46 protein-coding genes are annotated in these 52668 nt (G+C 64.4%); 21 read left to right on the forward strand and 25 right to left on the reverse strand.

What is annotated here, in order from left to right:
- The coding region (locus AC0L27_RS35525) for a transporter substrate-binding protein (protein WP_473322439.1) at positions 1 to 712 on the reverse strand (712 nt) is incomplete at its 3' end.
- Between the two features lie 173 nt (positions 713 to 885).
- Between AC0L27_RS35525 and AC0L27_RS35530 the strand changes: the two genes are divergently transcribed.
- Entirely contained in the window at positions 886 to 4257 is a 3372-nt protein-coding gene (locus AC0L27_RS35530) for a hybrid sensor histidine kinase/response regulator (RefSeq protein WP_275168552.1), read from the forward strand.
- Positions 4241 to 5170, forward strand: a complete 930-nt coding sequence (locus tag AC0L27_RS35535) for a response regulator (RefSeq protein ID WP_275168553.1) — start codon at positions 4241 to 4243, stop codon at positions 5168 to 5170. Before AC0L27_RS35530 ends, AC0L27_RS35535 begins: the two co-directional genes overlap by 17 nt.
- Positions 5171 to 5355: 185 nt before the next feature.
- On the opposite strand, the gene AC0L27_RS35540 is transcribed toward AC0L27_RS35535, so the two are convergent.
- Together AC0L27_RS35540 and AC0L27_RS35545 are read right to left on the reverse strand one after the other, a co-directional pair.
- Complete coding sequence (locus AC0L27_RS35540; RefSeq protein ID WP_275168554.1) at positions 5356 to 6858, reverse strand: flavin-containing monooxygenase; 1503 nt, start codon at positions 6856 to 6858, stop codon at positions 5356 to 5358.
- Between the two features lie 125 nt (positions 6859 to 6983).
- Positions 6984 to 7742: a S1 family peptidase gene (locus AC0L27_RS35545; RefSeq protein WP_275168555.1), complete on the reverse strand. Its 759-nt coding sequence runs from the start codon at positions 7740 to 7742 to the stop codon at positions 6984 to 6986.
- A gap of 111 nt (positions 7743 to 7853) precedes the next feature.
- On the opposite strand from AC0L27_RS35545, the gene AC0L27_RS35550 reads away from it, so the two are divergent.
- Positions 7854 to 8489 (forward strand): HAD-IA family hydrolase, encoded by a 636-nt coding sequence (locus tag AC0L27_RS35550; protein ID WP_275168556.1) that lies wholly within the window; start codon positions 7854 to 7856, stop codon positions 8487 to 8489.
- Positions 8490 to 8609: 120 nt separating this feature from the next.
- Here the strand turns inward: AC0L27_RS35550 and mtnA are convergent, their stop codons facing one another.
- From mtnA to AC0L27_RS35565, 3 genes are all read right to left on the reverse strand, one after another.
- On the reverse strand, positions 8610 to 9719 hold the full coding sequence (gene mtnA / locus AC0L27_RS35555; RefSeq protein ID WP_275168558.1) for an S-methyl-5-thioribose-1-phosphate isomerase: 1110 nt from the start codon (positions 9717 to 9719) through the stop codon (positions 8610 to 8612).
- Positions 9720 to 9737: 18 nt separating this feature from the next.
- A complete protein-coding gene (locus AC0L27_RS35560; RefSeq protein WP_275168560.1) occupies positions 9738 to 10613 on the reverse strand; it encodes an S-methyl-5'-thioadenosine phosphorylase in 876 nt (291 codons plus the stop codon).
- 122 nt (positions 10614 to 10735) lie between these two features.
- A complete protein-coding gene (locus AC0L27_RS35565; RefSeq protein WP_275168561.1) occupies positions 10736 to 11008 on the reverse strand; it encodes a phosphopantetheine-binding protein in 273 nt (90 codons plus the stop codon).
- A gap of 357 nt (positions 11009 to 11365) precedes the next feature.
- On the opposite strand from AC0L27_RS35565, the gene AC0L27_RS35570 reads away from it, so the two are divergent.
- The 8 genes from AC0L27_RS35570 (at position 11366) to AC0L27_RS35605 (ending at position 20855) form a co-directional block, all read left to right on the forward strand.
- The gene (locus tag AC0L27_RS35570; RefSeq protein WP_275168563.1) at positions 11366 to 12583 is read left to right on the forward strand and encodes an acyl-CoA dehydrogenase family protein; all 1218 of its coding nucleotides are present in this window, start codon (positions 11366 to 11368) and stop codon (positions 12581 to 12583) included.
- 56 nt (positions 12584 to 12639) lie between these two features.
- Positions 12640 to 13620 carry an amino acid--[acyl-carrier-protein] ligase gene (locus AC0L27_RS35575; RefSeq protein ID WP_275168565.1) on the forward strand — a complete coding sequence of 327 codons (981 nt, stop codon included), beginning with the start codon at positions 12640 to 12642 and terminating at the stop codon, positions 13618 to 13620.
- A 37-nt stretch (positions 13621 to 13657) separates the two neighbouring features.
- Positions 13658 to 14533: an acyl-CoA acyltransferase gene (locus AC0L27_RS35580; protein ID WP_275168567.1), complete on the forward strand. Its 876-nt coding sequence runs from the start codon at positions 13658 to 13660 to the stop codon at positions 14531 to 14533.
- A gap of 207 nt (positions 14534 to 14740) precedes the next feature.
- Positions 14741 to 15715, forward strand: coding sequence for a PAS domain-containing protein (locus tag AC0L27_RS35585; RefSeq protein ID WP_473322441.1), 975 nt, complete (start codon positions 14741 to 14743; stop codon positions 15713 to 15715).
- Positions 15625 to 17607: a putative bifunctional diguanylate cyclase/phosphodiesterase gene (locus tag AC0L27_RS35590; protein WP_473322467.1), complete on the forward strand. Its 1983-nt coding sequence runs from the start codon at positions 15625 to 15627 to the stop codon at positions 17605 to 17607. The genes AC0L27_RS35585 and AC0L27_RS35590 overlap by 91 nt, the downstream gene beginning before the upstream one ends.
- A gap of 192 nt (positions 17608 to 17799) precedes the next feature.
- Positions 17800 to 18774 (forward strand): tripartite tricarboxylate transporter substrate binding protein, encoded by a 975-nt coding sequence (locus AC0L27_RS35595; RefSeq protein ID WP_275168570.1) that lies wholly within the window; start codon positions 17800 to 17802, stop codon positions 18772 to 18774.
- Between the two features lie 82 nt (positions 18775 to 18856).
- Entirely contained in the window at positions 18857 to 19342 is a 486-nt protein-coding gene (locus AC0L27_RS35600; protein WP_275168571.1) for a tripartite tricarboxylate transporter TctB family protein, read from the forward strand.
- 4 nt (positions 19343 to 19346) lie between these two features.
- Complete coding sequence (locus AC0L27_RS35605; protein WP_473322444.1) at positions 19347 to 20855, forward strand: tripartite tricarboxylate transporter permease; 1509 nt, start codon at positions 19347 to 19349, stop codon at positions 20853 to 20855.
- A gap of 17 nt (positions 20856 to 20872) precedes the next feature.
- On the opposite strand, the gene AC0L27_RS35610 is transcribed toward AC0L27_RS35605, so the two are convergent.
- Positions 20873 to 22570 (reverse strand): EAL domain-containing protein, encoded by a 1698-nt coding sequence (locus tag AC0L27_RS35610; RefSeq protein WP_354205942.1) that lies wholly within the window; start codon positions 22568 to 22570, stop codon positions 20873 to 20875.
- Between the two features lie 221 nt (positions 22571 to 22791).
- Between AC0L27_RS35610 and AC0L27_RS35615 the strand changes: the two genes are divergently transcribed.
- Complete coding sequence (locus tag AC0L27_RS35615) at positions 22792 to 23052, forward strand: hypothetical protein (protein ID WP_354205940.1); 261 nt, start codon at positions 22792 to 22794, stop codon at positions 23050 to 23052.
- Positions 23053 to 23058: 6 nt separating this feature from the next.
- Here the strand turns inward: AC0L27_RS35615 and AC0L27_RS35620 are convergent, their stop codons facing one another.
- From AC0L27_RS35620 to mtgA, 3 genes are all read right to left on the reverse strand, one after another.
- The gene (locus AC0L27_RS35620) at positions 23059 to 23691 is read right to left on the reverse strand and encodes a hypothetical protein (RefSeq protein WP_354205938.1); all 633 of its coding nucleotides are present in this window, start codon (positions 23689 to 23691) and stop codon (positions 23059 to 23061) included.
- 143 nt (positions 23692 to 23834) lie between these two features.
- Positions 23835 to 24017, reverse strand: a complete 183-nt coding sequence (gene rpmF, locus AC0L27_RS35625) for a 50S ribosomal protein L32 (RefSeq protein WP_007598106.1) — start codon at positions 24015 to 24017, stop codon at positions 23835 to 23837.
- Between the two features lie 169 nt (positions 24018 to 24186).
- Positions 24187 to 24861 carry a monofunctional biosynthetic peptidoglycan transglycosylase gene (gene mtgA, locus AC0L27_RS35630; RefSeq protein ID WP_354205936.1) on the reverse strand — a complete coding sequence of 225 codons (675 nt, stop codon included), beginning with the start codon at positions 24859 to 24861 and terminating at the stop codon, positions 24187 to 24189.
- A 159-nt stretch (positions 24862 to 25020) separates the two neighbouring features.
- On the opposite strand from mtgA, the gene AC0L27_RS35635 reads away from it, so the two are divergent.
- The gene (locus AC0L27_RS35635) at positions 25021 to 25944 is read left to right on the forward strand and encodes a polyprenyl synthetase family protein (protein ID WP_354205934.1); all 924 of its coding nucleotides are present in this window, start codon (positions 25021 to 25023) and stop codon (positions 25942 to 25944) included.
- A 7-nt stretch (positions 25945 to 25951) separates the two neighbouring features.
- Positions 25952 to 26641, forward strand: coding sequence for a DUF1345 domain-containing protein (locus AC0L27_RS35640; protein WP_354205932.1), 690 nt, complete (start codon positions 25952 to 25954; stop codon positions 26639 to 26641).
- Positions 26642 to 26657: 16 nt separating this feature from the next.
- Here AC0L27_RS35640 and AC0L27_RS35645 read toward each other — a convergent pair whose 3' ends face one another.
- Both AC0L27_RS35645 and AC0L27_RS35650 read right to left on the reverse strand, forming a co-directional pair.
- Positions 26658 to 28496: a caspase family protein gene (locus AC0L27_RS35645; protein ID WP_354205930.1), complete on the reverse strand. Its 1839-nt coding sequence runs from the start codon at positions 28494 to 28496 to the stop codon at positions 26658 to 26660.
- A 183-nt stretch (positions 28497 to 28679) separates the two neighbouring features.
- Positions 28680 to 29108, reverse strand: a complete 429-nt coding sequence (locus AC0L27_RS35650; protein ID WP_354063738.1) for a GFA family protein — start codon at positions 29106 to 29108, stop codon at positions 28680 to 28682.
- 94 nt (positions 29109 to 29202) lie between these two features.
- Here AC0L27_RS35650 and AC0L27_RS35655 point away from each other — a divergent pair, with 94 nt between their 5' ends.
- From AC0L27_RS35655 to AC0L27_RS35665, 3 genes are all read left to right on the forward strand, one after another.
- Positions 29203 to 29577 (forward strand): nuclear transport factor 2 family protein, encoded by a 375-nt coding sequence (locus AC0L27_RS35655; RefSeq protein ID WP_007598116.1) that lies wholly within the window; start codon positions 29203 to 29205, stop codon positions 29575 to 29577.
- Between the two features lie 190 nt (positions 29578 to 29767).
- Complete coding sequence (gene bla / locus AC0L27_RS35660) at positions 29768 to 30652, forward strand: class A beta-lactamase (protein ID WP_473322448.1); 885 nt, start codon at positions 29768 to 29770, stop codon at positions 30650 to 30652.
- 34 nt (positions 30653 to 30686) lie between these two features.
- On the forward strand, positions 30687 to 32294 hold the full coding sequence (locus AC0L27_RS35665; protein WP_275168592.1) for a Na+/H+ antiporter: 1608 nt from the start codon (positions 30687 to 30689) through the stop codon (positions 32292 to 32294).
- 26 nt (positions 32295 to 32320) lie between these two features.
- On the opposite strand, the gene AC0L27_RS35670 is transcribed toward AC0L27_RS35665, so the two are convergent.
- From AC0L27_RS35670 to AC0L27_RS35695, 6 genes are all read right to left on the reverse strand, one after another.
- Entirely contained in the window at positions 32321 to 33142 is an 822-nt protein-coding gene (locus tag AC0L27_RS35670; protein ID WP_354205925.1) for an N-acetylmuramoyl-L-alanine amidase, read from the reverse strand.
- Positions 33143 to 33145: 3 nt separating this feature from the next.
- Positions 33146 to 34483, reverse strand: coding sequence for a Rieske 2Fe-2S domain-containing protein (locus AC0L27_RS35675; RefSeq protein WP_354205923.1), 1338 nt, complete (start codon positions 34481 to 34483; stop codon positions 33146 to 33148).
- An 86-nt stretch (positions 34484 to 34569) separates the two neighbouring features.
- Positions 34570 to 35466 carry a TauD/TfdA dioxygenase family protein gene (locus tag AC0L27_RS35680; protein ID WP_354063727.1) on the reverse strand — a complete coding sequence of 299 codons (897 nt, stop codon included), beginning with the start codon at positions 35464 to 35466 and terminating at the stop codon, positions 34570 to 34572.
- A 241-nt stretch (positions 35467 to 35707) separates the two neighbouring features.
- Positions 35708 to 36991, reverse strand: a complete 1284-nt coding sequence (gene ispG, locus AC0L27_RS35685; RefSeq protein ID WP_354205920.1) for a flavodoxin-dependent (E)-4-hydroxy-3-methylbut-2-enyl-diphosphate synthase — start codon at positions 36989 to 36991, stop codon at positions 35708 to 35710.
- 12 nt (positions 36992 to 37003) lie between these two features.
- Entirely contained in the window at positions 37004 to 37957 is a 954-nt protein-coding gene (locus tag AC0L27_RS35690; protein ID WP_473322452.1) for a DMT family transporter, read from the reverse strand.
- 36 nt (positions 37958 to 37993) lie between these two features.
- Positions 37994 to 38488: a Fur family transcriptional regulator gene (locus AC0L27_RS35695; RefSeq protein WP_007598132.1), complete on the reverse strand. Its 495-nt coding sequence runs from the start codon at positions 38486 to 38488 to the stop codon at positions 37994 to 37996.
- A gap of 157 nt (positions 38489 to 38645) precedes the next feature.
- On the opposite strand from AC0L27_RS35695, the gene AC0L27_RS35700 reads away from it, so the two are divergent.
- The 3 genes from AC0L27_RS35700 to AC0L27_RS35710 are packed head-to-tail and all read left to right on the forward strand — an operon-like array spanning position 38646 to position 41869.
- Entirely contained in the window at positions 38646 to 39128 is a 483-nt protein-coding gene (locus AC0L27_RS35700) for a MarR family winged helix-turn-helix transcriptional regulator (RefSeq protein ID WP_354205917.1), read from the forward strand.
- Entirely contained in the window at positions 39121 to 40296 is a 1176-nt protein-coding gene (locus AC0L27_RS35705; protein WP_354205915.1) for an HlyD family secretion protein, read from the forward strand. The genes AC0L27_RS35700 and AC0L27_RS35705 overlap by 8 nt, the downstream gene beginning before the upstream one ends.
- 16 nt (positions 40297 to 40312) lie before the next feature.
- Positions 40313 to 41869, forward strand: coding sequence for an MDR family MFS transporter (locus tag AC0L27_RS35710; RefSeq protein ID WP_354063718.1), 1557 nt, complete (start codon positions 40313 to 40315; stop codon positions 41867 to 41869).
- 66 nt (positions 41870 to 41935) lie between these two features.
- Here the strand turns inward: AC0L27_RS35710 and AC0L27_RS35715 are convergent, their stop codons facing one another.
- The 6 genes from AC0L27_RS35715 to pcaF all read right to left on the reverse strand — a co-directional run bounded on the left by AC0L27_RS35715 (position 41936) and on the right by pcaF (position 48585).
- Positions 41936 to 43000, reverse strand: a complete 1065-nt coding sequence (locus AC0L27_RS35715; protein ID WP_473322457.1) for a phosphotransferase — start codon at positions 42998 to 43000, stop codon at positions 41936 to 41938.
- Positions 43001 to 43076: 76 nt separating this feature from the next.
- The gene (locus AC0L27_RS35720; RefSeq protein WP_354205911.1) at positions 43077 to 44768 is read right to left on the reverse strand and encodes a methyl-accepting chemotaxis protein; all 1692 of its coding nucleotides are present in this window, start codon (positions 44766 to 44768) and stop codon (positions 43077 to 43079) included.
- A gap of 207 nt (positions 44769 to 44975) precedes the next feature.
- On the reverse strand, positions 44976 to 45566 hold the full coding sequence (gene pcaG, locus AC0L27_RS35725) for a protocatechuate 3,4-dioxygenase subunit alpha (protein WP_354064572.1): 591 nt from the start codon (positions 45564 to 45566) through the stop codon (positions 44976 to 44978).
- Positions 45567 to 46268, reverse strand: a complete 702-nt coding sequence (pcaH, locus tag AC0L27_RS35730) for a protocatechuate 3,4-dioxygenase subunit beta (protein ID WP_275168614.1) — start codon at positions 46266 to 46268, stop codon at positions 45567 to 45569.
- A gap of 91 nt (positions 46269 to 46359) precedes the next feature.
- Entirely contained in the window at positions 46360 to 47253 is an 894-nt protein-coding gene (locus AC0L27_RS35735) for a dioxygenase family protein (RefSeq protein ID WP_354205908.1), read from the reverse strand.
- 123 nt (positions 47254 to 47376) lie between these two features.
- On the reverse strand, positions 47377 to 48585 hold the full coding sequence (pcaF, locus tag AC0L27_RS35740) for a 3-oxoadipyl-CoA thiolase (RefSeq protein WP_354205906.1): 1209 nt from the start codon (positions 48583 to 48585) through the stop codon (positions 47377 to 47379).
- A 216-nt stretch (positions 48586 to 48801) separates the two neighbouring features.
- Here pcaF and mutS point away from each other — a divergent pair, with 216 nt between their 5' ends.
- Complete coding sequence (gene mutS / locus AC0L27_RS35745) at positions 48802 to 51540, forward strand: DNA mismatch repair protein MutS (protein ID WP_354205904.1); 2739 nt, start codon at positions 48802 to 48804, stop codon at positions 51538 to 51540.
- Positions 51541 to 51573: 33 nt separating this feature from the next.
- Here mutS and AC0L27_RS35750 read toward each other — a convergent pair.
- Positions 51574 to 52668: methyl-accepting chemotaxis protein (locus AC0L27_RS35750; protein ID WP_473322464.1), on the reverse strand; the 1095-nt coding region annotated here is incomplete at its 5' end.

Here is a 52668-nt window from a genome sequence, read left to right on the forward strand (position 1 = left end):
TGACCGAATTGAACTGCGTATTGCCGAGCGGATAATATTCTTCGCCGACGACCTTGCCCTTCAGCACGTTCTCGACGTGCTTGCGCGCGATCTTGTTCGAGGTGCGCGGCCAGATGTAGTCGGACCCGATGAAGAAGAACGACTTCGCGCCCTTCTCCTTGGCGATCCAATTCAGGCCGGCGAGGATCTGCTGAGTGGCTTCCTGGCCGGTGTAGATCACGTTCTTCGACTGCTCGAGACCCTCATAGAAGGTCGGGTAATAGAGCATGCCGTTGTACTGCTCCATGACGGGCAGCACGGCCTTGCGGGACGCCGAGGTCCAGCAGCCCATGATCGCCGCGACCTTGTCGTTGACCAGCAGCTTCTTGGCCTTCTCGGCAAAGGTCGGCCAATCGCTGGCGCCGTCCTCCTGGATGAACTTGATCTTGCGCCCGAGCACGCCGCCCATGGCATTGATCTGCTCGATGGCGAGCTTTTCGGCTTCAATCGAGCCGGTCTCGGAGATGGCCATGGTGCCGGTCGCCGAATGCAGGATGCCGACCGTCACCTCGGTGTCGGTGACCGCGAGGCCCGTGGTATTGACCGCCGAGGTCGCCGGGGCCTGCGCAAAGGATGCTCGCGGCAGCATGGTGATGGCCGGGACGGCCGCCATTCCCATCAATAATTTGCGCCGGAGCGGCGATAACAGGCCCTTGTTCGCTTCGTCTGACATGAGCACCCCACTGTTGTTCGAGGACACGCGATTGGTGCCGTGAGGATGGCTCGAATTTGTGCACTGCAAGCATACGCAAGATCGCGTATACTGCACCGCAAAATGACGACGTAGGCTTTTGGTACGGGTTTTGCGAGGGGTCCGGTAAGTTCGGGAGTGGGAGTGGGGCTTAAGTGGCAGGGCGGCAGCGAATAGATCGCGTCAGGCGCCAGTACAACCAATGGGTCGCCAACCAGACGCTGGAAGACTACGCGCTGCGCTTCACCGCCAAGAGCGCGCGCCGTTGGTCCGCCGCTCGCGTAGCCAACACTGCACTCGGCGCCATCTCCTTTCTGGCGCTGGAGGCGATCGGCGGCACAATCACCCTGAACTACGGCGTCACAAACGCCACCGCAGCGATCCTCGTCGTCTCCACCATCATCTTCTGCTGCGGCGTTCCGATTGCCTATTATGCCGCCAAATGCGGCATCGACATTGACCTGCTCACCCGCGGCGCCGGCTTCGGCTATATCGGCTCGACCGTCACCTCGCTGATCTACGCCTCCTTCACCTTCATCTTCTTCGCGATCGAGGCGGTGATCCTGGCCACGGCGCTTGAGATGTGCTTCGGCATTCCCCGCCCGATCGGCTACCTCATCAGCGCGGTCGCGATCATCCCGCTTGTCACCTACGGCATCACGCTGATCAGCCGCTTCCAGCTTTGGACGCAGCCGATCTGGATCATCCTGCACATCCTGCCCTTTGCCGCGATCGCCTGGGCCAATCCTTACTCGTTCACGGAATGGCGCAAATTCGCCGGCGAGCACGGCGACCCCAGCGGACATTTCGATCTGCTGCTGTTCGGTGTCGCATCCTCCGTGGTGTTTTCGCTGGTGGCCCAGATCGGCGAACAGGTCGACTTCCTCAGGTTCCTGCCGCGCGACCGCCGCACCTCGCGAACGTCGTGGTGGACCGCCCTGCTGATCGCGGGCCCCGGCTGGATCATCTTCGGCGCGCTGAAACTGCTATTGGGCTCGTTTCTCGCCTTCTTCGCGCTGAGCCACGGTCTCTCCAGCGAGCTGGCCGCCGAGCCTGCGCACATGTATCTCGAAGCGTTTCGCTACGTGCTGTCGCAACCGGACATGGCCTTGGCACTCACCGGCGCGTTCGTGATCCTGTCGCAGCTCAAGATCAACGTCACCAACGCCTATGCAGGCTCAATCGCCTGGTCGAACTTCTTCTCGCGTCTGACGCATAGCCACCCCGGCCGGGTCGTCTGGCTGGTGTTCAACGTGATGGTGGCGCTGCTGCTGATGGAAATCGGCGTCTACAAGGCGCTGGAGCAGACGCTGGCGCTCTATTCCAATGTCGCGATCGCCTGGGTCGGCGCGCTGGTGTCCGATCTCGTGGTCAACAAGCCGCTCGGCCTGCGCCCGCCGCAGATGGAGTTCAAGCGCGCCCATCTCTACGACATCAATCCGGTCGGCGTCGGCGCGATGACGATCGCGACCATCGTCTCGATCGCGGCATTCTACGGCCTGTTCGGCTCGACCATGAAAGCGCTCGCGGCCTTTGTCGCGCTGACGGTCGCCTTCGTCACCGCACCCGTCATCGCCTGGCTCACCGACGGAAAATACTACATCGCGCGCAAGCCGAAGAGGAGCTGGGCCAATATCGAATCGATCCAGTGCTGCATCTGCGAGCACCATTTCGAGCCGGAGGACATGACTTCCTGTCCTGCCTATGCCGGCCCGATCTGCTCGCTATGCTGCTCGCTCGACGCGCGCTGCCATGACCTATGCAAACCGCATGCGCGCGCGCAGGTGCAATTCGCCGACGCGCTCGCCAGGATCTTGCCGCAGCCGATCTATCAGCGGATCAATTCGCAGTTCGGTCACTACATCGGTGTGTTCATGGTCTCGGCTGGCCTCGTCGCGCTGGTGTTGGGGCTGATCTACCTCCAGACCTCGGTCAGCGTGCCTGGCGAGAACATGCTCGTCTCCAACGTGCTCTGGAAGGTGTTCTTCTCACTCAGCATCATCATCGGCGTGGTGGCCTGGCTGTTCGTGCTGGCGCAGCAGAGCCGACGGGCCGCTGAGGCCGAGACCCGGCGCCAGACCACGCTGCTGATCCAGGAGATCGACGCGCACAAGCGCACCGACGCCGAGCTCCAGCGCGCCAAGGAAATCGCCGAATCCGCCAACCTCGCCAAGAGCCGCTACGTGGTGGGCCTGAGCCACGAGCTGCGCTCGCCGCTCAATGCGATCAGCGGCTATGCCCAACTCCTGGAGCAGGACACGACGCTCAGCACCAAGCCGCGCGACCAGGTCCGCGTCGTCCGCCGCAGTGCCGATCACCTCTCCGGCCTGATCGACGGCATTCTGGACATCTCCAAGATCGAGGCGGGGCGGCTGTACCTGTCGCGCGACGAGGTGCGCCTGAGCGAATTCCTCGACCAGCTCGTCGGCATGTTCCGCCTTCAAGCCGCGGCCAAGAGCATCGACTTCGTGTTCAGGCGGCCGGCGCATTTGCCGGTCGTGGTCTATGCCGACGAGAAGCGGCTGCGCCAGGTGCTGATCAATCTGCTGTCCAACGCGATCAAGTTCACCCAGGCCGGCAGTGTGCAGTTCGTGGTGCACTATCGCAGCCCGGTCGCCGAGTTCGAGGTGATCGACACCGGCCCCGGCATCCAGGGCGACGATCTCGAACGCATCTTCGCACCTTTCGAACGCGGCGCGCTCGGTGTCTCGCAGCCGCAGACCGGGACCGGGCTGGGCCTGACCATCAGCCGGCTGCTCGCCGGCGTCATGGGCGGCGACATCAAGGTCTCGAGCACGGTCGGCAGCGGCAGCACGTTCAAGGTCAAGATGCTGCTCTCGGAAGTCACCAATCCGCAGCGCATTGCGCCGGTGGAGGCCCCGATCTCCGGCTATCACGGCACGCGCAAGACCATCCTCATTACCGACGACGATCCCGTGCATCGCGACCTCCTGCGCGAGGTGTTGACACCACTCGGCTTCATCCTGCTCAGCGCGCCGGACGGACCTGGCTGCCTGGCGCTGGCCCAGCACTGCCGGCCCGATCTGTTTTTGCTCGATATCTCCATGCCTGGTATGGATGGCTGGACGGTCGCAGAGACGTTGCGCGCGAACGGCCACCATCAGGCGCGCATCCTGATGGTGTCCGCCAGCGCGCTCGAGGCCCACGGCGCACCGCTGGCGCAGCCTTTCCACGACGGCTATCTGATGAAGCCGATCGACATTCCCAGGCTTTTGGAAGGCATCCGCCAGCTTCTCAAGATCGAATGGCAATACGGCTCGGACGAGATCGCCGTGCCGCTATGGCGGCCGGAGAGCGGCTCGCGGCCGCCTGTACGACACATCGAGGCGCTGATCGGGCTCGGTCAGATCGGCTACGTCAAGGCTATCCAGTTGAAGCTGGACGAGATCGGCAGTGAGCACCCCGAACATGCCGACTTCGTCGCGGAAATGCGGTCGCTGATCGACCGCTTCGATCTCGACCAGTACATGGCCACATTGAAGACGTTGCATGCGTATGAGCACTGAGTCGAAAAAGCGCGACGTCGCGCTCGTTGTCGACGACTCCCCGGAGACGCTGCGGCTGCTCACCGACGCGCTCGACAGCGCCGGGATGACGGTAATGGTGGCGCTCGACGGCGCGGCCGCAATGCGCATCGTCGACCAGATCACGCCTGACATCGTGCTGCTCGACGCGGTGATGCCTGGCATGGACGGGTTCGAGACCTGCCGCCGCCTCAAGCGCGATGCGGGCCTTGCCAATGTCCCGGTGATATTCATGACGGGGCTCGCCGAGACCGAGCACATCGTGCGCGGGCTGGAGGCCGGCGGCGTCGACTACGTGACCAAGCCGATCGTGATCGAGGAGATGCTGGCGCGCATCCGCGTTCATCTCGGCAATGCGCGGCTGACGCAAAGCGCACGCGCCGCGCTTGACGTCTCCGGCCGATTCCTGTTCGCGGTCAACCGCCAGGGCAAATTGTTGTGGGCGACCCCGCAGGCGCAGAAGCTGCTGACGGACCACCACGGCGCGCAGGCCGACGACGACTTCGTCCTGCCAGTATCATTGCTGCAATGGCTGGAGCAGGCCAAGGGCAAGGGCAGCTCGAAATCTCAGGCGGCTTCCCTGCCCGACAATCCTCAGCTCCGGCTGTACTACATGGGCGAGACCGCGCCGAACGAGTTTCTGCTTCGGCTGTCCAGGGAGTCCGGCACCGCGCCGCCACCCGAATTCACCAGCGAGCTCGGCCTCACCACCCGCGAAGGCGAGGTGCTGGCCTGGCTCAGCAAGGGCAAGACCAACCGCGACATCGCGCAGATTTTGGGCTTGAGCCCGCGCACGGTCGACAAGCATCTCGAGCAGATCTACTCCAAGCTCGGGGTCGAGAACCGGACTGCGGCGGCGGCGATTGCAACGAATGCGACAAGAAGGAATTCCTGACGCCTCCACCGCCGTCGTCCTGGACAAGCGCAGCGAAGCGGAGCGCCGATCCAGGACCCATTACCACAGTACGTGGTTTGGCGACGATTCTTTATGACAAGCTCGCGCCGCAACTTCTCCCTGGGGTAATGGGTCCTGGCTTTCGCCAGGACGACGGAGAAGCTTGTAGCGACACCTGCCTCTCCTCACCCGTACACAAACTCCCCGCCATCCAGATCCGTCTTCGGGATCTCGTCCTTTTCGGTCCAGTAATCCTGGCTGTGCTGCCATTCCGGCTTGTCCCCGCGCTTGGGCAGCAGGTCCATGTTGCGCATCATGTAGCCGGGGTTGAAGTTTTCCGGATCGATCCAGGGCAGGATCGGCATGTTGTGGTCTTCGGCGCGTAACTTGACCTCGACCTTCTTCTTGCCTTTGGCCTTCATGTGACCGAGCAGGCGGCAGACGAAGTCGGCGACGAGGTCGACGCGCAGCGTCCAGCTGGCGCGGAAATAGCCGAACACCCAGACCATGTTCGGCACGCCCGTGAACATCATGCCGCGATAGGTGACGGTGTCGCCGAAGTCGAGCGGCTTGCCGTCGACCTCGAAGGCGATGTCGCCGAGCGCCGCGAGATTGAATCCGGTTGCGGTGACGATGATGTCGGCTTCGAGCAGCTTGCCGGATTTGAGCTGGATGCCGTTCTCGACGAAACACTCGATCTCGTCGGTGACGACGGACGCCTTGCCACTTGCGATGCCCTTGAACAGATCGGCATCGGGCACGAAGGCGATGCGCTGCCGCCACGGCCGATAGCTCGGAGTAAAATGGGTGTCGACATCGTACTCCGGACCGAGCACCGCGCTGATCTGGCCGATCAGCTCCTTCTTCACCTGCTCGGGCTTGGAGATGCAGAGTTTCGTGAAGGCGTCCTGCTCGAACAGGATCTTGCGGCGGACTATCTCGTGGATCCAGGCCTCGTCGACCTGCAGCCGGCGCAGCTCCTCCGCGATCTCGATGGCGTTGCGCCCGAGACGGAAATAGGTCGGCGAACGCTGCAGCATCGTGACATGCGCGCATTTGTCGGCGATGTTCGGCACCAGCGTCGCCGCCGTCGCGCCGGAGCCGATCACGACGACCTTCTTGTTCGCGAGGTCGATATCATCAGGCCAGGTCTGCGGATGAACGATGCGGCCCTTGAAGCGATCCGTACCCTTCCATTCCGGCGTATAGCCTTCCGAATGGCGGTAATAGCCCTGGCACATCCAGAGAAAATTCGCGGTGAAGGTCTTTGGCTCGCCAGTGTCGGTCGTCACCGCCTCGATGGTCCAGAGGTTCTGCTCGCTCGACCAGCTCGCGGAATTGATCTTATGCTTGTAGCGGATATGTCGCGCGATATCGTTTTCATCGATCACCTCGTTCATATAGGCGAGGATTTCGTCGGCGGTCGCGATCGGCGGCCCGACCCAGGGCTTGAAGCTATAACCGAAGGTGTGGAGATCGCTGTCGGAGCGGATGCCGGGATAGCGATGCGTGGTCCACGTGCCGCCGAACGTCGCCTGCGTTTCCAGGATGACGAAGCTCGCATCCGGAAGCTGCCTGGTCATGTGATAGGCGCTACCGATGCCCGAGATACCGGCGCCGACGATCAGCACGTCGAAATGTTCAGAAGCCTGTTTGGCCGTGGCGTGACTGCGAACAGCGACATTCATTGTTGCTTCTATGCCTTGCTTGTTTTTGTGGCCGCCCTTGATTGGGCGGCGCGTTTCCTCCGCGACGGACGTGGTTGCCCATCGCGCTTCCGCTTCAAGATGACATAGATCAGGACGCGGTCAAATCACAGCGCCGCACCCCAGCTCCGCGCGGTCTGCAAGATCCAGTCGCGATAGAGCGTGAGCGGCGTGACACCGGTCAGCCCGCCGCAGCCGGCGGCTCCGTTCGGCCCCGTGGACCAACTGATGACGCCGACGAGCACGGATCCGGTCGCCTTGTCCTCGAACACGGGACCGCCGGAATCACCGGTGCAGGCGCCAATTCCGTCGCGAACACCGTTGGTTACGGGGTCGACCAGCCGGATCTGGAGCGTGCCGGGCTGCCCCGTCGCGACGAGGCCGGCAACACGCGTCGCGCCGCCACTCTTGCCGTCGCCACGCACTGTGACGCCGATACCGGCGATGACGAAGCGGCTGCCGACCTGGATCGGTATATTCGGCGTCCCGACCGGCACCGTCGATTTTCCCTTGAGTGGAATTTCCAGTTGCAGCAGCGCCAAGTCGGCGGTAGCGCGATGCGCCTGCATTGCCTGCATGTTGAAATTCGGATGGATCGCGACGGTGCGGACGTTCAGCAATTGCGGCTGCCCGTCGGTGCCGCGATCGACGATCTTGTAGTCCGCGCCTGGCTGCACGCAGTGGGCAACGGTGAGCACAAGCTTTGGCGCAACCAGGGTGCCGGTACAGAAATTGCCGCGGGAGCCGACGATGGTGACGACGGCGCGCGCGACACCATCGGCCTGCGGCGTGCCGCCACCAACGATGGCATAGGCGGGCGTGGCGAGCAGCAGCGCGGATGTAATGAGGGTTACGAGCTTTTTCATGGGAACACGCTTCGGTGTCGGCATCGTTGACGGCGGTGGGATTGCTTCGGACTGGCCCTTGCCGATAGCGCATGCTAGCGCTCTTGGAAAGGAACAGACGAGGGCGGGATCTTGACGATCGAGGCTGTGATCTTTGATTTTGGTGGCGTGCTGACGAGTTCGCCGTTCGAAGCGTTCACGCGGTTCGAGACAGAGCGTGGCCTGCCCATCGACATCATCCGGCGCACCAACGCCGCCAATCATCTGGAAAATGCCTGGGCCAAGTTCGAGCGCGCCGAGGTCGATATCGACACGTTCGATCATTTGTTCGCGACGGAGTCGCTGGCGCTCGGCGCGGAGGTGCGCGGCCGCGATGTGCTGCCGTTGCTCCAGGGCGATCTGCGCCCCGAGATGGTCGAAGCGCTGAAGCGCATCAAGGCGCAATTCAAGACCGGCTGCATTACCAACAATCTGCCGGCCAATGCGATCGGCAGCATGACCGGGCGCTCACTTTATGTCGCCGAGGTGATGGTGCTGTTCGACCATGTCATCGAGTCCGCCAAGATCGGCCTGCGCAAGCCCGACCCGCGCATTTATCAGCTGATGGTCGAGACGCTGAAGGTCGATCCGAACAATTGCGTCTATCTCGACGATCTCGGCGTCAATCTGAAGCCGGCACGCGAGATGGGCATGACGACGATCAAGGTGACCAGCGGCGCCCAGGCGATCGCCGAGCTCCAGGCCGCGACGGGATTGAAGCTGAGCTAGAGCATCATTCTCCGTCATTGCGAGCGCAGCGAAGCAATCCAGACTGCCGCCGCGGAACGATTCTGGATTGCTTCGCTGCGGTCGCAATGACGACTGTGGCGAGCTATCGCCGAACCAGACCTACTCGGCCGCGGCGGCGATCCGTTCCGGAAACGCGGCGGCAAGTGAAGCACGATCGGGCTTCAATACGCCGCGCTCAGTGATGAGGCCGGTGACGAGCCGCGCCGGGGTGACGTCGAAGGCATAGTTCGCGACCGGCGAGCCCTCCGGCACGATGCGCACCGTCTCAAGTCTTCCGTCCGCGGTGCGGCCGGTCATATCGGTGACTTCCGTGCCGCTGCGCTGCTCGATCGGGATGTCGCGGATGCCGTCATCGACGGCGAAATCGATCGTCGGCGACGGCAGCGCGACATAGAACGGCACGCCGTTATCATGCGCGGCCAGAGCCTTCAAATATGTACCGATCTTGTTGCAGACGTCACCGTTGGCGGCAACGCGATCGGTGCCGACGATGGCGAGATCGACCATGCCGTGCTGCATCAGATGCCCGCCGGTGTTGTCGGGAATCACGGTATGCGCCACGCCGTGATGGCCGAGCTCCCAGGCCGTGAGCGAGGCGCCCTGGTTGCGCGGACGCGTCTCGTCGACCCAGACATGGATCTTGATGCCGCGCTCATGCGCGAGATAGATTGGCGCCGTCGCCGTGCCCCAGTCGACGGTCGCGAGCCATCCGGCATTGCAATGGGTCAGCAAATTGACGGTCTCGCCCGGCTTCTTCTTTGCGACGATCGCCTCGATGAGTTTCAGGCCGTTGCCGGCGATGCCACGGTTGATCTCGACGTCCTGCTCGACGATCTCGTCGGCGCGCGCATAGGCAGCTTCGGCGCGCTCCAGCGGATCGATCGGCGCGAGGCTCGCGCGCATCTCGTCCAGCGCCCATTTCAGATTGATCGCGGTCGGCCGCGCCACTACGAGCGTGTCGTAGGCACGCTTCAGGCCGGCGTCGGAGGCGTCCTCGCGCATCGCGAGCGCCATGCCGTAAGCTGCGGTCGCGCCGATCAGCGGCGCACCGCGCACCAGCATGTCGCGGATGGCGAGGGCCGCGTCCTCGCATGAGGTCAGCTTCGCAACAATGAACTCATGCGGCAGCCGGCGCTGGTCGATCGCTCCGACCGACCAGCCGTCGCGCTCACGCCAGATGCTGCGAAAATGCTTGCCGTCGACCTTCATGGCATTCTGCCTTTCGTATCACGTGCGCAGGATGCGCCCGGCCACCGCATCGAGCTTCTTCAAGAGCTCGGGATCGCGCGCCTCGGGCGCGGTGATCAGCGCGGTATCGAGCGCGCGGTCCGAGCCGATCGGGCACGGCTCATGCTCGCGCGGGAAGTCTTTCGCCAGCCGCGCCACCAGCGCTTTTGCCTTGTCGGCATTCGAGCTCAGAACGCGGATGATGTCCTGCACGGTGACGGCGTCGTGATCGGGATGCCAGCAATCGAAATCCGTCACCATCGCAACGGTGGCGTAGCAAAGTTCGGCCTCACGCGCGAGCTTCGCTTCGGGCATGTTGGTCATGCCGATCACGGAATAGCCCAGCGTCTTGTAGGTCGTGCTTTCCGCATAGGTCGAGAATTGCGGTCCCTCCATGCAGACATAGGTGCCGCCGCGCGCAAACGCGATGCCCTCGGCTTCGGCCGCCGTGGCAAGATGGATGCGCAGCCGCGGCGAGACCGGGTGCGCCATCGACACATGCGCGACGCATCCCCGGCCGAAGAACGAGCTCTCGCGCTTGTGGGTGCGATCGACGAACTGGTCGACGAGAACGAAGGTTCCCGGCGGCAGCTCCTCCCTGAACGAGCCACAGGCCGACAGCGAGATCAGGTCGGTGACGCCGGCGCGCTTGAGGACGTCGATATTGGCGCGATAATTGATGTCGGAGGGCGACAGCCGGTGGCCCTTGTCGTGGCGCGGCAGGAACACGATCGGCAGGCCGGCAATGGAGCCGCGCCGCAAGGGCGCCGACGACTCACCCCAGGGGCTGTTGATCACCTCTTCGCGAGCATCCTCCAGCCCCGGCAGATCGTAGATGCCGGAACCGCCGATGATGCCCAATACCGCCTGCGTCATGCTTGCTCCACCCCGTTCGCGCCTTGGCGATTCCGTGGAGAAGCTATGCCAGTTTTATGTGGGTTTTGGAACGGGTGATGGGGCGGAAGTGCCGTCAGGAGGACGCGCGCCAGCGCGCCTGACTAAGCCGCGGCCGCCGACTGCAGCTGAGCCGAGACCATGCGCTCCAGCGTCTCGACGGACTGGAAGTTCTCCGGTGTGATCTCGGCCTGGGGAATCGTGAAGTCGAACTCGGCTTCAACGCCGAGCATCAGATTGACCATGTCCATCGAGGTCAGGCCGACGTCAACGAGCTTGGCCTGCGACGTGACCTCGGCGGAGAGCGAGTTCTGCGCGAGGATGCCCTTCACCAGCTTGATGATGCGATTGCGCAAATCGGTATCGAAAGCCTGCATCGGTAAATTCCCATCTGTCGACAAAGGTCGGACCGGTTGCCGGCTACGATGGGCACGGCAGGCCGATCCCGCAATGGACACCACCATTACTTCGCGTTTCTTAGTAAACGATGACTCAGATTGTCTGGATTTCTGGCTTCTTACAGATCCCTAATGCGATCGCGGGAATCCGGACGATGCAAACAACCCGAACTTAACTGTTCGTTCGGAATTGGGCTTTGTTTACCCTCTATTTCATCGACGAATTTGAATTAAATCCGTAGCCTCATCTCATAAGCAAAGATGGTCGAAGGATCGCTCAAGCGGCATCGCGAATGATGCCGGCGATCCTGAACGGCAAACCGGAGGCGGACGAGTATGAACGTGCGTGAAGCAGTCCTCACTGTCGACGAGACGCAGACGAGCTTTCTCGAGCAGGGTCCCTCCCTCGTCGAACGCGCCGCTCGAACCGCTGCCACGGCGGCTGCCGACGCAGAGGGGGTCGATCGCGATGCCCGCTTCCCCCACAAGGCCTTCGATGTCGCGCGTGAGCAGAAGCTGCTCGGCGTCATGATCCCGGCCGAGTTCGGCGGCTTCGGTGCCTCGATCCACGACGTCACCGACGTCTGCTACACGCTCGGACGGGCCTGCGCCTCCACGGCGATGATCTACGCCATGCACACGACAAAGGTCGCCTGCGTCGTCAGGCACGGCCACGGCATCCCCTGGATGGAAACCATGATGCGCCGGGTCGCGCGCGACCAGTGGCTGCTCGCCTCCTCCACCACCGAAGGCCAGAACGGCGGCAACATCCGCGCCAGCGCAGCCGCCGTCGACGTCGCAGGCGACACCGTCTCGCTGCTGCGCGACGCCACCGTGATCTCCTACGGCGCCGAGGCCGACGGCCTCGTCACCATCGCCCGCCGCGCCACCGATGCTTCCGCGTCCGACCAGGTGCTGCTGGCGCTCGCCAGGGACGATTATTCGCTGAAGCGGACGCTGGGCTGGGAAACCCTCGGCATGCGCGGCACCTGCTCGACCGGTTTCGAGCTGAAGGTCGACTGCCCGACCGACCGCGTCTTTCCGGAAGCCTACGACAAGATCCACGCCCAGACCATGACGCCGTTCGCGCATCTGTGCTGGTCCTCGGCCTGGGCGGGTATCGCTGCAGCCGCGGTCACACGTGCGCAGGCCTTCGTCCGCAAGGCGGCCCGCACCTCAGGCGGCCAGATGCCCCCGGCAGCCGCGCATTTCACCGCCGCCAAGATGTCGCTGGCCAAGCTGCGGGCGCTGATATCGGCCAATATCGACGCCTTTGCTCGCGCCGAGCACGACGAACGCGCGCTCGGCTCGCTCGACTTCCAGTCTTCGATCACGCTTCTGAAGGTGCAGGCCTCGGAGCTCGCGGTCGAGACCGTGATGCATGCGATGCGCACCGCAGGCCTTTCCGGCTACCGCAACGACGGTGAGTTCACCATGGGCCGCCATCTTCGCGACGTGCTGTCGTCGCCGATCATGATCAACAACGACCGCATTCTGGCCAATGCCGCGACGTCGACCCTGATGAGCGGCGTACCCTTGAGCCTTCACGACTGACGTGCCTTCACGACTAGACCAACAAGAACAATTTTGAGATAGCAGGACATCGAACCATGAACATTGCCGTCCTCCCCAATTCGCCCGAGATCGCCCCGCAAATCGCGGACCCGCTCGATCATCTCGCCGACAAGCTGTTCCACCCCATGGGCTCGGACGGCGTCTACGCCCGCACCGCGCTTTACGAGGGCATCGTCGAGCGGCTCGCCGCACTGATCACGAGCCATCGTGAAGCCGGCACCGAGGTGATGCGATTCCCACCGGTGATGAGCCGTTCACAGCTCGAGAAGTCCGGCTACCTCAAGAGCTTTCCGAACCTGCTCGGCTGCGTCTGCGGCCTGCACGGCACCGAGCGCGAGATCAACGCCGCGGTCAGCCGCTTTGATGCCGGCGGCGACTGGACCAGCTCGCTCTCGCCGGCAGACCTCGTGCTGTCGCCGGCGGCCTGCTACCCCGTCTATCCGATCGCGGCGAGCCGCGGCCAGTTGCCGAAGGGTGGCCTGCGTTTCGACGTCGCCGCCGACTGCTTCCGCCGTGAACCGTCAAAACATCTCGACCGGCTGCAATCGTTCCGGATGCGGGAATATGTCTGCATCGGCAGCCCCGATGACGTCGCTGATTTCCGCGAGCGCTGGATGGTGCGCGCGCAAGCGATTGCGACCGATCTCGGTCTCAGCTTCCGCGTCGACTATGCCAGCGATCCGTTCTTCGGCCGCGTCGGTCAGATGAAGGCCGTGAGCCAGAAGCAGCAGCAGCTCAAGTTCGAACTGCTGATCCCGCTGCGCTCGGAAGAGCAGCCGACCGCCTGCATGAGCTTCAATTATCACCGCGAGCATTTCGGCACGACCTGGGACATCCAGGACGCCAATGGCGAGCCGGCCCATACCGGCTGCGTCGCCTTCGGCATGGACCGCCTGGCCGTCGCCATGTTCCACACCCACGGCACCGACCCTTCCGCTTGGCCCGCCAAGGTGCGGGAGATCATGGGCCTGCAGCCGCAGATCGCGGCCGATGCCCACGGCGAAGGCTGGCGCTAACGGAACGAGGCCGGTCATTTCCACGGGAAAGACGAGCGTGATCCATACCAAGGTCCGATGCCGCGAGATCACCGAGTCCGACGTCGATGCGGTCGCGGACTTGCTGACGCGCGGCTTCGTCGGCCGCTCGCGCGGCTACTGGATTCAGGGCCTGCGCCGGCAAGCCTTCCGGCCGGTACCGGACGGCTTCCCGCGCTTCGGCTACATGCTCGACAATGATGGTACGCCGGTCGGCGTGCTGCTGCTGATCTACACGGCGCGGAGGGACGGCGATGAGACCGCCATCCAGTGCAATTTGTCGAGCTGGTACGTCGATCCGGCCTACAGGAACTACGCCCCGCTCCTGACCAAGATCGCGCAGCGGCACAAGGACGTCACCTATCTCAACATCAGCCCGGCGCCGTGGACCTGGCCGATTATCGAGACGCAGGGCTTTCGCGCCTATTGCAGGGGGATATTCTTCTCGGTGCCTGCTCTGGCGCGGGTCCCGCGCTGGAGCAAGATCGAGGTCATCTCGCAGCACGCCAAAACGATCGACGGGCTTTCCGATGCCGAGACTGATCTCTTGACGCGGCATGCGCGCTACAATTGCCTCAGCCTCGTCTGCCGCACGCCAAATGGAACGTTCCCCTTCATCCTGCAACCGGTGCGCATCCGGCGTGGCATCATTGCGCCGCCCGCGATGAAGCTGATCTACTGCCGCAACGCGGCCGAATACACCGAATGCGCGGGCCGCATCGGCCGGCTGCTGCTGCGGCTCGGCAAGATCGCGGTCGCCGTCGATTCCAACGGCCCGGTTCCCGGCCTCGTCGGCATCTACACCGAGCGTCGCGGCCGCAAATATTTCAAGGGCCCGCACCGGCCGCAGCTCGCCGACCTCACGGATACGGAACTCGTGCTGTATGGGCCGTAGTTCGTGTTTTGAACCAGATGTCATGCGGGCCCAGCGCGCAATTACGCAGGCCGCCTTGCACTCCCCTCTGCATTCGACGCATTCCTGCATCTCCTGGTCACCCTCCGTAAACTACGGCGCTTAAGGGAATTTTCCCGCCTCTTCGTTAGCCTCGGCGACTGAATTACCTTGCGTTAGGTCTATTGCCCGCCGAGACCCCGCCGCCCCATGACATCGATCCGCGACAACGAGCTTGATGCACGCCGCGATCACGGCCCGAAGGCCCTGGTCGGGCTGAGCCAGCTTGCGCTCGACCACATGGAGCAAGGCGTCTGCGTCTACGACGCCGGCAACCGGATCGTGCTGGTCAATCAGCGCTATCTCAGCCTGTTCAACATGTCGGCCGAGAAAGTGCGGGTCGGCACGAGCTACCGTGACGTGCTCGCCCACAGCGTGGCCCTCGGCAACATCCCCGCGGAAGAAGTCGACGTACTCTATGCCGCGCGCATGGCGCGGATCGCCGCCGGCCAGCCGTTCCGGACTCAACAGACGCTCGCGAGCGGCCTCGTCATGGCGCTCGAGTTAAAGCCGCTCCCCGGCGGCGGCTGGATGACGATCTGCGACGACGTCAGCCGCCTCGCCCGGGTCGAGGCGGAACTGCGCGTGCAGACCGAGCGCAGCCAGCACGCGCTCGCCAACATGTCGCACGGATTGATCATGTACGACGCCGACAGCCGCGTCGTCGTCTGCAACGATCGCTTCCTGAACCTCTACAATCTCGACCCTGACATCGTGAAGCCGGGCATCTCGCATTGCACGGTGATCGAACATTGGATGTTGCGCGGCAACCTGCCGGGCATGCCGGGCGAAGAATTCCACGGCACCAGACTGGAGGACGTGCGCACCAGGACGGCGAAAACCCTGCTGGTGATGCGCTATGACGGACGGATGGTGCAGGCGATCTCCCGTTTCCTGCCCGACGGCGGCTGGGTGACCGTGCACGAAGCGTCACCGAGCGGCTGCAATACGAGGAGATGCTGCGGCAGCAGAACTTCATGCTCGATGCGGCGCTGGAGAACATGGCGCACGGGCTCGCCTTCTACGACAGCGACATGCGCCTGCGCGTCTGCAACACCACCTACCGGAAGATCTATCGGCTCTCGCCGGAGGAAGCCAAGCCGGGCACGCACCTCGGCGAACTGATCGAACGCTCGATGGCAAACGGCGCGTTCTCGTCCGAGTACAGTCCGCAACAACTCCTGGAAGCCGCCAGTGCAAGGATTGCCGACCGCAACACCTCGCCGATACGCCGGCGGATGTCGAACGACACCACGATCTCGGTTCGCTATTGCGCCCTGGCCGAGGGTGGTTTTGTGGCCACCTACGAGGACATCACCGAGCGCGAGCACGCAGTCGAGGAGTTGAGCGAGCAGTATCGGCGCTTCGACGCGGCCCTGAACAACATGAGCCAGGGTCTGTGCATGCTCGATTCGAGCTTGCGCGTCATCGTCTGCAATCGGCGCTATATCGAGATGTACGGACTGTCGCCCGAATTGGTGAAGCCGGGCGTGTCGATGCGCGAGATCATGGAGCACAGCTGCGAGCTCGGCATCCATCCAAACACCACCGCCGCGCAGCTTTATGCCGACTATGTCGAGAGGCTGCGCGAGGGTGAGCACACGCTGCACCGCTATTTGGGCGACGGCCGCATCATCAAGCTCAATCACAAGCGAATGGAGCATGGCGGCTGGGTCGTCACCTATGAGGACGTCACCGAGCGTCACAAGGCCCAGGCCCGCGTGGCGCACATGGCGCGGCACGATTCGCTCACCGACCTGCCCAACCGCACACTGTTCCGCGAGAAGATGGGCGAGGGGCTGAACCAGGTCGCGATCGCCGGCGGCGCGATGGCCGTGCTGTGCTTCGACCTCGACAATTTCAAGACCGTCAACGACCGCCTCGGCCACGCGGCCGGCGACCGGCTGTTGCGCTGGGTCGCGGCGCGGCTGAAGGAGAATGTCGGCGAGCACGACACCGTCGCGCGGCTCGGTGGCGACGAATTCGCGGTTCTCCAGCGCGGACAGCAGCCGCAATCGGCGGAAAGGCTCGCACGCCGCCTGGTGGAGATCATCGGTCACCCGCCGCCGCTGGAGAACCAGTCGATCCATGTCGGCGTCTCCGTCGGCATCGCAATCGCGCCCGATCACGGGCTCGATGCCGACGAGCTGATGAAATGCGCCGACCTTGCGCTGTACCAGGCCAAGGCGAAGGGGCGCGGCGCTTATCGGCTGTTCGAGCCCCAAATGGAAGAAGAGGCTCGCAGCCGGCACGCGCTGGAGCGCGATCTGCGCGGCGCACTCGAGGCCCGTGAATTCCACCTGGCGTTCCAGCCGCAGGTGCGGCTCGACACCACCGAACTTACCGGCTTCGAGGCGTTGCTGCGCTGGAAACATCCCACGCGTGGCCTCGTCTCGCCGGCCGAATTCATTCCCATCGCGGAAGAGAACGGGCTGATCGTTCCGATCGGAGAGTGGGTCCTGCGCACGGCCTGCGCGACCGCCGCGACCTGGCCCGATCTCACCATCGCGGTGAATTTGTCGCCGGTGCAGTTCCGCTCGCGCGGGCTGGTGACAATGGTCACGAGCGCGCTTGCGGAGGCCGGCTTGCCACCGCATCGGCTCGAGCTCGAGGTCACGGAGACGGCGCTACTCGACGACAGCGAGGCGACGATCGGGATCCTGCACCAGCTGCGCGCGTTAGGGGTGCGCGTCAGCCTCGACGATTTCGGCGTCGGCTATTCTTCTCTGAGCTATTTGCGCAAGTTTCCGTTCGACCGTATCAAGATCGACCGCTCCTTTGTCGGCACGCTCGGCGAAAGCCCGGAGAGTGTGGCGATCGTCCGCACCATCGCCAGCCTCGGCTCGGTGCTCGGCGTCGAGACCACGGCAGAAGGCGTGGAGACGATCGAACAGCTCGACTTCGTCCGCGAATGCGGCTGCACCGCCGTGCAGGGATATTATTTCGGCAAGCCCTCCCCGGCCGCGGAGGTCGGACGCATGATCGAGACGCTGAGCGCAGTCCGCCGCGTCGCGTAAGGGCTCAGCCGAAGGCAAATTCCGTATCTCGGCACGCCTCCAAACGACCAATTGTCGCACGTGCGCTTTTCGGCGGGATCACCGTATCGCGCCCTCGCAATGCGCTTTTCATCTCCCATGATTTCGGGGACAATCCCGTCATAACAATGAGAAACGGCGGCCCGAACGTGGCCACTGCTTGGGAGGAGTTCGATGTCGCGATACAGGCTGAAGACAATCGCCTTTGCCACCATGCATGTCGTGGGCGCGTTGCTCTCGACTGCCGCCGGTGCGCAGGACTATCCCACCAAACCGGTCACGCTGATCGTGCCATGGCCGGCCGGCGGATCGACCGACATCTCGATGCGCGCGATCGCCGACAGCGCCTCCAAGGTCCTGGGGCAACCGATCGTGATCGACAACAAGGCCGGCGGCGGCGGCACGGTTGGACCTGCCACCATGGCCGCGGCCGCGAGGCCGGACGGCTACACCATTTCACAGCTTCCGATCACCGTTTTCCGCCTGCCCCTGATGCAGGAGGTGTCGTGGGATCCGGCGAAGGACTTCACCTATATCGTTCACCTCACCGGCTATACGTTCGGCGTAACCACCAGCGCGGAGTCGCAGTTCAAGTCCTGGAAGGACGTGGTCGAGTTCGCAAAGGCAAATCCGGGCAAGGTGACCTACGCGACGCCGGGTACCGGCACCTCGCTTCATATCGGCATGGAGCAGATCGCCGCGATGTCCGGCATCAAGCTCACACAGGTGCCGTTCAAGGGCGGGGCGGAGACCAACGCCGCGGTACTCGGCCAGCACACCATGCTGCAGGCCGACTCCACCGGTTGGCGGCCCTTGGTCGACGCCGGCAAGCTGAAGCTTCTCATGGTGTGGACCGGCGCGCGATCACCGAACTATCCTGACGTGCCGACGCTGAAGGAACTCGGCTATCCCATGGTCTATGATTCCCCGTTCGGCATCGGAGGGCCCAAGGGCATGGATCCCAAGATCGTCGCCAAGCTGCACGATGCCTTCAAGAAGGCGGTCGAGGACCCCGCGGTAATCGCCACGCTCGCCAAATACGACATGGTGCCGAGCTACAAGAATACCGAGGACTACAAGAAGTTCGTCCTTGAGGTCACGGAGTCAGAGCGCAAGGTGATCGACACGCTCGGGCTTGCGAAGAAGTAGGATTGAGCCACTTCCGTGTCCCGGATCTGCAGCGCGCCGCTTCGCGCTGCGTAGCATCCGGAGCACGGCCGAGAGGGTATCGATGAACGACCAAACCTCCGTCAAACTCCGTCTCAACAACTCCGAAATCTGGGGCGGCTTGATCGGGCTCGCGCTGGGCGGCTTCGTGATCTGGCAGGGCGTGAAGCTCAAGCTCGGCACCATCAATGACCCAGGCTCCGGCTACGTGCTGTTCTACACGGGCATCCTGATGTGCGTGTTCGCGGTCAGCATTATCATCTCGGCTATTGCGGAGGGCGGCCCGACGCTGGCCTCGCGCTGGGACAATGTGAGCTGGAGCAAGCCGCTTCTCGTCATCGTCTGCCTCACCGCGTTCTCCTTTGCTCTCGAGCCGCTGGGATTCCTGCTGTCGTCGATCCCGCTCATGCTGCTTTTGTTGCGCTTGATCGATCCCGTGCGCTGGACGCTGGCGATCCCAATCGCCGCGCTGGTGCCGCTCGGCATGTGGTGGGTACTCAAGCGGCTGCTGCTGATCCAGCTACCCTCGGGCCTGTTCGGGATCGGTTGATCGCATGGATACGCTTGTCAACGTCGCGCATGGGTTCGGCGTCGCGCTGCTGCCGATCAACCTGCTCTACTGCTTCATCGGCGTCTTCATCGGTACGCTGGTCGGCGTGCTGCCAGGCATTGGGCCGATCTCGGCGATGTCGTTGTTGCTTCCGGTGACACTGTCGGGAACGCCGGAATCCGGCATCATCATGATGGCGGGGATCTATTACGGCTCGATGTATGGCGGCTCGACAACCTCGATCCTGGTCAACATCCCCGGCGAAGCTGCTTCGGTTGTCACGTGCATCGACGGACACCAGATGGCGAAGCAGGGCCGCGCGGGCCCTGCGCTGGGCATCTCGGCCTTCGGCTCATTCATCGCCGGCACATTTTCGCTCGTTGCGCTGATGCTGGTGGCGCCGCGGCTCGCCAACATCGCCATCGCGTTCGGCCCTGCCGAATATTTCAGCCTGATGGTGCTCGGCCTCATCGTGCTCACCTTCCTCACTCAGGGATCGATGCCGAAGGCGCTCCTGATGGCATGTATCGGCGTCGTGCTCGGACTGATCGGCCTCGACAGCATCACGGCGCAGCCGCGGCTGACGTTCGGCCGCATGGAGCTGATCGACGGTATCGGACTCGTGCCCGTGGTGATGGGCCTGTTCGGCGTCGCCGAGGTGCTGCTCAATACCGAGCAGGCGATTAAGCGCGACATCATGAACGCCAAGATCACGCAGTTGTTGCCCAACAAGGCCGATTGGCAAGCGAGCGCTGGCCCGGTGGCGCGTGGCACGTTGCTCGGTTTCCTGCTCGGCATTCTCCCGGGCGGCGGCGCGGTGGTGGCCTCGTTCGCGTCCTATGCGCTGGAGAAGCGGCTGTCGAAAACGCCCGAGCACTTCGGCCATGGCGCAATCGAGGGCGTAGCGGGTCCCGAATCCGCCAACAACGCGGCGGCCGGCGGCGCGTTGATTCCGCTGATGACCCTGGGCATTCCCCCGAACGTGGTGATGGCGCTGCTGCTCGGCGCCTTCGTCATCCACGGCCTGCAACCGGGGCCGCTGCTGATCACGCAAAACCCCGGCCTGTTCTGGGGCATCGTCGCCAGCATGTATATCGGCAACGTGATGCTGCTGATCCTCAATTTGCCGCTGATCGGCATGTGGGTGCAGCTGCTCAAGCTGCCCTACAACATCCTGTTTCCATTGATCATCCTGTTGACGATCCTTGGCGTCTACTGCTCGAGCAACAACGTGTTCGACGTCTACGTGATGATCGCATTCGGCATCATCGGTTATTTCATGCGCAAGCTCGGCTTCGAGCCCGCGCCGCTGGTGCTGGCGTTCGTGCTGGGGCCGATGATGGAGAACAATCTGCGCAAGTCGCTGATCCTCTCGCAGGGCGACCTCTGGACTTTCGTGCAGCGGCCGATCTCGGCAGCGTGTCTTACGCTCGCGCTGGTGCTGCTGATGGCGCCGCTATTACCCGCGTTGCGCAAGAAGCGCGAACTCGTGGCGCTGGATGAGGGGGCGTGAGGGCTTGGTAGGGTGTCTCAGCCTGCTGCGGGCAACGCGCTGTCCGGCGGCGGCGCGCCCCACGGCCGCTCGGATGAGGCGAGCCCGATCAGGCGGCCCTGGATGTAGTCGCAACCCCAGTCGCGCAGCATGTTGGCAGCTTCTTCGTCCTGCACCCATTCGGCCACCGTCTTGATGTCGAGGCGGCGGGCGAGGTCGATCAAGGTTTGCACAAAGGCGCGGTCGTCGGCGGAACGAGTGATGTTCTGCACGAAGGCCCCGTCGATCTTCACGATGTCGACGCCGAGCTTGCGCAGATTGCGGAACGAAGTGTAGCCGGCGCCGAAATCGTCGATGGCGATGCGACTGCCGAAGTTCTTCAGCCGGGTGACGAAGCCACGCACATCGTCGATGTCCTGAATCGCGACGGTTTCGGTGATCTCGACGATCAGCCGCTCGGCGACGCCGGGATGGGCGCGCATGAGCGATTCGATTCCCGCCCACCAATCCGGATCCATGGTGGTGTCCGGCGAGATATTGAGGCTGAGGCAGATGCCGGGCGCGGCCGCGAGCTCGGCGACCACGAGCTCGAGCACGCGGTGATCGACCAGGCGGATCAGGCCGAGCCTTTCCGCGACCGGCACGATGTCTGGCGCGAGCAGCACCTGACCGTCGCCCTGGTCCATTCGCACCAGGCATTCGTGAAAGGCGCATTCGCGCGAGAGGGCAGCAACCACCGGCTCATAGGCGAGCTTGATACGGCGCTCATTCAGTGCGGTGACAATCTCGTCGGTGACGCGGATGTTGACGCGGCGCTGGGCGTCGCGCGCGGCATCCGGGCGCCAGGCTGCGAACGAGCCGACGCGGCGTTGTTTCGCGGTGTCCAGCGTCTCGTGGGCGCGATTGACGGCTTCATCGGTGTTGCGGGCATAGCGCGGCACGCTGACCGCGCCGATCGAGGCGGTGACCGACACCGGGCCGGATTTGGTCGGCACCACCTCGTCGCGGATGCCGGCGAGGAAGCGCTCGGCAGCGACGTTCATGTCGTCGACGGTGCAGTTCTTCAGGATCAGGCCGAACTTGTTGCCGGAGAAGCGGCCAAGCACGTCGCCGCCGCGCAACCGCGCGCGAATGCGCGTGGCGACGTCGAGGATCACAGCGTCGGCAACGTCGAAGCCGAAGGCTTCGTTGACACGCGCGAGATGATCGATGCCGACCAGCATGAAGGCCGCGGTCGAGCGGAAACGGGTCGTCTCCTCGATGGCTTCGGCCAGCGCGGCGATCAGATGCGAGCGATTGAGCTCGCCGGTCAGCGGATCGAGCCGGGCGAGCTTCGTCAGTTCCTCGTCCCGGGCATGGCGTTCATTGTTGATGCGGACGGAGCCGATCGCACGCACCGGCCGGCCGTCGGGGCCAGCGAACCAGCGGCCGGTCTCCTCGATCCAAACTACGGGATCCGCGGCGCTCATGCGCACGCCGTACTCGACCCGGTAGGGCGTGCCGTCGGCGCCATGCACGGCTGAGGTCTGGGCCAGCGCGGCGCTCCGCAGCGATTGCGCGGGCTCGATCAGCCTGGCGAATTCGGCGCCGGTGGCCAGCCGTTCGGCGGGAATTCCGGGAAAGATGGCGCCGACCTGCTCACCCCAGACAATGGCATCGCTGGCGATTTCCCAGGCGAACACGGCCTGGCCGAGGGCGGCCAGGATGTCGGAGGCTTGCGGCAATGCGGGGGTCAAAATCGCCTCGTTTCGGGACAGCGGGGAGTCCTGAGTCGGCACAGGATAAAGCCAGATTCGCCATTGACCCTAGGCAAAGTTGATAAACAATTTGGAAACCACGTTTCCTCACTCGCAGGAACCAAACCGGCCCGCCCGGCATAGGCCTTGCGAGTACATGACACGCACCGGCGCCAGCGTCTCGAAACGCGACAATCTTCGCCGGGTCAACGGTGATTGCGATGTTGAGTACTGATCAAGCGGACGTGGCGGACAACGGCACAGGCTCGGCTGTGGTGCCGCTGATGCCGGTTTTGCAGTGGGTGCACAAGGCACCGCTGCCGCGCCCCGATCCCAGCTTCGTCGCCCAGCTCATCGCCAATGCCGAGCACCTGCCGCAGACGAGCCGGCTGCGCCGCGTGTCTTCCGAGGATGCGCAGGTCGCCTATGGCAGCAAGCGCCCGCTTCCAAGCGTCACCGCGCGCACGCGGCAGGTGGCTTGAAGTAAATCAGCGCGGCGCGTCGGGAGACGGCTGGGTGCCGTTGCCAGGCTGCAAATGCGGCGAGGGGATTTCCGGCGAGGCCGGGCTCTGGACCGGCTTCGGCGCGGGATGATCCATCAGCACGGATTCGGCAACCGACTGCGCGGAAGGTGCGGATGCGGGCGGCGCAACGACCGGCTCGAACTTGGGCTCGACCACCGCTTCATCGGCTGGCACTTCAGTCTGACGCCTGGCCTTGCGCGGCGCTGGTGCCGTTTCGGCGACATAAGCCACGCGGCGGCGCGTGCGCTGGGCGACGCCGCCGAGGAAATCCGCCATCGCGAGCAGCACCAGAAGGAAATAGGTGGAGTTGCCGAATTTGGGCCACATCACGAATTCGGCCGCAGCCGCGCCGAACACGATCAGCGACAGCAAATGATCCATCAGGAATTTCGAGCCGGGCCGCGCGCCCTTGACCACCTCGAGCAGCAGCAGCACGACGCCTAGCGCCAGCATCACGTCGGAGAGCGTGACCGGCCAGGCCTCGCCCGTGATCATCGGCACCTTGAACAGCACGTCCGTAAAGGACACGCTCGGCATCAGGAAGGCGATGATGTTGTAGACCGCGAGCGGGATCAGGAGCAGCGGGAAACCGACCATCGGCGAAATGCCTTCTCGATCAAGATATCCAGACAGGACAATGCGGCGGCGAAGCATTAGCTCCGCCGCCGTCACTGTCATATCTCATGGGTTGGCCGAAATCAGGCAGGCGAAATTATCCTGCCTGGGGAAAGGTCCTGAATTCAGGACTCTTTCTTCTTCAGGACCTGACGGCCCTTGTACATGCCGGTCTTGAGGTCGAGATGATGCGGACGACGGAGCTCGCCGGAGTCCTTGTCTTCCACATAGGTCGGCTTCTTGATGGCGTCAGCCGAGCGGCGCATGCCGCGGCGCGACGGCGAGGTTTTTCTTCTCGGAACGGCCATTTCAGTATCCTCTAGGGATTGGTGTCATCAGGGCATCGTCCGCGAGGGGACGACTCAGCACCCGCAAAACGAGGCGAGCTGAATGCCGGTCAAGGCCGGGCTTATAGAGGAAGGCCGGTCTTAAATCTAGGGCTCTGGGCCGGAAAATGCGCCCGAAAAGAACCCGAAATCAGCGATTCTCCCGCCAGCAGGTCGAAAGCGAGCTGGCCTGCGCCCTCCCCACATAGGTCCCGGCCAGCCGCCGGACACCCGGTCCCGGCGTCCTGGCGCTGCGTTTGACCGGATTCGGCAGGATCGAGGCCAAGAGAGCGGCCTCCCGGGGGGAAAGACTGGCGGCTGGCTTGCCGAAGGCATAGGCGCTGGCCGCCTCGGCCCCAAACTGGCCCTGCGGTCCCAGTTCGGCGATGTTGAGGTATATCTCCAGGATTCGTGCCTTGGGCAGGACGAGATCGATCCACAGCGCCAGCGGGAATTCCAGCGCCTTGCGGACGAAGTCCCGCCCCTGCCAGAGGAACAGGTTTTTCGCCACTTGCTGGGTGATGGTGGAAGCGCCCCGGAACGGGGTGCCGTCCTCCTTGGCATCGTCGATCGCCTCACGCAACGCGCCCCAGTCGATGCCGTGATGCTTGCAGAAATGAGCGTCCTCGGCCGCCACCACCGAGCGTGGCAGCGAGGGCGACATCGCCGCCAGATCGATCCATTCCCGCTGCATCGGCGCACCCCGAAGCGAGCGCCAGACCATCAGCGTCGAAACGGGATGGCCGGCACGGTAGAACGGCGCGACGACATAGGGCGCGAGAATCGCGACCGCGAGCACCAGGAGAAGGGTTTTGACGACGCGCAAATCAACCTTTCCGGCGCAGAACGAAACGCGGCCACGGACCCGGCATTAAGTCTGTGATAATTCGGGCCTTTTCCAGCACTTTTTAGGCCTTCCAAACGATTGACTGAGGCGGGCGCATAAAGGATTGTCCCGCCGAATTTTGTTCTGGAGCCCTTCTTGATGACCGGCACGTCCCCGTCCGATTTCGCCAAACGTCTGGACAAGACCGCTGATGACACCGAGGCCCTGCTCGGGCGCCTGCTGTCGGACGACATCCTGCCCGATGAGATCGCCCGGCCCAAGCGACTGATGGACGCAATGCGCTATTCGAGCCTCAACGGCGGCAAGCGCCTGCGGCCGTTCCTGGTGGTCGAGAGCGCGGCCGTGTTCGGCGTGCCGCGCGAAGCCGCGCTGCTCGCGGGTGCGGCGCTCGAATGCATCCACTGCTATTCGCTGATCCACGACGATCTGCCCGCGATGGACAATTCGGACCTGCGCCGCGGCCGCCCAACCCTGCACAAGAAGACCGATGACGCGACCGCGATCCTCGCCGGCGACGGCTTGCTGACGCTCGCTTTCGACATCGTCACCCGCGACGAGATTCATCGCGACGCCAATGTGCGGCTGTTGCTGACGCGCGCGCTGGCACGCTGCGCCGGCATTGGCGGCATGGTCGGCGGCCAGATCCTCGATCTCGCCGGCGAAGGCCGCTTTGGCGGCAACGAACCGATCGACGTCGCACGCATTCAGCAGATGAAGACCGGCGCGCTGCTGCGCTACGGCTGCATCGCCGGCGCGATCCTCGGCCAGGCCTCGCAAAAGGAATATCAGGCGCTCGACGATTACGGCCGCGCGCTCGGCGAAGCCTTCCAGATCGCCGACGACCTGCTCGACGTCGAAGGCGATGCCGCCGCGCTCGGCAAGCCTGCCGGCGCCGATGCAGCGCTCGGCAAGACCACCTTCGTCACCCAGCTCGGAATTGAAGGCGCCAAGCAGCGCGTCCGCGACCTGCTCGCGCGAGCCGACAGCGCCGTGTCGATCTTCGGCGAACGGGCCGCCGTGCTGCAAGCGGCTGCGCGGTTCGTCGCCGAACGCAAGAACTAGCCGGGCGATGACGGGCGGCACCAAAGAGGATCCCGCCCTCACCCGCTTTCGCAAGATGTCGCGGCCGATGCGGCTGATTTATGCGCGGCCGCGGACGTTCATCTCCCTTGGTGTCGGTATCCTCGTCTGCCTGCTTTTGCCGGGCTCACCCCGGCTGACGACGCGGCTTGTGCTCGGCTGGGATGCGCTGATCGCGGTCTATCTCGTGTTGGTCTATGCGATGATGCTGTGCAACGACCACCAGCACATCCGCCGCGCCGCTGCGATGCAGGACGACGGCCGCTTCGTGATCCTGCTGGTGACGGCGACCGGCGCGTTCGCCAGCATCGCCGCTATTGTGGCCGAACTCGGCGCCCACCGCGGCGCCGCGGAGCTGACCATCGCGATCACCACCATCGCGCTGTCCTGGGCCGCGGTGCACACGACTTTCGCGCTGCATTACGCGCATGATTATTATCGTCACCCAACGCCAGGTGGCCTTGAGTTTCCCAGTCGCGACAAGGAAGACCACGCCGATTATTGGGACTTCGTCTATTTCTCGTTCGTGATCGGCATGACCGCGCAGGTCTCCGACGTCGGCATATCCGACAAGACCATCCGCCGCACCGCCACCGCGCACGGCATCATCTCATTCATCTACAACACGGCCTTGCTGGCGCTGACGGTCAACATTGCGGCGAGCGCGATCTCGGCTTGAACTCACTCCCGCAATCCTAGTTACAGACCTCGGCATTGGCATCGTTGCCGGGGCCGCCGCCGCCGCGATATTCGAGATGGCAGCCGCGGTTGACCGCACGACAGCCGCTGTTATTGCAGAACAGCTGTCCGCCACTCGAGCGGCGGCTGGTACCAGCGGCAGCAGCGATGCCCGCAGCACCACCAAAGCCGCCCGCCGCTCCGGCAGCCTCACCGCCGGCTTGACGACGCTGCCGTGCGGGACGCTCGTCGCCATCATCACGCTTTGCGGTCGCAGGCTTGGCGGTCGCAGGCTTGGCTGACTTCGCGGCACGCTGCTTCTCGCATTCGTTGTCGTCGTTGATCGCAAAGCCATCACGGCAGACGATCTTGGTGCACTTGTCGCCGTCGGCCTTGAAGCCGTGCTCGCAAACCAGCGGACAGACGCGCGACTGTTTCGACTTGACCGTGTCGAGCGCATCGGTGCTCGCCACCTTCACGTCGAGCTTGGTGCCGGCGTAACGGTTGAACTGCGACAACGAGCGCTGCGCGGACGTGGTCCAGTTGCCGTCGGCGGCGCCGGAGAAGCAGCCGACGCGGCCGAGCTCGGTCTGCACCGAGCGGCTGAGATCGGCCGGAGCGGTGGCCGGCGTCAGCGACGCGACGTTGGTACCGGCGGGGCTCGCCGTGCTGGCTGGCGCTGCACTCGGGGCCGCGGCGGCGAGATTGACGCGCTGCTGCTCGGCTGCGGCCGCCTGCTGCTGCGCCTGCTCCTTGGCCTTTTGCGCCGCAAGCTGTACCTGCTCGGCGGCCTTCGCATCGGCGGCTGCCTTGGCCTGCGTATCCTTCTGCGCGCCAAGTGCGGCAAGACGATCGCGCTCGGCCTCGGCCTGTTTGGCCTTCTCGGTGGCCGCCGCATGAGCCTGCTCGGCGCCGATTTTTTCGAGCTGAAGTTTGGCGAGGCTCGCATAGAAGCCGTCGGAATGCTGGGCCAGGAACGCCTCCCATGCCGGCCTGTTGCCGACCTGGAGCGCGAGCTCGTAATCGCGGCGGATGTCGGCCTGAGGATTCGCCGTGGCCGCGGCAGCTGCGGCGGTCACCTTCACCGGCACCAGCGGCACGTCTTCGCCGCCGAGCGAGCCATAGACGAACGGCTCCTGCTTGTTACCCGTCGACTTGAGCACGTCGTCGCGCACGAAGCCGAAGGCGCGGCGGACGTCGAGGCCGGGCGTCGTCAGATGCTTCGACAGCGCCACGGTAAAGGGGCTATTCGCACCATCGCCATCCTGCGCGGTGAAGCCGGCCTTGGCCGAATAGGCGATCAGCGTGTTGGAGCTGGTCGGCTCGACCTGGGCGAGACCGCGGCCGATACCGCGCGAGGCAACCGTGCGCTTCATGGTCTTGCCGAACGGATTGTCCCGGCAGGCATCCAGGATCACTAGGCGAAGCTGCTTGGCCGGTTCGACCGCGACCAGGACGCGGTCGAGGGAGAGCGCCTCGTCAAAAACGTCGGTGTCACGCTCCAGCTTGGCGTCGACAGGGATCAGATAGTTCGAGCCTTCGACCTCGATGCCGTGGCCGGCATAGTAGACCACGGCGATATCGGCATCGCGGGTCCCGTCGGCGAATTCGCGCAGCACACGCCGGGTTTCCTGCGCCGTCAGGTCGTGCCGGGAATCGACGATGTCGAACCCGGCCTCCTTCAGCGTCCTGGCCATCACCGAACCGTCATTGACGGGATTCGTAAGCGACGGCGCGTGCTGGTAGGCGGAGTTGGCGATCACCAGCGCGACGCGCTTCCCGGCGAAAGCGGGCCCGGCGCCGAATAGCAGCGCGACCGCAAGGAGAAGGGGGCAAAGTCTGAGCAACTTGCGCATGACACGACTTCCGGGTTCAGGGCATTTCAAGCCCCTTTGAGACGGCTTTATTAGCAGGGTCCGCCGCGGGCGCTTGTGACGGAGGTCACGAAGCTGGCGCCGGCGGCAGGCCGAAAGGCCCCTTTTGTTTGTCGCGCCAGTCCGGGCGCGGTTCGCCGAGAAACAGTCCCACAGCAGGTTCCCTCAGGCATCCCCGATGTGGCTCCGATATTGAGGCAGATGGTCCGTAATCTCGTGCCAGGGCGCCTTCGAGCCCACGAAAATGTGGGCGCTCGGTCGGATCGAGGGGGCATCGACCAGGGTTCCCATGGCGACATGGACCCATTTTCCGTCGCGCACCCGGGAATAAAGCAGCGAGCCACAGCGGGCGCAGTGGGCGTCATGGGTGGTGTCGTCACCGTAGATGGTGCGCTGGTCCTCGCCGCTGAGGATGCGGAGCTTGCTCTGCTCGATGCCGGCGAACGGCTTGAAGGCGGCGCCGGTGGTGCGGCGGCAGTTCGAGCAGTGGCAATTCATCGCATAGGAGAACGCGTCCGCCACCTCGTAGCGCACGGCGCGGCAGTAGCATTCGCCGATCAGGAAGGAAGCGTTCGTATTCTCTGATCCGGTCATCACAGTGTCCTTGCGCAAATGGCACGCCCTCCCATAGCGCATTTTGACGTGTACGACTAAGTTCACCCTAAGCCATCATTCAAAGGGATGACCCATGAGCCAGAACCGTTCGAGCGTCGAAGCCGTCGTGCAATCCTATTTCGACGGACTTTACGAGGGCGATGCCGAAAAACTCGGCGCCATCTTCCACCCCTCCGCCGATTTGCGCTGGGTCGAGAAGGGTGAACTGCAGGTGCTGACCGTGCCGGACTGGCTCGACCGCGTGCGCAAGCGTCCCTCCGGCAAGGCCGAAGGCAAGCCGCGCGAGGATTTCATCGTCACCATCGACCGTTCCGACGACAAGACCGCCTTCATCAAGGTCCGGTGCCAACTGCCGCCGCGTTTTTTCACCGACTATCTCGTGGCGATGAAGCTCGCCGATGGCTGGCAGATCGTATCGAAGTCTTATCGGTACGACCTGCGGGAGTGAGGGGGGCCTAATCTTCCGCTGCCCGAAATCGGGCGCACTCGTCCCACATCCTCCGTCATTGCGAGCGCAGCGAAGCAATCCAGAGTCTTTCCGCGGAGGCAGATTGGATTGCTTCGCTGCGCTCGCAACGACGATGCGGATGGACTGCATGCCGCATCTCCCCCCGCCCCAGTCTCGCTCAAGGTCCCCCATGCTTCTCGACCGCCGTTCGCTGCTCGCCTCGCTGTGCTGGATTGCTGCCTCCCCTGCGCTCGCCGCGGACGCGCAGCCTGAGCTCGAAACCTATGAGCGCGAGAGCGGCGGCCGGATCGGGGTCTATGCCGAGAACCTCGCGACCGGCGCAAAGCTCGCGTGGCGCGCCGACGAACGGTTCGTCATGTGTTCGACATTCAAGGCTTCGCTCGCGGCTTGCGTACTGGCCCGGGTCGATCGAGGCGAAGATCAGCTTGCGGCCATGATTCCGTACGGCAACGCCGACCTGCTGGAGTACGCACCGGTCGCCAAGCAAAACATTGCCGCCGGCGCGATGTCGGTCACCGAGATGTGCAAGGCGATCGTCGAGCTCAGCGACAACACCTGCGCCAATTTGCTGTTGGCGCGGATCGGCGGTCCCGCCGCACTCACCGCCTTCTGGCGGTCGCTCGGCGACACCACCTCGCGGCTCGACCACAACGAGCCCGAGCTCAACCGCTCACCGCCCGGCGATCCTCGCGACACCACCACGCCGGCGGCGGTGGCCGGCAATCTGCGCCGGCTGGTGACGGGCGAGGCGCTGTCGACCACCTCGCGCGCGCAGCTCACGGAGTGGCTGGTGGGTTGCAAGACCGGCGCGAACCGGCTGCGTGGCGGGCTGCCCGCAAGCTGGAAGATCGGCGACAAGACCGGCAACAACGGCAAGGACGCCTCCGGCGACATCGCGGTGGCCTGGCCCAAGCCCGACACGAAGCCCAATGCGCCGATCCTGATCGCGGCCTACACCCAGGGCGGCACGCCGAGTGCGGCGCAGATCGAAACCGCGTTCGCACGCATCGGCCGCATGGTGGCCGAGCGGCTCGGCGTAAGCCGCACACATTGACCTTGCGACCGCTTCCGGGTGAAGACAGATCATCATGGAAGCGAAATTTCAGACCTTTCTCATCCTGCTCGCCGTGCTGGCAGGCACCGCGCTTGTCGCCCGCCGCTTCAACATCGCGCCTGCCATTCTGCTGATGCTCTCCGGCGTCGGCCTCGCCTTCGTGCCGGGCATGCCGCCGGTCGAACTGCCGCCGGAACTGGTGCTGCTGATGGTGCTGCCGCCGCTGATCTACTCGGCCAGCGTCGCGATGAGCTGGCGCGAATTCAAAAAGAATCTTCGCCCCATTGTGATGCTCGCGGTCGGCGCGGTGATCTTCACCGCGGCGTTGGTCGCAACCGCCACGCATTATTTCATCGGCCTGCCCTGGACGATCGGCTTCCTGCTCGGCGCCATCGTCGCGCCGCCCGACGTGGTGGCGCCGCTCGCGATCGCGCGCCGGCTGCATTTGCCGCGCAGGCTGATGGTCATTCTCGAAGGCGAAGGGCTCGCGAATGATGCCACAGCGCTGATCCTCTATCGGTTCGCGCTCGCCGCAATCATGGTCGGGCATTTCTCGCTGCCTCTGGCGGGCGGCGAGTTCTTGCTCATCGTCGCCGGCGAGATCGCCTTCGGCATCGGGGTCGGCTGGCTCTCCCTGCGGTTCCGCAAATGGTCGGGGGATCCGCAGGTCGAGCTGACACTTTCGCTGATCACGCCCTACGTGTCCTATTGGCTGCCCGAGCATCTCGGCGGCTCCGGCGTGATCGCGACCGTCGCCTGTGGCCTCTATGTGAGCTGGAACGGCCCGCTGCTGATCTCGGCATCGACGCGCCTGCAAGGCATCTTCTTCTGGGACCTCGTGATCTACCTGATCGAGGGCCTGCTGTTCCTGCTCACGGGATTCCAGATGCGCGCGCTCTACGAGAAGTCGAAGGCGTTTCCGCTCGACGACATCATGATTGCGACCGCCGTGGTGCTGGCGGTCGTTGTGATCGCGCGCTTCGCCTGGCTTTATCCCGCGACCTATCTGCCACGAATGCTCAGCAAGTCGCTGCGCGCGCGCGATCCGTCACCACCATGGCAATGGCCGTTCGTGCTTGCGTTCACCGGCGTGCGCGGCGCGGTGTCGCTGGCGGCAGCGCTGGCGCTCCCGTTCACGCTGCCCGGCGGCGAGGCCTTTCCGTTTCGCGACCTGATCCTGTTCGTCGCCTTCGGCGTCATCTTCATCACTCTGATCGGCGTCGGCCTCACGCTGCCTCCGGTGGTGCGTTGGCTCGGCGTCGCGGAAGCCGGTCGCAGCGAGCATGCCGCCGAGCACGAGTCCGAGATCGCAGCACGGCGCCAGGCCCTCGATGCCGCCCTGAAGTCGCTCGACGCGCTGACCGAGGAGAAGGACGTATCGGACGAGGTGATGCGGCTCCTGCGCGCCCGCCACGAGATCCGGGTCAACCAGCTTCCCGATTCGCTCGATCCCACCCACCACGACGTCTCCGCCGCTGGCACCGCCTTGACCCGCGATCTGATCGCCGCCGAGCGCAAATTCATCCACGAGCTGCTGCGCGACGGCCAGATCACCGACGAGACGCGCCGGCGGATCGAGCGGGATCTGGATCTGGAGGAGGCGAGTTTGGCGAACCGCGAGTATCGGGGCGGGCCGCTGTAGATTCCCGTCATTGCTGGCGGCGCAAACTACCGCCTCTCGCAAAATTCCTTCATCGCCACCGCCACGGCGCGCGCGATGATCTCCTGACGCTCCGGGGAGTTCATCGCCATCTCTTCGTCGCGGTTGATGATGGAGCCCGCTTCGAGCAGCACTGCGGCGCTACGCGTTTGCGAGAGCACGACGAGCCCGTCATAGCGGTAGACGCCGACATCCTTGTCGAGCAATTGGCGCCGGTAGCGGCCCATCACCGGCAGAGCATATTGGCCGGCATAATGCAGGTCCCGATCCTTCAGCTGCCGGCCGATCATCCGGGCCAGCATCAGGCTCGCAGCGTAGTGCGGATTCCGCTGCGACACGAACAGAGAGTGGCCCGAAAAGCGGTCGCTGAAATAGCTGTTCGCGCCGTCGAACTCCCAGGTCTCGATCAGCTTGTCCGGCACCGAATCGTGATGAATCGACAGGAAGAGATCGGCCCGGGCGTCATTCGCGGTACCGACGCGTTTGAGCAGGCTCGACCGCGCCTTGCCGTCCGTGACGAGCAGGCGGGCCGCGGCAAAGCCTTCGGCCTTGAGCCTCGCCGTGATCAGACTTGCAAGCCGGAAGTTGAAGCCGAACTCCGTGTCGTTGCGTGCGCTCAACGCGCCGTAGGAGTCCGGAGTGTGCCCGACATCCACGACGATCCGAAATTTCGGCATCTCACATTTGACCGGCGCGTGCGGCGGCTTGGGTTTCACGAGTTTCCGCGCGATAGCAGCATGACCCGTGCCTGCAGGCGCCAGCGACCATAGCAAGATCGACGCGACCAGCGTCGAGACGAGACTTGCGACGATGCTGCGCGGCTGCCCCAAGCGCTACTCCGCTGCCGCGATTCGCGGCCGACCGACAAAGCCTGTGACGTCGCCGAAACGCTCCAGCATCACCGCGGAAAGGTCCTTGGTCTTGCTGGTGACGCAGGCGCCCGAGCGCACGGCGTAGCGATCCTGATGCGCGGCCTGCGGCGGCGGCTCGCCCTGCTGAAGCCCTCGTGCCAGCTCCATCACGACTTTCCGGAAATGCATGATGCCGAGATCGGTCGGACCGAGATGCTCGCGGGTGCGGTCGGCAATCGGGCCCTGGCTGTCCTGCACGGCCGCATCCTGCTCGGAGACGCCCTTGATGCCGGTGTAACTCCTGGTCTTCTGGAGCTTGCGGTCGATCAGATAGTCGTTGCCCTTGTGGCGCAGCGGCACGTAATCGTCGCCGACCTCCGCGATCACGCCGTTGCCGCGGTCAAAGGCGTCGCGCTCGGCTTGCGTCAGCGGCCGCTCTGGATTCCAGGCATAAGTGTAGATCCAGCATTTGGTATCGGTGACGGGCACGAATGTCTGGCCAAAGATGTTCTCACCCGGCATCGCGCTCGGGGCATAGGCGTGGAACGGCATCAGGAACTGTGCGATGCGCCAGTAGATGTTGTCGCCCCCGGTGAGCCGCCCACCGGCGATGGTGAGGCCCGCCGCGTGTGGCGCGATCTTGATCACAGGGCGCGGATCCTCCGCGATCCAGCGCATGTGATCGCTCGACATCCGCGCGATCGGATTCACGAAATGCTTCTTGATGTCCAGAATCTCGTCCTCCTCCTTGTCGAAGGAGAGATGGGCGAAGGTGAAATGCGCGGTATCGATCGAGCCTTCCAGCGCCTGCACCCAGTTGCAGTCCTGCCATTTCTTGCTGACATAGCGGTGCGAGGCCGGCAGCAGTGCCATTTCGAGATCGGGCAGCTCGGGCATCGCGTCAGCCGGGCCCATATAGGCCCAGATCATCTCGCCCCATTCGCGCGCCGGATAGGATTTGATCCGGATCAGGTCTTTGGCGTTGAGGTCGGGATAGGAGGTCGGCATGTCGACGCAGCGGCCGTCGGTGTCGAACTTCCAGCCGTGATAGACGCAGCGGATGCCGCATTCCTCATTGCGCCCGAGCCAGAGATTGGCGCCGCGATGCGGGCAGTATTGATCGATGAGTCCGACGACGCCGCGCGTATCGCGGAAGGCGAGCAGCTCCTCGCCGAGAACGATGATCTTCTTCGGCTCGCCGTTGGGCTCGGGGAGTTCTTCGGAAAGAAGCACGGGAATCCAGAACCGGCGCAACAATTCGCCCATGCCCGTTCCGGGGCCGGACTCGGTCAGGAATTTGTTGTCCTCGGCGCGGAGCATGGCGGATCCTCCCGACGGTCTTTGTTTTCGGCAAGATTGGCGCGGACGCGGGAGGACGTCAACGCGGAACGCGGTGCGCAGGCGGCTTAAACCGGCCGCTCCCCCTTCACCGTCACGCGCGTGCCGGAGCGCGTGTGCGGCCAGTAGTCCCACATCGCGCGGTGCTGGGTGCAGCGGTTGTCCCAGAACGCGATGGCATTCTCGGTCCAGCGGAAGCGGCACTGGAACAGCGGGTTCTCCGCGTGCTGGTAGAGATAGGCGAGCATCGCGTCGCTCTCGTCGCGCGGGATGCCGTTGATGTGGCGGGTGAAGCCGCGGTTGACGTAGAGCGCCTTCCTGCCGGTGACCGGATGCGTGCGCACCACGGGATGCTCGGCACTCGGATAGGACGGACGGTCGGCGACGCCGTAATTGGCGTAGAGCCCGCGATAGATCGGCTCGCCGTCATGCAGCGCAGTCAGGCCGTCGAGATAGGCCTTCATGCGATCCGACAGCGCCTCGTAGGCCGCGTACATGTTGGCGAACAGCGTGTCGCCGCCGCGCGGCGGGCACTGCGTGATGTAGAGGATCGAACCCATCGGCGGCTCGAGATCGCAGGACACGTCGGAATGCCAACCCTCGCCGTTGGCGCGCGGCGAGTTCGCATCCGCATAGATCTTCATCAGCGCCGGGTCTTCATCCTCGTGCGGCGCGGCGGGATGAAAATGCAGTTCACCGAACTTGCGGCCGAAGGCGAGATGCTGTTGTGGCGTGATGTGCTGGTCGCGGAAGAAGATGACGAGGTTTTCGGCAAGCGCGCGGTGGACCTCGTCCATCTGCCGGTTGGACCGCGCATCGTCCGAGACGAGCTTGCCGATGTCGGCGCCGGAGATTTCCGCGCCGATGATCGGGGTGAGCTTTTCGACCGCGATGGTTTCATACGGCGCCCCGTCATCCGCCGTATGCCGATAGCGCGGGCCCTGTTTGCCGGCGAGTGAGCTCATGGCGTGTCTCCCGATCGCTCTTGATTGGGGGCATGGTAGCGCGCGGTTGGGGATGTGCAATCTGCATCGCAAACACTGCTCGTCGTCCCGGACAAGCGAAGCGCAGATCCGGGACCCATAACCACAGGAGCTGGTTTGCGAAAACCCGGAGTGACAGCTCGTTCTAACCACCAATCCTGTGGTTATGGGTCCCGGCCTCCGCCGGGACGACAGCTCAGTACGAGGCGCGAGCGAAGTAAGCCTACTCCGCCGCGGTCACCGGCACCTTGGCGCCCTGGCCGTAGCGCTGCTCGATGTACTCGATCACGAGCGCCTTGAAGTCGGCGGAGATGGTCGGGCCGCGCAGGGTGCGGAACTTCTTGCCGTCGACGAACACCGGGGCAGCCGGCGCCTCGCCCGTACCCGGCAGCGAGATGCCGATATTGGCGTGCTTGGATTCGCCGGGGCCGTTGACGATGCAGCCCATCACCGCGACGTTGAGCTCTTCCACGCCGGGATATTTCGTCTTCCACGTCGGCATCTCGTCGCGGATGAAACCCTGGATCGAGCTGGCCAGCTCCTGGAATGTGGTCGAAGTCGTGCGGCCACAGCCGGGGCACGCCGCAACCAGCGGCACGAAGGTGCGGAAGCCCATCGTCTGCAAGAGCTCCTGACCGACCTGCACCTCGCGGGTGCGGTCGCCGCCGGGCTCCGGCGTCAGCGAGATCCGGATGGTGTCGCCGATGCCCTGCTGCAACAGGATGCCAAGCGCGGCCGAGGACGCCACGATGCCCTTGGTGCCCATGCCGGCCTCGGTCAGGCCGAGATGGATCGCGTAGTCGGAACGGCTGGCGAGAACCTCGTAGACCGCGATCAGATCCTGCACCGCCGAGACCTTGGCCGACAGGATGATGCGGTTCTTGGGCATGCCGAGCTCTTCGGCGCGCGCCGCCGAGAGCAGCGCCGACTGCACCATGGCTTCGCGCATCACCGCGCGCGCATCGCGCGGATTGGCCGAGGCGGTGTTCTCATCCATCAGCCTGGTCAGCAGCTCCTGGTCGAGCGAACCCCAATTGGCGCCGATGCGCACCGGCTTGTTGTTCTTGTTGGCGATCTCGATGATGTCGCCGAACTGAGTGTCGCGCTTGTCCTTGAAGCCGACATTGCCGGGATTGATGCGATATTTGGCGAGCGCCTCGGCGCAGGCCGGATAGGCCGCGAGCAGTTTGTGGCCGATATAGTGAAAGTCGCCGATCAGCGGCGTGGTGATGCCGCGTTTGAGCAGGCCGTCGCGGATGTGCGGGACGGCGGCGGCGGCCTCCTCACGGTCCACGGTGATGCGGACCATTTCGGAGCCGGCGCGGGCGAGCGCTGCGACCTGGGCGATGGTGCCGTCGATATCGGCGGTGTCGGTGTTGGTCATCGACTGCACGACGATCGGCGCACCGCCGCCGACGGCGACGTCGCCGACCTTGACCTGGGTGGTCTTGTGCCGGGGCGCGGGGCCCGCAATGTCGGAATCGATGGTGTTTTCGAGCTTGTTCATGGCGTCCAAATATCAGGTTTTGGTGACGTTCAGCAATGCATCGCGCGGCGCCGCAGCGGATTGACTGGGACGGTTAACCAGAAAAAGCCCAGCAATGACAAGGACGGCGGCAGCCCCGAATGTCAGGTTCAGCGTGTCGTGCATGATGAAATAGCTACCCACCACGCCAAACAAAGGGGTGATGAAGGTAAAAGCCGACAATTTGCTGGCCGAATAGGTCTTCACCAGTGCGAACCAAAGCGTGAACGTGGTTCCCACGACCCAGATCGCCTGGAAGGCCATCAGGCCCAGCGACAGCGGCGACGGGGTGTGGGGGATGGTCTCCCCGAACAGCCAGGCGGCCAGCCCGAGGATCGGGATCGACGTCGCGACCTGATAGCCCAGCGCCTTCTCGGGCGCGGCGAACCGCAGCCGGGTGCCCTTGGCAACCAGCGTGGTCGCCGCCCACAGCGCGGCGCCGCCGACGATCATGAGGTCGCCGAGCAGAACATGCGAATCGACATTGGGCTGCGGCACCCCGATCGCGAGTGCGACGCCGGCAAAGCTGATGGCGAGCCCCAGCCATTGCGTCCCGCCAAGTCGCTCGCCAAGCACCTGGTAGGAGCCGAGCGCGACGAAGAACGGCGCGGTGTAGAGGAACACGACCGCCCGCGACGCCGGTGTGAAGCGCAGGCCCTGGAAGATCAGCACGAACTCGATGCCGAACATCAGTCCGGCGATCACGCCCGGCTTCCAGGTGCCATCGCGTTCGAAGAATTTAACGCCGCGCAAGCTGCCGATGATGAACAGCACCGGCAGCGCGCCCATCGAGCGGAACGTGGCCTGAAGCATCGGCGGAATGTCCGGCAGCACCAGCTTCACCGCGATCTGGTTCAACCCCCAGGTCAGGCACAGCATGAGCATCAGGGCAATGGCGCCGGCACTAAGGGGACGACCGGCGGACGGTATGGCTTGAGGTGAGGACATTTCTTCCTGAAAAACCGGCTTTGCGCCGTTGTTGCTCTATGCAGCTTTCTGACAATGCGCACAAACGCCCGTGATTTCCACCACGGACAATTTGGGAGCGAAGCCTGAGCTGCGCGCGGCGGCGTTGAGGTCCTTGGCGAAGGACGCCGACGGAATCTCACCGACCAAGCCACAGCGCTCGCAGATCAGGAACGTCACCGCCGAGGTCGCATCGTGGTCGTGAGCGGCGCAGGCGAGATACGCGTTGCGGCTTTCGATGCGGTGCACAAGGCCGTTGGCCATCAGAAAATCGAGAGCACGATACACCGTAATCGGCGCCGGCCGCGGCATCGATTTCGCCAGCTCGTCGATCACCTCATAGGCGCCGAGCGGGCGGTGGCTCGAGAGCAGCGCCCCCAATACATGGCGGCGTATCGGCGTGAATTTCTGCGCGCGCTCTCCGCAGACGGCCTCGGCATGCGCCAGCGCATCCGCGGTGCAGCGGCCGTGATCGTGGTCGGGTGCGGGAAATGCAGGTTTTGCGAGCGTCATGCGACCGGCGTTCTAGCATTTCGAAAGGGGAACCCAAAGCAGGACCGGCGATGCGGCGATCAGCCATGCTCTTGCTGCGGGACAGTATCCCGCAAACCCGCCATGAAATAATCATAAGCTTGCTTATTATATTCCAAGCTTATTGGAGACCAAGCTCATGAGCCCAGGCCCCGTGGACCAGAATTTCCTGTTTACGCTCGCCGAGCTCTATCGCCTGCTCCGGGTCTATGCCGACAAGGAAGCCTCGCGCTTCGGCATCACCCGCGCACAATGGGCGGTGCTCGCCAAGGTCGAGCGCAGCGAAGGCATGAAGCAGTCGGAACTCGCCGAGCTTCTCGAAGTGCAGCCGATCACGCTGACGCGCCTGATCGACAAACTCTGTGACAGCGACTGGATCGAGCGACGCAACGATCCTTCGGATCGCCGCGTCAAGCGGCTGTACCTGAAGAAGGCCGGGCGGCAGTTGCTCGGGCGGATGAGCGGGCTGAAGTCCGAGCTCACGGCCAACGCGCTCGACGGCATCACTCCGGCGGACGCCCACCGGCTCCTCACCCAACTCGAAACAATCAAGGAAAACGTGCGTACCGCGATCCAGACCAGCGGAGCGGAGCAAGCGCGTAAGGAGCAGCGCTATGGCTGATCAGGTTCTCAAATTCCAGCCCGAGCAGAAAATCGACGGCGGCAAGCCCACCAAGAAAGCCGGCACCAATCCGCGCCGTCGCCTGTTGGCGGGCCTGCGCCGCTATCGCCGCGTGCTGCTCCTGGTCGTGCTCCCGGTCGTCGTCGCGGTCGCCGGCTTCACTTTCTATCTCAATGGCGGCCGCTATGTCGGCACCGACGATGCTTATGTGGGCGCGCAGAAGGTGCTGGTGACGCCCGATATCTCCGGCAAAATCCAGAAGGTCGTCGTCAAGGAAGGCCAGATCGTCAAGCACGGCGACGAGCTGTTCGAGATCGACCCCGCTCCGTTTCGTCATGCGTTGGAAGAAGCCAAAGCGCAACTCGCCCAAGCCCGCATCACCTATGACAATCTCGTTGCCAACATCAAGATCTACGGCGACATGCTCAATCTCGCCCAGCAGGGCATGGACCTGAAACAGCGCGACGTCGAGCGCAAGCAGTCGCTGGTGAAGAACAGTTACGGCTCGCAGCTCGATCTCGACAACGCCTCGAACGCACTGGTTACCGCCGGCGCGCAGGCGCAATACATCAAGCAGCAACTCTCCAATGCCAGGACGCAATTGCTCGGCAATCCCGAGTTGCCGCTGGAGCAATTCCCCGCCTACGCGCAGGCGAAAGCCAAGCTGGACGATGCCCAGCGCAACCTCGACCACACCGTGCTCCGCGCGCCGATGGATGGCGTGGCAACACAGGTGGAGCAGATCCAGCTCGGCCGCTACGTCGCCGCCGGCACGCCGGTGTTCTCCATCATCGACGTCGCCCATCCCTGGGTCGACGCCAATCCGAAGGAGAGCGACCTCACCTACGTCACCGAAGGACAGCCGGTCACGCTCGAGGTCGACGCGTTCCCGAACCATGTCTTCAAGGGCAAGATCGGCTCGCTCTCGCCCGGCACCGGCGCGCAATTCGCGATCCTGCCGCCGCAGAACGCCAGCGGCAATTTCGTCAAGGTGGTGCAGCGCGTGCCGATCCGCATCTATTTCGATGAGACCGACAAATACGTGCGCAAGCTGAAGGCCGGCATGAGCGTCTACGCCACCATCGACACCGGCCACAAGCGCTCGCTCGCCGGCCTGCTCGGCCTGTCGGCGACCGCGAGCCAAGACAAAGATTCGCACAAAGACTGAGACAAGGACTGATCCGATGTCCGGCCCCAATGCCCATTTGATGGTTCCCGGCCTGCGCCGGAACATGGTGACGATCTGCGCCATGACGGCAACCATCATGCAGGCGCTGGACACCACCATCGCCAACGTCGCCCTGCCCTACATGCAGGGCACGCTGTCGGCTTCACAGGACCAGATCAACTGGGTGCTGACCTCCTACATCGTCGCCGCCGCGATCATGACGGCCCCGGTAGGCTGGATCGCCAACCGCTTCGGCCGCAAGCGCATCTTCATCATCTGCTCGGCCGGCTTCACCATGGCGTCGGTGCTGTGCGGGCTTGCGCAGGACATCAACCAGATGGTGCTGTTCCGCCTGCTGCAGGGCGTGTTCGGCGCGGCCTTGGTGCCGTTGTCGCAATCGGTGATGCTCGACTATTACACGCTGCAGGAACGCGCCAAGGCGATGTCGATCTGGGGCATGGGGGTGATGATGGGGCCGATCATGGGTCCATCGCTCGGCGCCTGGCTGACCGAGACCTATTCCTGGCACTGGGTGTTCTTCGTCAATTTGCCGTTCGGCGCCATCACCGTGATCGGGCTGATCATCTTCATGGACGAGACCCGGAAGGATCTCAGCCTCAAGTTCGACTGGTTCGGCTTCGCTGCGCTGGCGGTCGCGATCGGCTCGCTTCAGCTCGCGCTCGACCGCGGCGAGCAATTGGGCTGGCTCGAATCGGGTGAGATCCTTGCGGAGTTCATCGTCTCGGCCGTCGCCTTCTACTTCTTCATCGCGCATTCCTTCACGACCTCGACGCCGTTCATCCGCTTCGCGCTCTTCAGGGATCGCAACTTCGTCACCGGCTGCATGTTCATGGTCGTGATGGGGCTCGTGCTGTTCTCGACCATGGCGCTGGCCTCGCCCTATATGCAGAACGTGATCGGCTATCCCATCATCACCGCAGGCCTGCTGCTGGCGAGCCGCGGCTTCGGCACCTTCTTCGCCATGATGCTGGTCGGCCGCATGATGCGTTACATCGAGGCGCGCACGCTGATCATCACAGGCCTGACGCTGACCGCGGCCTCGCTGTTCCAGATGACCGGCTGGACCGATTTGACCCAGGTGCCGGAGATCGTGACCGTCAGCGTCATCCAGGGCTTCGGCTTCGGCCTGGTTTTCGTGCCGCTATCGACGGTGGCGTTTCTGACCTTGTCGAATGAGCTGCGCACCGACGGCACCGCGATGCTGACCTTGATGCGCAACGTCGCGAGCTCGGTGGGCATTTCGGTCGTCATCGCCCAGCTGACACAGGGCACGCGACGGACCTACGCGATCCTGTCCGAGCACATCAACCCGTTCAATCATGCGCTCCAGATGCCCAGCGTCAGCGGCATGATCAATCTCTCCACCGACGCCGGCCGCGCCATGGCCGATCGCATGGTCAGCGTGCAGGCGCAGATCATCGCCTTCGCGCACGACTACGAGCTGGTGATGTTCTTCATCCTCTGCACCATCCCGCTCGCCTTGCTGATCGGCTCGACCAAGGCCACCCTGCGCAAGCAGGCGGCCGGGCCGGAACATGCGGTGATGGAGTAGAGCGCGTCACAACTTCCGCCGTCGTCCCGGCGAAGACCGGGACGACACCGATGGTGTTGCGCGTCCCTACCCCAACAACTCCTCGCAGCCCAAATCCTCGACCGCCATCATCACGCGTTCCAGATTATTCCACCAGATCACCGGCGGGATGTTGATGCTCCATTGCCGGACCGGTTTGGTGATGTGCCAGAGCACCGACCAGCGATAGTCCCGATCGAGCGCGCCGCGCGTATAGCCGCTGACGCCGTGCGCGATCAGCGTGTCGTGGTAATGGTTGAGCAGAAGGCGTTCGAACGCCTGCCGACGTTCCGGATACCAGTGCAGCGCCATCATGTAGGCGAGGTCATGGGTCGGCACGTTGATATCCCACAGGTCGAAGTCGAAGATGCGGACGGTGTCGGACACGCCGGCACGCGGCAGCAGAAAATTCCAGATATGGGCATCGCCATGGGTGATGGTGAGGTGGCGGTGCGAATGGTAGCGCAGTGACATCCTGTCGGACTGATCGATGAAGCGGCGGTAGAGCGTGCGGCGCTCTTCACTGAGACGATCGCCGAGCTGATCGGCGAACCGGTCGTAATGGGATGCGAACGTTTCCATATGCTCGGCCGTATCGTCGGTGCTCGCCCAGACCCCGGCGGTCTCGCCGAGACCAGCATGGTCCCACCACGCCGCGTGCCAGCGCGCGAGCGCGGCGACGATGGCCATCGCCTGACCGCGCGATGGCGGCAGCGGCCATTGGGTCGCGATCTCGTGGCTATCGGTGAGATCCTCCAGCAGGAGATGCCAGGCGAGGCTCTTCTCGTCGAAATTCCCGTCAAAGCAGCGCGGCACCAGCTGCGCGGGCATTCTGGTTGCAAGCTGTGTGTAGTAGGCCACCTCGTGGCGACCGGCATTTGCCAGCGGCTTGGCGAACGCAGCATGCGGCGTCTTGAGAATCAGTGACTGCGGCGCCCCGGCGGATTCCCCGACATAGCGCAGGCCGAGTCGGGTGATATGCGACACGACCGTGTCGCGCTCATGCAGTACCTTGACCTCGCGCACGGCACCGGCGTCCAATGCGCCGGCCTTGCGCAGCGCCGCGGTGAGATTTGCCGCGTCCGCCACCTCCGGCAATCGTATATCTGTCATGAGCGCCCGACCCCCGTCGCGTTGCTCCATTCTGCACAACCACGCTACCGGGCGCCAGCCGCCTCAGCAGCCGGGCTCAAGCCGCAGCGGTCGAGTCGCGCACCGTCCTGACCACGACCGACCGGAGCTGTTCGAGATTGGCCGCCATGCCGGCGATCGCCTGCCTTACCTCCGCGGCGCGCTCGTTCACGGAGGCGGCGGCGCGGCTGACATCACCGATCTTGGCCGAGACCTCCTTGGCCGCGGAAGCCGATTCGGAGATCGACCGCGTGATCTCGCGGGTCGCGGCGTCCTGCTCTTCCATCGCCGCGGCAACCGAGGTGGCGACGCCGTCGATCTCGACGATGTGGCCGCCCATGGTTTCGACGGCATCGACCGCGGCCTGGGTTGAGGCCTGGATCTCGGCAATCAGCCGCGCGATCTCCTCGGTGGATTTGGCGGTCTGGTCGGAGAGGGATTTCACTTCGGCGGCGACCACCGCGAAGCCACGGCCGGCTTCCCCGGCGCGCGCCGCCTCGATCGTGGCGTTGAGTGCCAGCAGATTGGTCTGGCCGGCGATGCCGCCGATGAGGTCGGAGACCTCGGCGATCTTCTTCACCGATCCGGCCAGCGCCTGGATGGTCGAGCGCGCCTGTTCACGACCGGCGACCGCGGACTTCGTAACCGTGCTGGTCCGCGCGACCTGGGTTGCGATCTCTCGGATCGAAGCACTGAGTTCTTCAGCTGCGGCCGAGACGGTCTGCGAGCTGCCGAGGGCCTGGGTGGACGCGGCTGCGACCGCCTGCGACTGTGTCGAGAGCGACTTTGCGATCTCGGACAGACTGGAGGCGGCACGCTCCACGCCTTGCGTCGCCGCGCTCGCGGTGTCGACCGAGCGGCCGGTCTCGCGCTCGACGGTTTCAGCCATCTGGTGCAGGGCCCCGCGCTTGGCGAGCGCCGCCTCCTGATCCTTCTGCAATTGCTCCTCGCGCAGGCGGGAATTCTCGACCGCCGCTTGCTTGAACACCAGGAGCGCGCCCGCCATCGAGCCGACCTCGTCCCGCCGGTGCGCGAAAGGAATGTCAGCGGCGAGATCGCCGGTCGCGAGCTTTTGCATCGCGCTCGTCATGCGCACGATCGGGCGCACCACGCCGAGGGCGACGCCGAGCAGGCCCACCGCAGTGAAGGCGAGGACGGCGGCGGAAACGCCGAGGAGGATATAAAGCATGGAGCTGTCGCGGTCCGCGGCCAGCTTCTCCATGTCGGCATTCTGCTTGTTGGCGCTCTCGACGATGCTGTCGATGACGGCGCGATGCGCGGTGTAGGCGTCCTTGAGCTGCGCGTAGGCGCGCTCGGAGGCGACCGGGTCCTTGGCCTTGAGGGCGGGGAGGAGCTGGTCGGACAACAGCTTCCAGAACTTCTGCACCTCGCCGTCGGATTTCGACACCAGGGCCGTCTTCAGGTCGGCCGAGAGGCTGGAGGCGACCCAGAATGCCTTGCGCTCGTCGTAATCCTTGCGGAGCTGGACCAGGCGTTCGCCATGGGCCGCCAGCTGGTCGGGCTCGCGCATGGCGAGAGTGGCCTCAAGATAGGCCTCGATCACATATTCCGGCGGCGGCAGGATGTCGGCGATGAGATCGTTGCCCAGCTTGATGTCGGAATAGAGCGGACCGCCGACCTTGAGCTCTTTCAAGGCGTAGAGGCTGGTGGAGACCACGGCGGTGAAACCGAGTGCCAGAACGACGCCGAAAGCAATGATTGCGGAAGAAAGCGAAAGGCGAATTTTCATGGAACAATCCAATAGGGCCGCGCCGAATCCTACGGACCCTAAAGGATTACGGTAAACGCGGGATTGCATCGCGCGGAAATTGCATCGCGCGAACTCCGAAAAAATACGGGAAACGGCGTCAGGTGAACGGTTTCGGGCAGCGAAATCAGGCCCGTCCTCCGCTGTCGTCCCGGATCGGCGCTCTGCCTGTCCGGGACGAGGCTGGGCTCACACGTCGAAAAACACCGTCTCGTTGTCGCCCTGAAGCCGCAAGTCGAGCCGGTAAACCGGCTTGCCGACCTCTCGCACGGCCGTCAGCGTAGCGCGGCGGTCGGCGGGCACCACCGCCAGCACGGGATCGGCGGCATTGCTGGCCTCGTCGCTGAAATAGATGCGGGTATAGAGATGCCGCAGCATGCCGCGGCCAAACACCGCAAGCAGGATATGCGGTGCCTGCGGCTTGCCGTCGGGATCGGGCACCGCACCCGGCTTGATGGTTTCAAAGGAATAATTGCCGTCCTTGTCGGTGCCGCAGCGGGCAAAGCCACGGAAGCTCGCATTCGGCAGCGCGCGCTTGTCCTGCGGATCGGCGAAGCGCCCCTGCGCGTCGGCCTGCCAGATCTCCAGCATGACATCGGGCACGGCGACGCCATCGCCATCGAACACGCGGCCCTCGATACGGACGCGGTCGCCGGTGACGTCGGGCGTCAGGGTCGAGTTGGTGAACGCATCGTTCCAGGCATACTCGCCGGTCGGCGTCAGGCCGTATTTGAAGAACGGGCCGACAGTCTGTGACGGCGTGATCCCATTGTCCTGCACTTAATGGTTCTCCATAGGGGTGGCGTTCTTGCCGCGCAGCACGACGTCAAAGCGGTAGCACAGCGCCCATTCGGGCTGGGTGTTCTCGAGATCGAACGACGACACCATCCGCGCCCGCGCCTTCTCGTCCGGCACCGAATTGAAGATCGGATCGAACGGGAATAGCGGATCGGCCGGGAAGTACATCTGCGTCACGAGACGCGTGACGAAGGAATGGCCGAACACCGAGAGATGGATGTGTGCGGGACGCCAGGCGTTGTGATGGTTGCCCCACGGATAGGCGCCAGGCTTGATCGTGACAAAGCGATAGTACCCGGAGGCGTCGCTCACGGTGCGGCCGGCACCCGTAAAGTTCGGATCGAGCGGAGCCGGATGCTGGTCGCGGACGTGAACGTAACGGCCGCAGGAATTGGCCTGCCAGATCTCGACCAGCGAGTTCGGCACGCCGCGGCCGTCCTCATCGCGCACATGGCCGTGCACGATGATGCGTTCGCCGAGCGGCTCGCCGGTGTGCTGGGTGGTGAGGTCGTTGTCGCCCTTGCGCACGGTCTCGTGGCCGTAAACCGGCCCGGTCAGCTCCGACAGCGTATGGCGCATCGGGATCAAGGGCTTGTTCGGCGCGCGCTTGATCGAGCTCTTGTACTCGGGCGACAGCGGCAACGGATGCGCCGTGTTGCTGTCGACGGGATAGATGAATGTCATTGGCGAACTCCTCCCCGGTCCTTTTTCGACCGGTCAACGCTTCCGCCAATCATTATAGGATATAACTAATTGGGGGAAGCGGCTTTGAGCCCTATTTGATCGGCGGACGCGGCAGGACGGCCTCGCCGGCTTCGAGCCGGTAGACATGGTCGAGCGAATACCAGGGCGTCGCGACGTCGCGCTCGGTTGGATGTGGCGTGTCATGGCGCAGGAACTTGCCGATCAGGGCCTTCGTCACGCCGAACTGCACATCGCTGTCGATATGCGGATCGGCGGGGTCGTAGACCTGCGAGATCAACACCTTGAATCCGGGCTTGAAGACCAGGGCGTGCAGGTGCGCGGGACGATAGGGATGCCGGCTCTGCGCCTCCAGGAGCCGGCCGACCACGCCGTCGGTCGGAATGGGATAGCCGACCATCATCACGGAGCGGAAAGAGAAGGCTCCGTCCTGGTCGGTCGTAAACTTGCCGCGCAGGTTCATGTCGGCCTGCTCGGGGTCCTGGTTTTCATAGAGACCAACCGGCGAGGCGTGCCAGACGTCGACCTCGGCGCCGGCGACGGGACGGCCGTCCTTGTCCACGACGCGGCCGTTGACGAACAGCGGCGCGCCCGGGGTCTCGGAGCGGACGATCGATCCGCCATTTTCCACCCGCGGCGAGTTCAGCCGCCAGAACGGTCCGAGCAGCGACTGGTCGGTTTCCGTGTTGCCCTCATCGCCATTGTTCAGCAGGCACACCAGCGGCGAGACGCCGAGCGAGCCTGCCATCAGCACGACCTCGTTATGCGTGTCGGTCGAGAGCTTGCCTAGCTCGGCGATAACAGCCGTGGCGTCGCGGAATTCCTTCTCGGTCAGGCGAACGTCGCGGACAAAACCGTGCAGATGCTTGACCAGGGAGACCATGATCTGGCGCATCCGGGGATCGGATGTCTGCTCCATCACCGCCAATGCCGCGGCCGTGACGTCCTGCTCGCGCGCGATGATCATGGGATGCTCCCTCACCTTGCGTCATGGCCGGGCTTGTCCCGGCCATCCACGACCTTCTTCTCGCGGCACCAAGAACGTGGATGCCCGGGACAAGCCCGGGCATGACGAGTCTGGGGCGTCCGGTCAATTCAGCTTCTCGATCGCGACGGCAACGCCCTGGCCGACGCCGACGCACATGGTGGCGAGCGCCAGCTTGCCGCCGCGCTTCTCCATGCCGTGCACGGCGGTGAGCGCAAGGCGCGCGCCGCTCATGCCGAGGGGATGACCGAGTGCAATCGCGCCGCCGTGCGGATTGACGAAATCGGCATCGTCGGCAACGCCGAGCTGGCGCATGCAGGCGATACCCTGCGAGGCAAAGGCTTCGTTGAGCTCGATCAGGTCGAAATCGCTGATTTTCTTGCCGAGACGCTCCATCAGCTTGCGGGTGGCCGGCACCGGGCCGATGCCCATGATGCGCGGCGGCACGCCGGCCGACGCGAGGCCGAGGATGCGCGCGCGCGGCGTCAGGCCGTGCTTCTTCACGGCGGCCTCGGACGCCAAGATCATCGCGGCGGCGCCGTCGTTGACGCCGGAGGCGTTGCCGGCGGTCACCGTGCCGGGATTGCGCACGATCGGCCTGAGCTTCGTCAGCGCTTCCAGCGTGGTCTCGGGACGCGGATGCTCGTCCTTATCGACGGTCACAGGGCCGGCCTTGCCGCCAGGAATGGTGATCGGGATGATCTCCTCGGCGAAATAGCCGGCCGCGATCGCGGCGCCCGCGCGCTGCTGCGAGCGGATTGCGAAGGCGTCCTGATCGGCGCGCGAGACCTGGAATTCCTCGGCGACGTTCTCGCCGGTCTCGGGCATCGCGTCGACGCCATACTGCGCCTTCAGCACCGGATTGATGAACCGCCAGCCGATCGTGGTGTCGAATATCTCAGCCGAGCGGGAGAACGCTTCCTGCGCCTTGCCCATCACGAAGGGCGCGCGCGTCATGGATTCGACGCCGCCCGCAATCGCAAGCTCGATCTCGCCGGAGCGGATGGCGCGGCCGGCCGCACCGACCGCATCGAGACCGGAGGCACAGAGCCGGTTCAGGGTCTGGCCGGGAACTGAATCCGGCAGGCCCGCAAGCAGGAGCGCCATGCGTGCTACGTTGCGGTTGTCCTCGCCGGCCTGGTTGGCACAGCCGAAGAAGACCTCGTCAACCTCTGCCCAATCGAGATTGGGATGCTTGGCCATCAGCGCCTTGATCGGGGCCGCCGCAAGGTCGTCGGCACGCACCTTGGCGAGCGAGCCGCCGAAACGGCCGATCGGGGTCCGCACGGCATCGCAGATAAAGACGTCACGCATCGTTATTCTCCCTGAATGCCGCGATCCGGCCTAAATTCTTCAATGTCGACGGAGTTTTAGGAGGGCGCCCGCGGCAGGTCAATTGACCGATACGCGCGTGTTCCTGGGGGTGCGCACGCGAGTTGCGCATGCCGCGGTGCGGACAACGTGGAAAACCTCCCCTCCCCGCCCAAAGCGATAGGAGCGCGGGGTGAAATTTTGTAGGTTGCGCCGCCCATGACGATGCAACAGCCGATCCCTATGCCGCCCCCCGACGAAGCGCCCGCGCCGCAGGCGGAAGCTGCCGCGCGCGTCACGCCGATGATGGAACAGTACCTTGAAATCAAGGCTGCGCATCAGGGCCTCCTGCTGTTCTACCGGATGGGCGACTTTTACGAGCTGTTCTTCGAGGACGCCGAGATCGCCTCCAGGACACTCGGCATCGTCCTGACCAAGCGCGGCAAGCATCAGGGCGCCGATATCCCGATGTGCGGCGTGCCGGTCGAGCGCTCGGAGGATTATTTGCACCGGCTGATTAGCGCCGGCCACCGGGTCGCGGTGTGCGAGCAGACCGAGGATCCCGCCGCCGCCAGGGCGCGCGGCAACAAGAGCGTCGTGCGCCGCGGCGTGGTGCGGCTGGTCACGCCGGGCACGCTGACCGAGGACACGCTGCTCGACGCGCGCGCCAACAATTACCTGCTGGCGCTCGCGCGCGCGCGCTCATCGGCGGGCGGTGACCGCTTTGGCCTCGCCTGGATCGACATCTCGACCGCCGAATTCACGGTGACGGAATGTTCGGGCGGCGAACTCGCCGCCACGCTGGCGCGCATCAATCCGAACGAGGTGATCGTCACCGACGCGCTCTATAACGATAGCGAGCTCGGACAGACCCTGCGCGAGCTGCCGGCGGTGACGCCGCTGACCCGCGACGTCTTCGACGGCGCCACCGCCGAGAAGCGTCTGTGCGACTATTTTGCCGTCGCGACCATGGACGGACTGTCCCAGCTCACGCGGCTGGAAGCCACTGCTGCCGCCGCCGCCGTCACCTATGTCGACCGCACCCAGGTCGGCAAGCATCCGCCGCTGTCGCCGCCAGCGCGCGAAGCTTCGGGTGCGACGATGGCGATCGATCCCGCCACCCGCGCCAATCTCGAACTGACGCGGACACTGGCCGGCGAACGCCGCGGCTCGCTGCTCGATGCGATCGACTGCACGGTGACCTCGGCCGGCTCGCGCCTGCTGGCGCAGCGGCTTGCCGCGCCGCTGACCGATGCGGCAGCGATTGCGCGGCGGCTGGATGCCGTCGGCAGCTTCGTTGCCGACTCGGCCGCGCGCGAAGACATCCGCAGCATCCTGCGCGGCGCCCCGGACATGTCGCGGGCGCTGGCCCGTGTATCCGTCGGCCGCGGCGGGCCGCGCGACCTCGCCGGCCTGCGCGACGGCATCATCGCCGCCGACCAGGTGCTGATGCGGCTTGGCGAACTCGACCAGCCGCCGCATGAGATCGCCGTGGTGATGGCGGCGCTGCAAAGGCCATCGCGCGAGCTCGCGGCGGAATTCGCCAGGGCGCTCGACGATCAGCTGCCGCTGATCAAGCGCGACGGCGGGTTCGTTCGCCAGGGCTATGAGCCTGCGCTGGACGAAACGCGAAACCTGCGCGACGCCTCGCGCCTGGTGGTGGCCTCGATGCAGGCGCGCTACGCCGACAACACGGGTGTGAAGGGCCTCAAAATCCGGCACAACAACGTGCTCGGCTATTTCGTCGAGGTCACCGCGCAGCACGGCGACAAGCTGATGTCGGCGCCGCTGAACGCGACTTTCATCCACCGCCAGACGCTGGCCGGCCAGGTCCGCTTCACCACCTCGGAACTCGGGGAGATTGAAGCCAAGATCGCCAATGCCGGCGACCGCGCACTCGGGCTCGAGCTCGAAATTTTCGAGCGGCTCTGCGCCAAGGCTTTGGCAATCAGCGAGGAGCTGCGCGCCGCGGCCCACGCCTTTGCGCTGCTCGACGTCGCGACCTCGCTGGCCAAGCTGGCGATCGACGAGAACTATGTGCGGCCCGAGGTGGACCCCTCACTCGGCTTCGCCATCGAAGCCGGCCGCCATCCCGTCGTCGAGCAGGCCTTGAAGCGCAATGGCGAGCCGTTCATCGCCAATGCCTGCGACCTCTCGCCGGGCCCCGCGCAAAAATCCGGCCAGCTCTGGTTGCTGACCGGTCCGAACATGGCCGGTAAATCGACCTTCCTGCGCCAGAATGCGCTGATTGCTCTTCTTGCTCAAATCGGAAGTTTCGTGCCGGCGACACGCGCGCGGATCGGCATCATCGATCGCCTGTTCTCGCGTGTCGGCGCCGCCGACGATCTCGCCCGCGGCCGTTCCACCTTCATGGTCGAGATGGTCGAGACGGCTGCGATCCTGAACCAGGCCGGCGAGCGCGCGCTCGTGATCCTTGATGAAATCGGCCGCGGCACCGCGACCTTCGACGGCCTCTCGATCGCCTGGGCCGCGATCGAGCACCTGCACGAGACCAACCGCTGCCGCACGCTGTTCGCGACGCATTATCACGAGCTGACGGCGCTCTCCGCCAAGCTGCCACGGATGTTCAACGCGACCGTGCGGGTGAAGGAATGGCAGGGCAACGTTGTATTCCTGCACGAGGTGTTGCCGGGCTCGGCCGATCGCTCCTACGGCATCCAGGTCGCCAAGCTCGCAGGCCTGCCGCCAGCCGTGATCACGCGCGCCAAATCGGTACTGGCGAAGCTGGAAGCCCAGGACCGCGGCCAGACCGCGCGCGCGCTCGCCGACGATCTGCCGCTGTTCGCAGTGCCCTCACGCGCCGCCGCAGAAGCCGCGCCGCCGAGCGAGGCCGAACTGCTGATGGCCGCGGTGAAGGCGCTGCATCCGGACGAGATGTCGCCACGCGAAGCGCTCGATGCGCTGTATGCCTTGAAGGCCAAGCTGCCGAAGGAATGAGGTGCCGTAGGACCTCCTACGGTTCCAGGCGCGTTACGCCCTTGCCGCGATCGCCGCTGCCTCGGCTGCCGCGCGCTGCATGCTATTCGACATCTCGTTCGTGACCGTGCTCTGCTCCTCGACGGCGGCGGCGGTCGACGTCACATATTCGCTGACGCTGGTGATCGCCTGCTTGATCGAACCGAGCGCGCTCACGACGTCGCCGGAGATGCCGTTGAGGCTACCGATCTCAGCGCCGATCTTGTCAGTGGCCTGCTTGGCCTGGTTGGCGAGGCTCTTCACTTCGGAAGCAACTACGGCGAAGCCGCGGCCGGCTTCGCCGGCGCGGGCGGATTCGATGGTGGCGTTAAGTGCCAGGAGGTTGATCTGCCCGGTGATGTTGTTGATGAGCTCGACGATCCCGCTCATCGCCAGCGCCGCTTCAGTGAGGCGCTGGGCCTGGGCATCAGCGGACGCGACCTGCTCCACCGCACTCATCGCCGTCTCGCGCGATTTGGTCATGGCCTCGGAGATCTCCCGCACCGAGGCATTCAGCTCTTCCGATCCGGCGGCGACCGATTCCATCATGCCGCGAACGCGCTCGTTGCCCATGCGGACCAGCACCTGCTTCGTGACGTCGGTCGCATATTTCACGACCTTGAACGGCTTGCCATTGAGATCCATGATCGGGTTGTAGGAGGCCTGGATGTAGACCTCCTTGCCGCCCTTGCCGATGCGCTTGTATTCGGCCGCCTGATACTGACCGCGGTTGAGCGCCGCCCAGAACTCGCGATAGCCATTGCCATCGCGCTCCGACGGCTCCACGAACATGCTGTGGTGCTTGCCCTTGATCTCAGCCAGCGAATAGCCGAGGGCGCCGAGGAAATTGGGGTTAGCGGTGATGATCGTGCCGTCCATGTTGAACTCGATCACCGCCTGCGCCTTCTCGATCGCCGAGATCTGGCCGGCAAGGTCGGCATTCTTCAGCTTCTCCGCCGTGACGTCGGTCGCGAATTTGGCGACGCCGAAGGGTTTGCCGTTCTCATCGAGGAGCGGATTGTAGGAGGCGAGAATCCAGACCTCACGACCGCCCTTGCCGATGCGCTTGAACTCGCCGGCCTGGTATTCGCCACGGTTGAGCGCGGCCCA

The sequence above is a fragment of the Bradyrhizobium sp. Ken51 genome (genome assembly GCF_055807435.1).

Excerpts from the sequence above, each read along its gene's own strand:
- AC0L27_RS35535 (WP_275168553.1), top strand. The coding sequence starts at position 4,241 with ATGCGTATGAGCACTGAGTCGAAAAAGCGCGACGTCGCGCTCGTTGTC.
- AC0L27_RS35540 (WP_275168554.1), bottom strand. The coding sequence starts at position 6,858 with ATGAATGTCGCTGTTCGCAGTCACGCCACGGCCAAACAGGCTTCTGAA.
- AC0L27_RS35545 (WP_275168555.1), bottom strand. The coding sequence starts at position 7,742 with ATGAAAAAGCTCGTAACCCTCATTACATCCGCGCTGCTGCTCGCCACG.
- mtnA (WP_275168558.1), bottom strand. The coding sequence starts at position 9,719 with ATGAAGGTCGACGGCAAGCATTTTCGCAGCATCTGGCGTGAGCGCGAC.
- AC0L27_RS35560 (WP_275168560.1), bottom strand. The coding sequence starts at position 10,613 with ATGACGCAGGCGGTATTGGGCATCATCGGCGGTTCCGGCATCTACGAT.
- AC0L27_RS35565 (WP_275168561.1), bottom strand. The coding sequence starts at position 11,008 with ATGCAGGCTTTCGATACCGATTTGCGCAATCGCATCATCAAGCTGGTG.
- AC0L27_RS35570 (WP_275168563.1), top strand. The coding sequence starts at position 11,366 with ATGAACGTGCGTGAAGCAGTCCTCACTGTCGACGAGACGCAGACGAGC.
- AC0L27_RS35575 (WP_275168565.1), top strand. The coding sequence starts at position 12,640 with ATGAACATTGCCGTCCTCCCCAATTCGCCCGAGATCGCCCCGCAAATC.
- AC0L27_RS35585 (WP_473322441.1), top strand. The coding sequence starts at position 14,741 with ATGACATCGATCCGCGACAACGAGCTTGATGCACGCCGCGATCACGGC.
- AC0L27_RS35590 (WP_473322467.1), top strand. The coding sequence starts at position 15,625 with ATGCGCCTGCGCGTCTGCAACACCACCTACCGGAAGATCTATCGGCTC.
- AC0L27_RS35595 (WP_275168570.1), top strand. The coding sequence starts at position 17,800 with ATGTCGCGATACAGGCTGAAGACAATCGCCTTTGCCACCATGCATGTC.
- AC0L27_RS35600 (WP_275168571.1), top strand. The coding sequence starts at position 18,857 with ATGAACGACCAAACCTCCGTCAAACTCCGTCTCAACAACTCCGAAATC.
- AC0L27_RS35605 (WP_473322444.1), top strand. The coding sequence starts at position 19,347 with ATGGATACGCTTGTCAACGTCGCGCATGGGTTCGGCGTCGCGCTGCTG.
- AC0L27_RS35615 (WP_354205940.1), top strand. The coding sequence starts at position 22,792 with ATGTTGAGTACTGATCAAGCGGACGTGGCGGACAACGGCACAGGCTCG.
- AC0L27_RS35620 (WP_354205938.1), bottom strand. The coding sequence starts at position 23,691 with ATGGTCGGTTTCCCGCTGCTCCTGATCCCGCTCGCGGTCTACAACATC.
- rpmF (WP_007598106.1), bottom strand. The coding sequence starts at position 24,017 with ATGGCCGTTCCGAGAAGAAAAACCTCGCCGTCGCGCCGCGGCATGCGC.
- AC0L27_RS35635 (WP_354205934.1), top strand. The coding sequence starts at position 25,021 with ATGACCGGCACGTCCCCGTCCGATTTCGCCAAACGTCTGGACAAGACC.
- AC0L27_RS35640 (WP_354205932.1), top strand. The coding sequence starts at position 25,952 with ATGACGGGCGGCACCAAAGAGGATCCCGCCCTCACCCGCTTTCGCAAG.
- AC0L27_RS35645 (WP_354205930.1), bottom strand. The coding sequence starts at position 28,496 with ATGCGCAAGTTGCTCAGACTTTGCCCCCTTCTCCTTGCGGTCGCGCTG.
- AC0L27_RS35650 (WP_354063738.1), bottom strand. The coding sequence starts at position 29,108 with ATGACCGGATCAGAGAATACGAACGCTTCCTTCCTGATCGGCGAATGC.
- AC0L27_RS35655 (WP_007598116.1), top strand. The coding sequence starts at position 29,203 with ATGAGCCAGAACCGTTCGAGCGTCGAAGCCGTCGTGCAATCCTATTTC.
- bla (WP_473322448.1), top strand. The coding sequence starts at position 29,768 with ATGCTTCTCGACCGCCGTTCGCTGCTCGCCTCGCTGTGCTGGATTGCT.
- AC0L27_RS35665 (WP_275168592.1), top strand. The coding sequence starts at position 30,687 with ATGGAAGCGAAATTTCAGACCTTTCTCATCCTGCTCGCCGTGCTGGCA.
- AC0L27_RS35675 (WP_354205923.1), bottom strand. The coding sequence starts at position 34,483 with ATGCTCCGCGCCGAGGACAACAAATTCCTGACCGAGTCCGGCCCCGGA.
- AC0L27_RS35680 (WP_354063727.1), bottom strand. The coding sequence starts at position 35,466 with ATGAGCTCACTCGCCGGCAAACAGGGCCCGCGCTATCGGCATACGGCG.
- ispG (WP_354205920.1), bottom strand. The coding sequence starts at position 36,991 with ATGAACAAGCTCGAAAACACCATCGATTCCGACATTGCGGGCCCCGCG.
- AC0L27_RS35690 (WP_473322452.1), bottom strand. The coding sequence starts at position 37,957 with ATGTCCTCACCTCAAGCCATACCGTCCGCCGGTCGTCCCCTTAGTGCC.
- AC0L27_RS35695 (WP_007598132.1), bottom strand. The coding sequence starts at position 38,488 with ATGACGCTCGCAAAACCTGCATTTCCCGCACCCGACCACGATCACGGC.
- AC0L27_RS35700 (WP_354205917.1), top strand. The coding sequence starts at position 38,646 with ATGAGCCCAGGCCCCGTGGACCAGAATTTCCTGTTTACGCTCGCCGAG.
- AC0L27_RS35705 (WP_354205915.1), top strand. The coding sequence starts at position 39,121 with ATGGCTGATCAGGTTCTCAAATTCCAGCCCGAGCAGAAAATCGACGGC.
- AC0L27_RS35710 (WP_354063718.1), top strand. The coding sequence starts at position 40,313 with ATGTCCGGCCCCAATGCCCATTTGATGGTTCCCGGCCTGCGCCGGAAC.
- AC0L27_RS35715 (WP_473322457.1), bottom strand. The coding sequence starts at position 43,000 with ATGACAGATATACGATTGCCGGAGGTGGCGGACGCGGCAAATCTCACC.
- AC0L27_RS35720 (WP_354205911.1), bottom strand. The coding sequence starts at position 44,768 with ATGAAAATTCGCCTTTCGCTTTCTTCCGCAATCATTGCTTTCGGCGTC.
- pcaH (WP_275168614.1), bottom strand. The coding sequence starts at position 46,268 with ATGACATTCATCTATCCCGTCGACAGCAACACGGCGCATCCGTTGCCG.
- AC0L27_RS35735 (WP_354205908.1), bottom strand. The coding sequence starts at position 47,253 with ATGATCATCGCGCGCGAGCAGGACGTCACGGCCGCGGCATTGGCGGTG.
- pcaF (WP_354205906.1), bottom strand. The coding sequence starts at position 48,585 with ATGCGTGACGTCTTTATCTGCGATGCCGTGCGGACCCCGATCGGCCGT.
- mutS (WP_354205904.1), top strand. The coding sequence starts at position 48,802 with ATGACGATGCAACAGCCGATCCCTATGCCGCCCCCCGACGAAGCGCCC.